Annotated in this window: 46 protein-coding genes (2 of these 46 running past the window's edge); 21 read left to right on the forward strand and 25 right to left on the reverse strand. The window is 66.3% G+C overall.

The features are described 5' to 3' along the window. Positions 1-387, forward strand: the 3' portion of a protein-coding gene (locus tag HBB12_RS33510; RefSeq protein ID WP_236993571.1) for an SOS response-associated peptidase. The gene continues 261 nt to the left of window position 1, outside the view; the window shows 387 of its 648 coding nt (coding positions 262-648); its start codon lies off the left edge, out of view; its stop codon occupies positions 385-387. Positions 388-523: 136 nt separating this feature from the next. On the opposite strand, the gene HBB12_RS33515 is transcribed toward HBB12_RS33510, so the two are convergent. Further along, positions 524-1,444 carry a LysR family transcriptional regulator gene (locus tag HBB12_RS33515; protein ID WP_236993572.1) on the reverse strand — a complete coding sequence of 307 codons (921 nt, stop codon included), beginning with the start codon at positions 1,442-1,444 and terminating at the stop codon, positions 524-526. 108 nt (positions 1,445-1,552) lie between these two features. On the opposite strand from HBB12_RS33515, the gene HBB12_RS33520 reads away from it, so the two are divergent. After that, positions 1,553-1,819 carry a helix-turn-helix domain-containing protein gene (locus tag HBB12_RS33520; RefSeq protein ID WP_236993573.1) on the forward strand — a complete coding sequence of 89 codons (267 nt, stop codon included), beginning with the start codon at positions 1,553-1,555 and terminating at the stop codon, positions 1,817-1,819. A gap of 100 nt (positions 1,820-1,919) precedes the next feature. On the opposite strand, the gene HBB12_RS33525 is transcribed toward HBB12_RS33520, so the two are convergent. Beyond that, the gene (locus tag HBB12_RS33525) at positions 1,920-2,468 is read right to left on the reverse strand and encodes a hypothetical protein (RefSeq protein ID WP_236993574.1); all 549 of its coding nucleotides are present in this window, start codon (positions 2,466-2,468) and stop codon (positions 1,920-1,922) included. A gap of 1,058 nt (positions 2,469-3,526) precedes the next feature. Continuing rightward, positions 3,527-3,991, reverse strand: coding sequence for a transposase (locus HBB12_RS33530; RefSeq protein WP_336886980.1), 465 nt, complete (start codon positions 3,989-3,991; stop codon positions 3,527-3,529). Between the two features lie 205 nt (positions 3,992-4,196). Between HBB12_RS33530 and HBB12_RS33535 the strand changes: the two genes are divergently transcribed. Then, a protein-coding gene (locus HBB12_RS33535; RefSeq protein WP_442919406.1) for an IS630 family transposase occupies positions 4,197-5,158 on the forward strand; the annotation gives its coding sequence in 2 pieces (ribosomal slippage) (positions 4,197-4,536 and positions 4,536-5,158; 963 coding nt in all). 530 nt (positions 5,159-5,688) lie between these two features. On the opposite strand, the gene HBB12_RS33540 is transcribed toward HBB12_RS33535, so the two are convergent. The 10 genes from HBB12_RS33540 to HBB12_RS33585 all read right to left on the reverse strand — a co-directional run bounded on the left by HBB12_RS33540 (position 5,689) and on the right by HBB12_RS33585 (position 16,437). Then, positions 5,689-6,993 carry a PQQ-dependent sugar dehydrogenase gene (locus HBB12_RS33540; protein ID WP_236993577.1) on the reverse strand — a complete coding sequence of 435 codons (1,305 nt, stop codon included), beginning with the start codon at positions 6,991-6,993 and terminating at the stop codon, positions 5,689-5,691. A 671-nt stretch (positions 6,994-7,664) separates the two neighbouring features. Further along, positions 7,665-9,383 carry an FAD-binding protein gene (locus tag HBB12_RS33545; RefSeq protein ID WP_236993578.1) on the reverse strand — a complete coding sequence of 573 codons (1,719 nt, stop codon included), beginning with the start codon at positions 9,381-9,383 and terminating at the stop codon, positions 7,665-7,667. Then, positions 9,380-10,150: an SDR family NAD(P)-dependent oxidoreductase gene (locus tag HBB12_RS33550; RefSeq protein WP_236993579.1), complete on the reverse strand. Its 771-nt coding sequence runs from the start codon at positions 10,148-10,150 to the stop codon at positions 9,380-9,382. The genes HBB12_RS33545 and HBB12_RS33550 overlap by 4 nt, the downstream gene beginning before the upstream one ends. Before the next feature lie 20 nt (positions 10,151-10,170). Beyond that, entirely contained in the window at positions 10,171-10,902 is a 732-nt protein-coding gene (locus HBB12_RS33555; RefSeq protein WP_236993580.1) for an SDR family NAD(P)-dependent oxidoreductase, read from the reverse strand. A gap of 19 nt (positions 10,903-10,921) precedes the next feature. Then, the gene (locus HBB12_RS33560) at positions 10,922-11,638 is read right to left on the reverse strand and encodes an ABC transporter ATP-binding protein (RefSeq protein WP_236993581.1); all 717 of its coding nucleotides are present in this window, start codon (positions 11,636-11,638) and stop codon (positions 10,922-10,924) included. Continuing rightward, positions 11,631-12,416 carry an ABC transporter ATP-binding protein gene (locus HBB12_RS33565; RefSeq protein ID WP_236993582.1) on the reverse strand — a complete coding sequence of 262 codons (786 nt, stop codon included), beginning with the start codon at positions 12,414-12,416 and terminating at the stop codon, positions 11,631-11,633. Before HBB12_RS33565 ends, HBB12_RS33560 begins: the two co-directional genes overlap by 8 nt. An 8-nt stretch (positions 12,417-12,424) precedes the next feature. Continuing rightward, positions 12,425-13,342 (reverse strand): branched-chain amino acid ABC transporter permease, encoded by a 918-nt coding sequence (locus tag HBB12_RS33570; RefSeq protein ID WP_236993583.1) that lies wholly within the window; start codon positions 13,340-13,342, stop codon positions 12,425-12,427. Then, positions 13,339-14,241, reverse strand: a complete 903-nt coding sequence (locus HBB12_RS33575; RefSeq protein ID WP_236993585.1) for a branched-chain amino acid ABC transporter permease — start codon at positions 14,239-14,241, stop codon at positions 13,339-13,341. The genes HBB12_RS33570 and HBB12_RS33575 overlap by 4 nt, the downstream gene beginning before the upstream one ends. A gap of 151 nt (positions 14,242-14,392) precedes the next feature. After that, positions 14,393-15,607, reverse strand: coding sequence for an ABC transporter substrate-binding protein (locus HBB12_RS33580; protein ID WP_236993586.1), 1,215 nt, complete (start codon positions 15,605-15,607; stop codon positions 14,393-14,395). A 71-nt stretch (positions 15,608-15,678) separates the two neighbouring features. Next, positions 15,679-16,437 carry an SDR family NAD(P)-dependent oxidoreductase gene (locus HBB12_RS33585; RefSeq protein WP_236993587.1) on the reverse strand — a complete coding sequence of 253 codons (759 nt, stop codon included), beginning with the start codon at positions 16,435-16,437 and terminating at the stop codon, positions 15,679-15,681. A gap of 130 nt (positions 16,438-16,567) precedes the next feature. On the opposite strand from HBB12_RS33585, the gene HBB12_RS33590 reads away from it, so the two are divergent. Beyond that, entirely contained in the window at positions 16,568-17,245 is a 678-nt protein-coding gene (locus HBB12_RS33590) for a GntR family transcriptional regulator (protein WP_236993588.1), read from the forward strand. A gap of 14 nt (positions 17,246-17,259) precedes the next feature. After that, positions 17,260-17,859, forward strand: coding sequence for a glutathione S-transferase (locus HBB12_RS33595; RefSeq protein WP_236993589.1), 600 nt, complete (start codon positions 17,260-17,262; stop codon positions 17,857-17,859). Positions 17,860-18,690: 831 nt separating this feature from the next. On the opposite strand, the gene HBB12_RS33600 is transcribed toward HBB12_RS33595, so the two are convergent. After that, positions 18,691-19,590 carry a LysR family transcriptional regulator gene (locus HBB12_RS33600; protein WP_236993590.1) on the reverse strand — a complete coding sequence of 300 codons (900 nt, stop codon included), beginning with the start codon at positions 19,588-19,590 and terminating at the stop codon, positions 18,691-18,693. 173 nt (positions 19,591-19,763) lie between these two features. Here HBB12_RS33600 and HBB12_RS33605 point away from each other — a divergent pair, with 173 nt between their 5' ends. From HBB12_RS33605 to HBB12_RS33625, 5 genes are all read left to right on the forward strand, one after another. Beyond that, the gene (locus tag HBB12_RS33605; RefSeq protein ID WP_236993591.1) at positions 19,764-21,134 is read left to right on the forward strand and encodes a 2-hydroxycarboxylate transporter family protein; all 1,371 of its coding nucleotides are present in this window, start codon (positions 19,764-19,766) and stop codon (positions 21,132-21,134) included. Between the two features lie 25 nt (positions 21,135-21,159). Further along, complete coding sequence (locus tag HBB12_RS33610) at positions 21,160-22,014, forward strand: HpcH/HpaI aldolase/citrate lyase family protein (protein ID WP_236993739.1); 855 nt, start codon at positions 21,160-21,162, stop codon at positions 22,012-22,014. A 4-nt stretch (positions 22,015-22,018) separates the two neighbouring features. Beyond that, entirely contained in the window at positions 22,019-23,242 is a 1,224-nt protein-coding gene (locus tag HBB12_RS33615; RefSeq protein ID WP_236993592.1) for a CaiB/BaiF CoA transferase family protein, read from the forward strand. 100 nt (positions 23,243-23,342) lie between these two features. Further along, positions 23,343-24,713: a short-chain fatty acid transporter gene (locus HBB12_RS33620; RefSeq protein ID WP_236993593.1), complete on the forward strand. Its 1,371-nt coding sequence runs from the start codon at positions 23,343-23,345 to the stop codon at positions 24,711-24,713. 16 nt (positions 24,714-24,729) lie between these two features. Continuing rightward, entirely contained in the window at positions 24,730-25,611 is an 882-nt protein-coding gene (locus HBB12_RS33625; RefSeq protein ID WP_236993594.1) for an amidohydrolase family protein, read from the forward strand. A gap of 2,026 nt (positions 25,612-27,637) precedes the next feature. Here the strand turns inward: HBB12_RS33625 and HBB12_RS33630 are convergent. The 6 genes from HBB12_RS33630 to HBB12_RS33655 all read right to left on the reverse strand — a co-directional run bounded on the left by HBB12_RS33630 (position 27,638) and on the right by HBB12_RS33655 (position 36,197). Further along, positions 27,638-28,327, reverse strand: coding sequence for a hypothetical protein (locus tag HBB12_RS33630; RefSeq protein ID WP_236993595.1), 690 nt, complete (start codon positions 28,325-28,327; stop codon positions 27,638-27,640). An 87-nt stretch (positions 28,328-28,414) separates the two neighbouring features. Then, positions 28,415-28,663 (reverse strand): transposase, encoded by a 249-nt coding sequence (locus tag HBB12_RS33635; protein ID WP_236993596.1) that lies wholly within the window; start codon positions 28,661-28,663, stop codon positions 28,415-28,417. After that, the gene (locus HBB12_RS33640; protein WP_236993597.1) at positions 28,663-30,099 is read right to left on the reverse strand and encodes a class I SAM-dependent methyltransferase; all 1,437 of its coding nucleotides are present in this window, start codon (positions 30,097-30,099) and stop codon (positions 28,663-28,665) included. Before HBB12_RS33640 ends, HBB12_RS33635 begins: the two co-directional genes overlap by 1 nt. A gap of 219 nt (positions 30,100-30,318) precedes the next feature. Continuing rightward, the gene (locus HBB12_RS33645) at positions 30,319-31,074 is read right to left on the reverse strand and encodes an FkbM family methyltransferase (protein WP_236993598.1); all 756 of its coding nucleotides are present in this window, start codon (positions 31,072-31,074) and stop codon (positions 30,319-30,321) included. Between the two features lie 294 nt (positions 31,075-31,368). Next, positions 31,369-33,591, reverse strand: a complete 2,223-nt coding sequence (locus HBB12_RS33650; protein ID WP_236993599.1) for a DUF4214 domain-containing protein — start codon at positions 33,589-33,591, stop codon at positions 31,369-31,371. A 383-nt stretch (positions 33,592-33,974) separates the two neighbouring features. Beyond that, positions 33,975-36,197: a DUF4214 domain-containing protein gene (locus HBB12_RS33655; protein ID WP_236993599.1), complete on the reverse strand. Its 2,223-nt coding sequence runs from the start codon at positions 36,195-36,197 to the stop codon at positions 33,975-33,977. Between the two features lie 540 nt (positions 36,198-36,737). Between HBB12_RS33655 and HBB12_RS33660 the strand changes: the two genes are divergently transcribed. The 5 genes from HBB12_RS33660 to HBB12_RS33680 all read left to right on the forward strand — a co-directional run bounded on the left by HBB12_RS33660 (position 36,738) and on the right by HBB12_RS33680 (position 42,079). Beyond that, positions 36,738-37,154 (forward strand): hypothetical protein, encoded by a 417-nt coding sequence (locus HBB12_RS33660; RefSeq protein WP_236993600.1) that lies wholly within the window; start codon positions 36,738-36,740, stop codon positions 37,152-37,154. A 79-nt stretch (positions 37,155-37,233) separates the two neighbouring features. Continuing rightward, positions 37,234-37,890, forward strand: a complete 657-nt coding sequence (locus HBB12_RS33665; RefSeq protein ID WP_236993601.1) for an AAA family ATPase — start codon at positions 37,234-37,236, stop codon at positions 37,888-37,890. 169 nt (positions 37,891-38,059) lie between these two features. Then, positions 38,060-39,487, forward strand: coding sequence for a DUF6212 domain-containing protein (locus tag HBB12_RS33670; RefSeq protein WP_236993602.1), 1,428 nt, complete (start codon positions 38,060-38,062; stop codon positions 39,485-39,487). Then, positions 39,484-41,424, forward strand: coding sequence for a glycosyltransferase family 2 protein (locus tag HBB12_RS33675; protein WP_236993603.1), 1,941 nt, complete (start codon positions 39,484-39,486; stop codon positions 41,422-41,424). Before HBB12_RS33670 ends, HBB12_RS33675 begins: the two co-directional genes overlap by 4 nt. Positions 41,425-41,506: 82 nt before the next feature. After that, a complete protein-coding gene (locus HBB12_RS33680) occupies positions 41,507-42,079 on the forward strand; it encodes an NUDIX domain-containing protein (RefSeq protein ID WP_236993604.1) in 573 nt (190 codons plus the stop codon). A gap of 91 nt (positions 42,080-42,170) precedes the next feature. Here the strand turns inward: HBB12_RS33680 and HBB12_RS33685 are convergent, their stop codons facing one another. The 5 genes from HBB12_RS33685 to HBB12_RS33705 all read right to left on the reverse strand — a co-directional run bounded on the left by HBB12_RS33685 (position 42,171) and on the right by HBB12_RS33705 (position 48,606). After that, complete coding sequence (locus HBB12_RS33685) at positions 42,171-43,154, reverse strand: GDP-mannose 4,6-dehydratase (protein WP_236993605.1); 984 nt, start codon at positions 43,152-43,154, stop codon at positions 42,171-42,173. Between the two features lie 160 nt (positions 43,155-43,314). Beyond that, positions 43,315-45,375, reverse strand: coding sequence for a glycosyltransferase (locus tag HBB12_RS33690; protein WP_236993606.1), 2,061 nt, complete (start codon positions 45,373-45,375; stop codon positions 43,315-43,317). 49 nt (positions 45,376-45,424) lie between these two features. Beyond that, positions 45,425-46,201 (reverse strand): hypothetical protein, encoded by a 777-nt coding sequence (locus tag HBB12_RS33695; protein ID WP_236993607.1) that lies wholly within the window; start codon positions 46,199-46,201, stop codon positions 45,425-45,427. Between the two features lie 879 nt (positions 46,202-47,080). Next, entirely contained in the window at positions 47,081-47,866 is a 786-nt protein-coding gene (locus HBB12_RS33700) for a SapC family protein (protein ID WP_236993608.1), read from the reverse strand. After that, positions 47,863-48,606 (reverse strand): SapC family protein, encoded by a 744-nt coding sequence (locus tag HBB12_RS33705; protein ID WP_236993609.1) that lies wholly within the window; start codon positions 48,604-48,606, stop codon positions 47,863-47,865. Before HBB12_RS33705 ends, HBB12_RS33700 begins: the two co-directional genes overlap by 4 nt. A gap of 267 nt (positions 48,607-48,873) precedes the next feature. On the opposite strand from HBB12_RS33705, the gene HBB12_RS33710 reads away from it, so the two are divergent. The 6 genes from HBB12_RS33710 to HBB12_RS33735 all read left to right on the forward strand — a co-directional run. Further along, a complete protein-coding gene (locus HBB12_RS33710; RefSeq protein ID WP_236993610.1) occupies positions 48,874-49,818 on the forward strand; it encodes a hypothetical protein in 945 nt (314 codons plus the stop codon). Between the two features lie 134 nt (positions 49,819-49,952). After that, positions 49,953-51,863: a DUF4214 domain-containing protein gene (locus HBB12_RS33715; protein WP_236993611.1), complete on the forward strand. Its 1,911-nt coding sequence runs from the start codon at positions 49,953-49,955 to the stop codon at positions 51,861-51,863. 240 nt (positions 51,864-52,103) lie between these two features. Beyond that, positions 52,104-52,703, forward strand: coding sequence for a class I SAM-dependent methyltransferase (locus tag HBB12_RS33720; protein WP_272913338.1), 600 nt, complete (start codon positions 52,104-52,106; stop codon positions 52,701-52,703). Positions 52,704-52,716: 13 nt separating this feature from the next. Then, positions 52,717-53,907, forward strand: a complete 1,191-nt coding sequence (locus HBB12_RS33725; RefSeq protein WP_236993613.1) for a glycosyltransferase — start codon at positions 52,717-52,719, stop codon at positions 53,905-53,907. A 268-nt stretch (positions 53,908-54,175) separates the two neighbouring features. Beyond that, the gene (locus HBB12_RS33730) at positions 54,176-55,927 is read left to right on the forward strand and encodes a type I secretion system permease/ATPase (protein ID WP_236993614.1); all 1,752 of its coding nucleotides are present in this window, start codon (positions 54,176-54,178) and stop codon (positions 55,925-55,927) included. Between the two features lie 95 nt (positions 55,928-56,022). Continuing rightward, positions 56,023-57,671, forward strand: the 5' portion of a protein-coding gene (locus tag HBB12_RS33735) for a type I secretion system permease/ATPase (protein WP_236993615.1). It continues 10 nt past the right edge of the window; 1,649 of the gene's 1,659 nt are visible here — the first part of the coding sequence; the start codon lies at positions 56,023-56,025; the stop codon falls past the right edge of the window.

Below are 57,671 nucleotides of genomic sequence, written 5' to 3' on the forward strand. Positions count from 1 at the left end.
GCGCACCGCTGCCTGGTGCCAGTCACGTCGTTCAGCGAGTACGCCGACACGAAGCCGCGCAAGACGCCTGTCTGGTTCGCCCCCGACGGGAGCCGGCCCCTCTTCGCCTTCGCAGGCATCTGGCGACCCTGGACTGGCATGCGCGGCTTGAAGCGGGACGAGCCAGTGCCGGAGGAGCACCGGCTGTTCTCGTTCCTGACCACGGAGGCGAACGGCGTAGTCGGACTGGTGCATCCCAAGGCGATGCCGGTGCTGCTCACGACCGCGGAGGAGTGGCGTACCTGGCTCAAGGCGCCGGTCGAGGAGGCGCTGCAACTGCAGCGTCCGCTCGCGGACGAGATGATGGCCGAAGTGGGGCGAGGGCCGCGTCACGACAGGATCTCATGACTGAACCGACGCGCGATGATGGCATCATCGGCCGGAGCCCGAGCATCGTGCGCGGGCTTTGCCTTCCTCGCGGCGTGTTGTCGCTCGATGCGACAGATTGAGGCGATCAGGCCGGGGAGAACTCTGCTCCGAACTCTCAACACTCAGCCGGTTCCGTCTCCTGCTGCGCATGGAGGACGCCGTTGCGCTCGCGACGTACGATCGCCAGAAACGACCGAGCCGCCCGTGACAGGGGACGCTGCGTCGGGTGCAGAACCGCGACTTCGAACGGGATTGCTGGCCGGAACGGGATCCGCACCAGTTCTTGCCCGTCAGTTGCCGCGGCCGTGAACGGATCAAGAAGGCCGATGCCGAGGCCACGGCCAATGAGGGTCGCGACCAAACCTGCGTATTGCACTTCCAGTACCGGGCTGCAGGTCAGACCGGCACGCGCGAAGGCTTGGTCGAGGCGCTGACGGGACAGGCTCGTCTGAGGCAGCACGATGAGCGGTTCGTCGGCGAGGTCCTGCGGCGTGACCTGAGCGCGGCCCACCAGCCGATGATCGCTCGGCACGGCGAGCACGAGCGGTGCCCGGCAGAAGGTCTCGACATCGACCCCCCCGCGCACCAGCGGCAGTTCGGCGAAGCCGAGATCGATCGCCTGTGCGGCAGCAAGTTCCTCGACGCGGGTGGAGGTCTGGACGGCGAGGGTGATGCTCGAGCGGGGATGCTGGGCGCGGTAGGTCTCAAGCACGGCCGGCATGAGGCCGAAGGCGAGGGCCGGCAGGGCGGCGAGGGAGAGCTTGCCGGTGTCGGCTGCGCGGATGTCGGCCGCGAGTTCGCGGATCCGATCGACGGACGTGAAGGTGCGTTCGACAGCCTCGAACAGCAGGATGGCCTCGGGTGTGGGCGTGAGACGGTTTCGGGCACGTGCAAAAAGCGGGATGTCGACGGTGTGCTCGAAGGCCTCGATCAGGCGAGAGACGGCGGGCTGAGACAGGCCGATCAGCTCGGCGGCACCCTTGGTCGTGCCGGCCTGCATCATGGCCCGGAAGGCTTCCAGCTGGCGGATGTTCATGGACTAACGAGCCGGGATGTCTGAGTGATACGGGTGATCCACTGCGAGCGCGTCGGAAGAGGACCATGATCCGTGGATTGATCGTCCTACAAGGGCTCGCTAGCCCCTATGAACGGGCGGGCTCTCGTGGGGCGGAATGTGCGGCGGTTGCGGGTGGCCCTCGGGTTGACCCAGGAGGCCCTGGCGGTCGATGCAGGCCTCGACCGCAGTTACGTCGGCCGCATCGAACGGGCGACGGAAAACCCGACGGTCGATGTTCTTGACCAACTGGCAGCCGCGCTCACGGTCGAAAGCTGCGAGGTGCTGCGCCGACCCGAGGACGGAGAGCTGCCTCCTGCGAAGATGAAGGCAGGTCGGCGTCCCAACATTGTCTGAATGAAGAGGACGCCATCGGTTCCCACTTCCTCTTGATGCAGGATCGGAACTGTTCGGCGTCGGAGCTGACCCTCAATCCATTCGAGGCGTATGCCGCCCTTCATGCGGTCTGCCTGGAGACCATCCTGGCGGCTTCGGGGACCGCGCGGGCCGCCAACTCGACGGTGTCGTCGTGAACGCGATCGCCAACCAGGAACTCTAGGAAGCGCCCGAGATCGCTGAACAAGTCGCTCCGTCCGCCGTAGAAGGCGCAGATGGCGGGCTCCTCGCGATCGGGCAGCCAGATCAGATAGGTCGCCTCGCGCGTATCGTCGTTGATGCCGAACAGGGTGACCTGTGCCTCGGTGATCGCCCACGGGAGCGTCCGTGATGCAGTCTGCGCATGGGCCTCCCGGCTCATGCACGTCTCGATGACGGCGGCGTCGATGGCGTCGAGATCCAACCAGGTCTGGTCGAGTGCTGCCTTTCGCCACCTGCCGGCGAACGCGTAGCGCTCCCTGAGCATCGGGCTGAGACGCATCGTTCTGGCAGCATCGAGGGTCACGATGTCATCCGGCGGGTCGGACGGCTCGCTCCGTGACTGCCGGATGCCGTCCTTCTTGTTCAAATCCCAGAGCTGCCTCAGTAGGTCGCAAACGCGGTCTGCCATGGATCCTCTCTGTACGGTTCGAGCCGGGGGCGCCTCCCGGCGCGTCTCAAGTGAAGCGGTCCGGTGTTCCAGTCCTGGGGAAGAAGTCGGCTGCGTGCGCAGGGCCGGCGCCAGCCATGATCGGGTCGAGAACGGAACACCCGACCCGCGCGACGTGCCGACTATGTCGGACCGAAGTTCTAAGGACCGGGGTCCGGTGCCGGCCCGACCTCCGGCTTGGTCCTGGGCCGAGGCGTCGGATACAGGACCAGTGCATGCTTGCCTGCATCCTGGGGGACTGCTCGCCCCTGGAGCGGCCCCGGCGCGTGCCAAGCTGGCGGGATCAACGGCCAGCTCAGGGTTACGGGGCATTCGGGATTCAGAGATCGAGGGGTTGATTTGGGCCGCGGCACGCGGACCGGGATCGTCCGGGCGTCGGCGGGAGATGCCGCGCCACCAGTTTAGGTCGTGCTCGGCGGAAGGCCGCATGCGAGAGACCATCCTCCGACTCGGTGGTCGGACGGCGCGCTGCATCTGCGAGGTTCTGGTCGTAGACGCGCGGCGAACGCGTCGTGCAGAAGCTGCCTCTTGTTCCAGGATCGTGGTGCGAATGACCGAGCGATGCATGGATCGCTTCCCCGACAGGCCCGTGTCCGCGGTACGCCCCCGCAAACGAGCCTCGACCACCCATAGTCGGGGAGTTGGAAAACCGAGCACACCCGGTCCCTACGACCTTTAGCACCGAGGCGCCTGGACATGCGTCGCACGCTCCCCGACCGCATGGTCAAGGAATCCGGTGCCCAAGCCGGCGGGCACCAAACCGGTGTGCTAGGGGTTTCCACGCCCCAGGGTGGCGCGTACCACCCCACTTCAATTATAGGCGTTCCTGCTGCGCAGATCCACCGTCCGGCTGGCGCCCGAAAAAAATTTGACGTAAGGTCCGACGAGCGGATCGAGGCTTGAGCAGCGCTCCGCAGCCGTTGGCGGAGGCCTGTCCGATGTTGGCTCAGGCGAGGCGTGTGCGTGAGGCATCGAGGTGGGATTGGCCCGGATCGGATACTGCTGGCGAATGCCGCGGCTCAGGCAGCTTGACTGGTGAGGCGAGCGAAGGGTGATCGGCGGGTCGACGCGATGGTTTCGCCTGCCAGCCAGTCGACGATCCGTCTGATGTTGAGGGCGGCGGCAGTTAGGACGTGATGGAGGTGGACCTTGGTCAGCCCGAGGTATCGAGCCCGCCGCAGATGCATGGTGCGTACGCCCAGCGACAGTGTCCCTTCGATGCCCGCCCGCCAGCGGTACTGCTCGGCAAAGGCATCATCGGCTTCTCGCGCCCGCGCGGCCTCCAGCGCGGCATGCTCCTCGCGCCGACGCGGCGTGAGCAACCGGCGCGGGCAGCGCGTACAGTTCTCCTTGAGCGCGCAGGGCTTGCAGTCCGCACTGGAGAAGCGGATGCGGATCACTGTACGACCCACGTTGTGATTGGGGCTCCAACTCGTCGTTGTGTGACCGGCCGGACAGGTGGCGATCTTCCGATCCCAGTCGATCTGGAAGTCCTGAAGCCTGAAGGCTCCCGACTGACGCCACTGCCACTGCCACTGCCACTGCGTATCCTATGGGCTCGGCCCGAGCAGCGTCACGGCATGATCGCGTGTACTGGCGAGCAGCAGGTCGGCATCGACCTAGAGCGCTGTGCGATCGGCCTGCAACGGCCAAGTTGGGTAGGGCGTTGGTTGGCTGAAGGAGCCAGCGATGACCTCACCCTTGTCCGTCGATCTCCGTGAGCGCGTCGTGTCTGCCGTCCTGGCAGGCGCGTCCTGCCGCCAAGCTGGCGAGCGGTTCGGCGTGAGCGCCGCCAGCGTCAGTCGCTGGCACGCCCGCCATCTCCAGAACGGCCACGTCCGACCCAAGCCGATGGGCGGAGACCAGCGCTCGCAGGTCATCGAGGCTCACGCCCCGCGGATCCTGAGGCTTTGCGAGGAGCGCGGCAACATCGTGCTGGCGGAACTGCGCGACGCCTTGGCCGAGCAGGGCGTCACCACCAGCACCAGCAGCCTGTCGCGCTTCCTGGCCCGCCATCGCATCACCCGCAAAAGGGGGCTCTGCACGCTGCCGAGCAGGACCGGCCGGACGTAGCGGAGGCGCGCCAGGCGTGGTTCGAGGGTCAACTCGACCTCGATCCGGACCGTCTGGTGTTCATCGACGAGACAGCCGCGTCGACCCGGATGGCACGTCGCTACGGATGGGCCCCGCGCGGCCAGCGCTGTCGCCTGCCGATGCCGTGCGGGCACTACAAGACTACCACCGTCACGGCGGCCTTGCGCACGAGCGGCCTGACGGCAACGGCGATCTTCGAGGGCGCTACCAACGGCCAGCGCTTCGTGGATTACGTCACCGACACCCTGGTCCCGGTGCTCCGGCCAGGCGACACGGTGATCCTCGACAACCTCCAGGCCCACAAGGTGGCGGGCGCGCGCGAGGCCATCGCGGCGGCTGGCGCGCGGGTGGTGTACCTGCCGCCCTACAGCCCGGAGTTCAACCCGATCGAGCAGGCCTTCGCCAAACTCAAAACCTTGCTGCGCACCGCAGCCGCGCGCACGGTCGAAGACCTGCATGCTGCGATCCGCCAAGCTTTCGCAGCTTTCACCCCGCAGGAGTGTCGCAACTACCTCAATGCAGCAGGCTACCAGACGGACTGCTACGTTTCAGCCTGATCGGGCGCTGCTCTAGCCGGCATCGACTAGTGCACTGACGCCTTCAAAACGTACATAGCTCGTTGCGATTTCTGATGCGGTTGCAGATGGTTGGCGAGAGCGGGCGTGGTGCGTTCGTCCGCGTCAGTGCACTAGTTCACCCCGCAAGTTCAAACACGAGGCGGTAGCCCTACCCGAAAGCATTTGTGGGTTGAAGATGCAGACTGCCGCTGAACTCGGGATACAGCCCTCCTGTGGCACCAGTAATGAGGCGTGCTGATGGAGACCCCCACGTAGATGTCGCCCCATAGGCTTGCCGGGTTCCGCTCCTACGAGCCCGGTCGCTTCGCCACCCACCGACTCTCCGTAAGGGGTTGGTTGCAGCGTCTAGCGCTGTGTCCAGGTTGATCCGGTTCCATACGCCTTCCTTATGCGATAATGAGGAAAATTTGGAGAAGCAACGTAGACGCCATTCAGGATGTCGAAGCCGCCGCCAGCCCAGCGCCAAGCGACCGGGCCAGGGGCAAGGCCATACAGCCTCGAGGCCAGAGTCAGGCCCCGGTCACACGCCAGACCACGTTGCCGACGTCGTCAGCCATCAGCAGCGACTTATCGGGACCGAGCGTGACGCCAACCGGCCTGCCATAGGAAACACTCTCGTCCGGGGCCAGAAAGCCGGACAGGATGTCGCGAGCCGGGCCGCAAGGGCGTCCGTTCTCGAACGGCACGAAGACCAACTTGTAGCCGCTCAATGTGCTCCGGTTCCAAGAGCCATGCTGCCCGATCGCCATACCATCCGGGAAGCCGGGCAGCGTTCCTGCCGGTACCCAGCAAAGTCCCAGTGATGCGGTATGGCCGCCCAGCGCATAGTCCGGTGTGATCGCGCGGGCGACAGCGGCGGCGTCCTGCGGCACGCGGTCATCGACCGTCTGCCCCCAATACGAGTACGGCCAGCCATAGAACCCGCCATCCTGCACGGACGTGAGATAATCCGGCGGCGTCTCATCGCCCAACCCGTCGCGCTCGTTGACCACCGTCCATAACACGTCCGTGTTCGGTTCCCAGGCGAGGCCGACGGGATTGCGCAGTCCCGAGGCGAAGATGCGGCTTGTGCCGTTGGCGAGGTCGAGTTCGTAGACGGCCGCGCGGCCCTCTTCGACCGCCATGCCATCGTCGCCGATGTTGCTCAGCGAGCCGACGCCGGCATACAGCTTCGTCCCGTCCGCGCTGACCAGCAAGCTGCGTGTCCAATGGCCGCCCGGCTTGAAGTCGACCAGCTTGCGGCCCGGCCCGGCGATCGTGGTAGTGCCCTCGGCGTAGGGAAATACGACAATGCCGTCGGTGTTGCCGACGTAGAACTTGTCCTCCACGAGGGCCATGCCGAACGGCTGGCTGAGGCCCGTGAGGAACGGCTCGCACGTCTCCGCCACACCGTCACCATCCGTGTCGCGCAGCAGCGTGATGCGGTTTGCACTCACCCCCGCGGCGCGGGCCCGCTTCATGGTCGCGGTCATGGCGTGGTCGAATAGATGTCGCATGACCTTGCGCGGCTCGCCGGACGATTCGGCGACCACCACATCCCCGTTCGGGAGCACATGAAGCCAGCGTGGATGGTCCAGCCCGGTGGCGAAGGCATTGACCTTCAGGCCGGGAGCAGCGACCGGAAGCTGCCCCGGTGACCACCCGCGTGCTGAGGGCATCTTCAGCGTCATGATCCGGCCCTGCGGCTTCGCGGTCGGAATGGTGGGCGCGCTGCCCCAGGCAGGTTCGTAGCTGCCATCGCGAAATCGCCGCAGCCTGGACGCGGCTCCACCGATCAACGAAACGCCTTGTGCAAATGCATTCGACAAGCTCAACGACCCTCTCCCAACGATTGTCGCCTGATCGGCTGAAGGCACCCGGGCTGGGTACGGCCGCCGAAAACCGGTGCTAGACGTGCGCCGCCGAGGAAGCGGAACTACGCCAGCGGCACGACCGTGGTTCCAGGGTCATGGTCTGCATCGCCATTGCAAGGGCCTGATCGATACCGCGTATGTTCAAGCCGACCACAGGCGGACGAACGCGGCAGGGTTGACGGCGCACGCATGACAGGTAGCGCCCTCACCCCGCGTGGGGGAGGTCGCCCAGTGCTGACGCGCTAGGAGCGTCATACAGCGCGTTCGAGGGGCGTCCTGCTGTCGGCATGCTCCCTCGCTGTCCCGCCGGTCCTCGGGCATCCTGAGCCCAGCACGACAGCTGCAGCTATTTGGGGCAGCTCTGCGAGGAGCGAGCCTCGTGAGCCCAGCCGGATATGACCCCTTGCAGACTTTCCGTCCTGCTGGCTGATACGTCCGCTTGGTAGGACGAAACGGACCTTTATGCAGCGGTCACCACATCAGCAGGTTCGAGTACATAAACGACCAAAGAAGACGCGAAGGGAAGCCCGCGATCAGGACGAAGCCATTGCAGCGACTCGGACAACGCCGTCAAGTCGGGATCCCGTCTCGGAAACCGTCTTACCACTCAAAATCGGATCACGCCTTTGACTTCACGCCCCAGCCAAGTGGCGGGCAGCGAGCCAACCGAAGGTGAGAGCAGGTCCCAGCGTGATGCCGGGTCCCGGGTATGTCCCGCCCATGACCGAGTTCATGTCGTTGCCGGCGGCGTAGAGGCCGGGGATTGGTTCGCCGCTGCGGTTGAGCACGCGGGCATGCTCGTCGGTCACTATCCCGCCGGCGGTGCCGATGTCGCCAGGATAGACCCGCACGGCGTAGAACGGCGCCGTCTTGACCGTGCCGAGGCAGGGATTGCCGTCCTTGATCGTCGGGTCGCCGAGGTAGCGGTTGTAGGCGTCGCCGCCCTTGCCGAACGCCGCGTCGCGTCCCTCCCGCGCGCCCTGGTTGAACGACGCGACGGTCTCGGCGAGGACGCCGCCGTCGAGGCCGAGCTGGCACGCGAGGTCGTCGAGGTTACGGCCCTCGACGAGGTAGCCGGCCTTCACGAGCTTGCGGAACGGGCGCCCGCCGGGGAGCACGAGGCCGAGGCCCCAGCGTCGGAGGAAGGCCGCGTCGCAGATCAGGTAGGCCGGGATGCTCGGCACGCTCCGGTGGCTCTCATGCATCGCGAGGCCGAACTCGTGGTAGGAGGTCGACTCGTTGACGAAGCGCCGGGCCGCGCCGTTGACCGCGATCAATCCCGGCTTCGCCCGCTCCCAGACGAGATGGGGATAGCGCAAAACCGTGCCGTCGGGCTTGGTGAGGATCGAGATCGGCGCGTGGAAGACGTTGGCGGCGTTCTCGCCCCGCACGACCGCCCCGGCCGCCTCCCCGAGCCGCAATCCGTCGCCGGTATTGCTGGCCGGCGCCATCGACCAGGGGCCGGTCGGGTGGGGCAGAAGGGCGTCGCGGCGCTCCGGGTCGTGCGGGAAGCCGCCGGTGGCGAGTACGACGCCGCGCCGGGCGCGGATCGCGACCTCGCGTCCCTCGCTGGCGACCACGAGGCCGACGACGCGCCCCTCCTCGACGAGGAGGCGCCGCGCCGGGCTGTCGAGCCAGACCGGAATCCGGCGGTCGAGGACGCTTTTGTAAAGCCGCGCCGCCAGCGCGTTGCCGAGGACGAGGCGGGTGCCGCGGTGGTGGCGCAGCCGGTCGGCGGCGTAGCGGGCGACGAGCCTCATCCCGTGCTTCCACGAGGCGAGCGAGCGGGTCACGCCGAGGAGGTGGTAGACATCCGTCATCGTCACCATCATGCCGCCGAGCACCGTGAATTCGGGGAGCGGGTCGCGCAGGTTAGCGAAATGCGGTCCGAGCTGCCGTCCGTCGAAGGCGAGCGGATCCATTGCGCGCCCGCCGAGCGAGGCGCCCTCGGTGTCGGGATAGTAGTCGGGCGAATAGGTCCGCGCCGCGAGCCGCAGTTCGGTGTGCCGTTCGAGGTAGTCGAGCATCCGCGGCCCGGCCTCGAGATAGGCGAGCTTCATCGCGTCGCTCGACCAGTTGCCGACGATGCGGTCGAGGTAGAGCTTCGCCCGCTCCAGCGTGTCGGGATGGCCGGCCGCCGTGCCGCGGTCGGTGTTCGGGATCCAGACCGCGCCGCCCGAGACGGCGGTGGAGCCGCCGACCCGGTCGGTCTTCTCGACGATGATCGCCGCAAGCCCCTCGATCGAGGCGGTGAGCGCGGCGCTCATGCCGCCGGCGCCGGCGCCGACGCAGATCACGTCCGTCTCGAGGTCGAAGGTCGCCGGAAGGGCGCCGGCTGCCGGCCCGCTCACAGCGCGTCGCCCCGGCGCGAGTAGTTGGTAACGCTCCAGCCGCCGTCGATCGCCAGCACGTGGCCGTTGATGTAGGCGGCTTCCTCCGAGCACAGGAAGTGGATCGCGTTCGCGACGTCCTCCGGCCGGCCGAGGCGCGGGAAGGGGATCGGGTCGATATTGAGCGCCTGGAAGCGCGCATCCGTGTCGATGCGCTCGCGGGTGAGCGCCGTCTCGATCACCCCGGGGGCGACCGCGTTCACCCGGATCCCCTTCGGTCCGTAATCGGCCGCCATCTGGTGGGTCAGCCCGACCACCGCCGCCTTGGTGGCCGCGTAGGGGGCGACCCGCGGGTGGCCGAACAGCCCGAACACGGAGGCGAGGTTGACGATCACTCCCCGGCCCGGTGCCAGGTGCGGCAGGGCCTCGCGCGAGAAGCGGAACAGCGCGCGCAGGTTGATGTCGATATAGCGGTCCCATTCCGCGTCGCTGGTCTGGTCTGCCGCCTTGGCGTTGCCGATGCCGGCATTGTTCACCAGCCAGTCGAGGCGCCCGAAGGCCCGCAGCGCCTCGGAGATGGCGGCGGCCGGTGCGTCGTCGGCTGTGACGTCCTTGACGAGGAGCGCGACAGCCTTGGAATCGCCGGCGAGACGCCGGGTATCGGCGAGACCGGCCTCGTTGAGGTCGAGGGCGAGGACGCGGGCCCCGGCGCGCACGAAGCGCAGGGTCGTGGCGCGGCCGATCCCCGAGCCGGCACCGGTGACGAGGGCGACGAAAGGTTCGGTCATGAGACGGCTCCCGGAGCGGATCAGACGGCGGTGCCGCCGAGCGACTTGCCGCCGTCGACGAACAGGACTTGGCCGGTGATGAAGTCGGTGCGGGGCGAGACCAGGAAGGACACGGCGTTGGCGACATCCTCGGGCCGGCCGGCCCGGCCGGTCGGCTGCAGGGCGAGCTGGGCGGCGATCCGCTCCGGCGTCATCTGCTGCAAGAGCGGCGTGTCGATGAGGCCGGGCGCCACCGCGTTGACCAGGATGCCGCGCCGGATCACCTCCATGGCGAGTGCCCGCGTGAGGCTGACCACGGCTCCCTTCGAGGCGACGTAGTCGACCTGGTTCAGCGCCCCGAGATAGGCCCGTGAGGCGATGGTGACGATCCGGGCGCCGGGCTCCATCCGGGTGAGCGCGGCCTTCGCGAGCAGGAACGGCGCGATCGTGTTGACCTCGTAGGCGCGTCGGAAATCATCGGCGGTCGTGGCCGCGATCGGCTTGTCGCGGAAGAGGCCGGCATTGTTGACGAGGGCCCGCAGCGGCGGAAGGTCGGCGATTAGCGCCGTCACCGCCGCCTCGTCGGTCACGTCGAGGAGCCGCGCCTCGGCCGAGCGGTCCTGCGCCCGCAGCGCGCCCGCCACCGTCTCGGCGCGGGCGGCTTCGAGGTCGGCCACCACGACGTGGAAGCCGTCCTCGGCCAGGCGCTCCGCGATGGCGCGCCCGATGCCGCTGCCGGCCCCGGTGACGAGGACATAGGGTTTGTCGATCATGATTGATCTCCGGGGCAGGTCACGCGCCGAGATACGCGGCGCGCAGGCTGTCGTCGGCGGCGAGCGCGGCGGAGGGGCCTTCCGCCGCCACCTCGCCGTTCTCAAGGATGTAGGCGTAGTCCGAGACGGCGAGCGCCACGGCGGCGTTCTGCTCGACGATGAGCAGGGTGAGTTTCTCGTCGCGGTGCAGCCGCACGATGATGTCGAAGATCTGCTGCACCAGGAGCGGCGACAGGCCGAGCGATGGCTCGTCGAGGAGGAGGAGCTTCGGGCGGGCCATCAGGGCGCGGGCGATCAGCAGCATCTGCTGCTCGCCGCCCGACATGGTGCCGGCCATCTGTCTGAAGCGCTTGGCGAGGATCGGGAAGTACCCGGTCATCACCTCGATGTCGCGGGCGATGCCGGCCTTGTCGTGCCGGCCATGCGCGCCGATGACGAGATTCTCATGGACGCTCATGTCGCGGAAGATCTCGCGCCCCTCAGGCACCTGCGAGATCCCGGCGGCGACGATCGCGTCCGAGCCGAGGCCGCGCAAGGAGCGGCCATTGAGGCGGACCTCGCCGCGCGTCGGCGCGACGATGCCGGAGATGACGTTGAGCGTCGTGGTCTTGCCGGCCCCGTTGGCACCGAGCAGCGCGACGACCCCGCCCTCCGGCACCCGCAGGCTCACCCCCGACAGGGCCTCGATGCGGCCGTAGCCGGCGGAGACGGCGTCGAGCTCGAGGAGGTCAGCCATGCGCTGCCTCCGCGTGAGCGGTCTCGCTCGGCTGCTTGGTGCCGAGATAGGCCTCGATCACCCGCGGATCGCCGCGCACCGCCTCGGGCGTGCCCTCGGCGATCTTCTCGCCGAAGCTCAGGACGGTGATCCGGTCGGAGATCGACATGACGAGCTGCATCACGTGCTCCACCAGCAGGACGGTGATGCCGCGCTCACGGTTCAGGTCGGTCAGGATCGCGTCGAGGCGCTCGATCTCGCGCGAGCGCAGGCCCGCGGCCGGCTCATCGAGGAGCAGCAGCGTCGGCGACAAAGCCAGGGCGCGGGCGACCTCGAGCAGCTTCTGGCGCCCGAAATCGAGGCCGTTCGCCTTGGTCTCGCGAAAGTCCTTCAGGCCGGTGCCCTCGAGGATCTCCTCCGCCCAGGCCCGGGTCTTGGGCGAGCGCGGCCGGAGGCGGTCGATCAGGCGGGTCTCGTGGCGCGAATAGGCGCCGAGCATCACGTTCTCGAGCACGGTCAGCTCGTTGAAGAGTTCGAGGTTCTGGAAGGTGCGGGCGATGCCGAGCCCCGCCATGGCGTGGGCCGACAGCCCGGTGACGTCGCGCCCGTCGAAGCGGATGCGTCCCTCCGTCGGTCGGTAGATCCGCGACACGCAGTTGAACACGGTCGACTTGCCGGCGCCGTTCGGGCCGATCAGGGCGTGGATCGTGCCGCGCTTCACGGCCATCGACAGGCCGTTCACCGCCGTGAGGCCGCCGAAGCGCATCGTGACGGCGTCGAGGGTGAGGAGATCGTCCATCGTGGTGCTCACCGCCGGCCGACGAGGGTGAAGACGCCGCGCGGCGCGTACATCATCACGAGGATCAGGATGCCGCCGTAGATCATCTCCTGGTAGGACGGCACCTGCCGCAACAGCTCCGAGACCAGCCCGAACGCGACCGCGCCGCCGAGCGCCCCCGTCACCGAGCCGACGCCCCCGACCACGATCATCGTCAGGACCAGAATCGTGGTCTGGAAGCCGAGGCTGTCGGGGTGGATGAAGGTCGAGAAGGTGGTGAACAGGCCGCCCGCCGCCCCGGCCAGGAAGGCCGAGAGGGTGAAGGCCAGGAGCTTGGTGCGCCGCACATTGATGCCGACCGCCGCGGCCGCCACCTCGGATTCCCGTACCGCCCGGAAGGCGCGGCCGAGGCCAGAGGCGTGCAGGCCGGCAACGAGCGCCACGATCACCAGCGTCACCCCGGCGACGAGCGGGAAGGCGGCCTTGTCGGTGAGGATCGGGTGACCGAACACCTCAGCCGGCGGGATGGCGAGCCCGTTCGGCCCGCCCGTCACCGGGGTCCAGTTGAGGAAGACCCACTGCATCGCCTCGCCGAAAGCGAAGGTCGACAGCGCCAGGTAGATGTCGCGCATGCGCAAGGACAGAACCCCGATCGCGAGCCCACACAGGGCGGCCAGCAGGCCGCCGGCCGGGAGCGCGAGCCAGAACGGCAGGCCCAGCACCTTCGCGCTCAAGGCCGCCGTGTAGATGCCGATGCCGTAGAAGGCCGCGTGCGCGAGGGAGAACTGGCCGGCCTCGCCGATGACGATGTGCAGGCCGAGCGACAGGACCACAAAGACCAGGAGCAGGTTGCCGATATAGACGACGTAGCCCGTGGCGAGCGCCGGCAGCGCGAGGCTGAGCCCGATCAGGAGGACCGCGACGGCGGTCAGGGTGCGCGCGCTCATACCTTCCTCACGCGGAGCCGGCCGCCGAACAGGCCCTGCGGCTTGAAGATCAGGACCAGCATGATGATGACGAACGGGGCGACAGTGATCGCCCGGGTGGAGACGAAGAGGCCGACGAGGTTCTCGGCGATGCCGATGATGAAGCCGCCGATCACCGCCCCTGGCAGGCTGGCGAAGCCGCCAACGATCGCCGCCGCGAAGGCGAGGGTAACGACGCCCCCCATCTCGGCGGTCATCAGGAGCTTCGGCGCGATCAGGATCGCGGCGATCGCCGAGATGCCGCCGGCGAAGATCCAGACCAGCCGCTCGGTGCGGCCGAGATGGATTCCGACGAGCTGCGCGGCGCGGCGGTTCATGCCGACGGCCCGCATCGCCCGCCCGGTGCGGGTCAGGTTGAAGATCGCGAAGAAGGCCGCCATCACCGCGAGCGCGGCGCCCAGGATCGCGAGGTCGAGGTAGCTCAAGGAGGCATGGCCCAGCGTGATCGAGCCCTCGGGCACCACGGAGGGGAACGAGCGCGGCGTGTCGCCGAAGCCGGTGGCGCGCACGAAGCCCTTGAGCACGTAGGACAGGCCCAGGGTCGCGATGACGAGGTTGACCGAGACGCCCCGCGCCGCGGCGACCCGGCGCAGCACGACGCGCTGGAACAGGCCGGCCGCAGCCGCGATGGCCACCACCATCGCGGGCGCCGCGATCCAGATCGGCAGCCCGACGAGCGCGATGAGGAAGAACGCCAGATAGGCCGCGGCCATGTAGAACTCGCCCTCGGCGAAGTTCGCCACGTCGGTCGTGCGGAACACGATCACCAGGGCGAGCGCCAGCAGGGCGTAGACCGAGCCGGTCACGAGGCCGGAGGCGATGCCCTGCTGGAGGAACAGGAAGACGATCTCGGAATCCATGGCCTTCGGCAGCGTGACGGGGAGGTGGCGGGCTGTCCTTGCCCTGACGGTCTCGACATCCTCCTCGTCATTCCAGGCACCGCTTCGCGGCCCCGGAACGACGAGGTGAGCGTGAAAACCCGCACGGAGGATCAGACAGGACCCGGAGCGATCACTGGCCCTGGTAGGTCCAGCGGCTGGCGAAGCTGCCCGGCACCGCGGTCAGACCCTCGCCGTCGAACTTGAAGTAGGTCGACGACTTCTGGGCGGCGTGCTCGGCCTTCGTCAGCACGATCGGCCCGGCCATGACGCCGCTGTCGAAGTCGGTGCGGTCGAGGGCCTCGATCACCTTGGCGCGGGTCGGGCTCGGCCCGGCGGCCTGAAGCGCCCGCACCACGGTCATCGCCGAGGGGATGCCGTAGGGCATGTAGACCTGCGGGTGATCGGGCTTGCCGGCGAGATTGGGGTAGTTCGCCTTGTAGAGATCGTAGATCCAGGCGAGCTTCTCCGAGCCGGGCTTCGCCGCCAGCACCTCCTCGATGTAGACGTTACGGAACGCCTCCTTCGAGCCGACATTCTCGGACAACTGCTTCAGGTTGGCGATGGCGTTCACCGCGATCACGATCGGCTTGTTGAAGCCGAGTTCCTGCGCTTTCTTCAGGATGAGTTGGGCCGGCCGGGCATAGGTGGCGATCACCAGGGCGTCGGCGCCCGACGCGCGCATCTTCAGGACCGGCGCCGTGACGTCGGTGATCGCCGGGCTCACCGCCTCGGGGACAAGCGTGACGCCGTTGTCCTTGGCCTGGAAGCGGGCCCCCTCCAGGTTCCAGGCACCGTAGGCGTCGTCGTGGTTGATGTAGGCGATCTTCTTCGCCTTCAGCTCCTTGCTGGCGAACTCGACCACCGAGCCGCCCATGGCGCGCTGCGAGATCGAGAAGGCGCCGTAGATGTTCGGCTGCGGCGGGTAGAGCGCGCCGTCGCCGGAGGCGTTGAGCATCACCCACGGCACGCCGGAGCGCACCACGTAATCCTTGGCGGCGACGACCGGCGCCGAGCACGACCCGCCGTTCAGGAGGAACACACCGTCCTGCTCAACGAGCTTCTTGACCGCCGCGACTACGTCGTTGGCGTTGCAGCGGTCGTCCTCCTGGACGATCTCGATCTTGCGGCCGTGGATGCCGCCGTCCTTGTTGATCTTGTCGTAGTACATCCGGGCGGCGTTCATCACGTCGAAGCCGTAGGCCATCGAGGCGCCCGAGAGCGGGCCGAACATCCCGATCTTGATCGTCGTCGGCGTGAGTCCGGGCTCGTCCGCCCGGGCCGGGGCCGCCAGGCCTGCGAGCGCCCCCACGGCGAGCGCGATCCGGCAAAGGCTGTGCTTGGACATCGCTTCCTCCCGTTTGTTGTATGCGTGTGTTGTAATCGTTTTTGTTATGATTGTTTCTGTCGGTCCCGGATCTACTGCATCCGGTAGCCGCCGTTCACGTCGAGCGTGGTGCCGGTGAGATAGGCTGAGGCCGGCGAGGCCAGGAACGCCACGGCTTCGGCGACGTCGCGCGGCTGGCCGAGGCGGCCGAGCGGAACGTTGGCGGCGGAGGCCGGCGTGGTGCCGGCGCCGCCGGCGGCGAGCCGCATCATGTCGGTGTCGATCAGGCCAGGGGCGACCGCGTTGGCGGTGATGCCGAGCGGCGCACCCTCGCGGGCGATCGCCTTGGTCAGGCCGAGGACGGCCGCCTTGGCGGCGATGTAGGCGGCGCTGGCATTGTAGCCGCCGAGCTGGGCCGCCACCGACGAGAACGTGACGACGCGCCCGTGCGGCACCGGCTCGTCCTGACGCCGCCGCAGGAAGGCGCGGGCGCACAGGAAGGTCCCTGTGGCGTTGACGCCGAGCATGTCCTGCCAATTGTCGAGCGAGGTCTCGGCGATCAGGGGCCGGCGGCCCTCGTGCAGGAGGAGCTTGCCGGCGTTGCAGACCAGGACTGCCACCGGTCCGAGGTCGCGCTCGACCGCCGCGAACAGCGCCTCGACGGATTCCTCGTCGGCGACGTCCACCGCGTAGCCGGCATGGCCCGACCCGGGCAGTTCGGCCGCGCTGCGGCGGGCGCTCTCCGCGTCGATATCCGCGGCGGCGATGGTCAGGCCGGCCCCTGCCAGGACGTGGCAGACCTCCTGCCCGATGCCGCGGCCCCCTCCTGTCACGAGCGCGATGCGGTTCACGGCCGTTCCCTCTCTATTTCTTGTTGGAGACCAGCTTGGATACATGCAACCGAGATGTCAAGGCGATATACGGCTTTATCTCTGGTCGAGGGCGATCTATGTATCCATGATGCGAACGCGATCCCAGGATGTGACGGAGATCCTACGCGGCTGGATCCTCGACGGGACCGTGCCGGCGGGCGAGCGGCTGGAGGAGGTGCCCTTGGCCGAGCGCCTCGGCGTCTCGCGCACGCCGCTGCGGGCGGCCCTGACCCTGCTGGCGACCGAGCGCCTGCTCGATTACCAGCCCAAGCGCGGCTACGTCGTCCGGCGGTTCGGGGCCGAGGACGTCTTCGCGGCCTACGAGGTCCGCGCCTCGATCGAGGGGCTGGCCTGCAGGCTAGCGGCGGCGAACGGCGTCCCGGACCCCGTGGCCGCGGCCCTGCGCGGCTGCCTGGCGGAGGGCGACCGCATCCTCTCGGGCGGCGCGCTGGCCCCGGGCGACCTCCAGCCCTACCAGGCGATGAACGAGCGTTTCCACGACGCGATCATCCTGCTCTCAGGCAATCCATGGGTCGAACGCTTCGTGCGACAGACCCACGCCATCCCGTTCGTGTCCGGCCGGGTGATCCTCTGGCACGATTACGGGGTGATCCGGCGCTCGCACGACGACCACCACCGGATCCTGGCGGCCCTCGTCGCCCGCGATCCGGCCCGGGCGGAGGACCTGATGCGCGAACACGTCTACTTCGCCGGGCTGTTCCTGCGCGACAATTTCGATCGCGTTCAAGCGAGGCCGGGCGACGAACCGGCCCCCATCGACCCATAGGAGGACGCTTCCCGATGAAAATCTACTTCTCTCCCGCCTCGCCTTACGTCCGGAAGGTCATGGTGGTAGCGCACGAGCTCGGCCTTGCCGACCGGATCGAGCGTCTGCCGAGCGCGGCCGGTCCGGTCCAGCGCGACGCGACGATCCGGCAGGACAATCCCCTCGGGCAGGTCCCGACCTTCTTCACCGACGACGGCACCGTCTTGTACGACAGCCGGGTGATCTGCGAGTACCTCGACGACCTCGGCGGCGGCCGCTTCTTCGGGTCGGGGGCGGAGCGCTGGCGCAACCTGACCGACGCGGCACTCGGCGACGGATTGCTCGGGGCAGCGCTGCTGGCCCGCTACGAGGCGGTGCTCCGGCCCGAGCCGCTGCGCTGGGCCGACTGGAGCCGCGGCCAGCTCGAGAAGGTGACGGATGCCGTCGACCGTATGGAGGCGACGGATCTCGGGGCGCGCCTCGACATCGGAACGGTTACCTTGGGGTGTGGCCTCGGCTACTTGGATTTCCGCTTCCCCGAGCTGGATTGGCGCATCGGTCGCCCGCGCGTGGCGGCGTGGTACGCCGATTTCGCGCAACGCCCCTCAATGACGGCGACCGCGCCCGGGGGATAAAGGCCCGGCACGGCCGCTCAGCCGGCCGCCGACGGCACGGGCGGCCGGACCAGGCTCCGGTTCGCCCCCAGCCGGCGCATCGCCCAGGGCGGGGATGCGCGATCGCGGTATGCATCTGGCCGACCAGAAGGCTTGGCTATCCGCCGACACGCGCGAGAGAGCGGTAGGGCGAAATCCCGCCGATTTCCCGAAGCTTTGCCCGCTTGCCGCCCCGGCGAGCGCTCGTGCCTCTGCGCCATCGCAACTGAAGCGGGAAGCTTCGCACACGGGCGGCCGAACTGGATCATGTCCACCACGACCGCAACGAGGTAGACGTCGCGCCGCTTCGGCCCGCATCGTCTCCAAGGAGATCCTCCGGCAGGGAGACGCTCGACAGGAACTCTTAACCTGTCACGCAACGACCGTTCAAAGCAGATGGCGCGATTGCGCAATGACTGCTCGGTCAATGGTGCAGGCTTGTCCTTCGGCGGACGGCAGAATGCGGTCCTGTAAGTACGGCTCGCTGCAACTAAGAGCTCTCAGCGGCCTCCGGTATCGCAAGGCGCGCATGACCGCTGGCGAGTGTTATTTATATTAAATTTCGTGAAACGGGAAATTATACTTACATCGTTGTGAGGATGTCTCGCAAGGTGCAGCTGCCGAAGCTGGCGATCGGCCGCTTGCGGTTCAATTCTTTGTTTCGATACAGTAATTTGCACTAAGCACGCATTTGGTATGCTGCGCGATTCCACAATGAGAGGTCGACGGCCTTGCGAAGCCATCTTCGATGTCTCGCGCAAGATTCAAGTACGAAGAGGCCCATCTGATCCATGGCTATCCGCGGAGAAAAGTTCAAGCAACCATGGCGGACAGGCGAGCCTTCAACACGATGTAGAAGGCCGACGCGGCCGGCGTCAGAGAGACGTTGCGCCGTCGCACGAGACTGATCGTGCGATGGATCATGGGCTCGGTCAGCAGTACTTCGACGAGCTCTTCGACGACTGAGGTCGCCCTCGACGCCGCCGGCAGGATCGCTGCCCCGACGCCGGCTGACACGAGGGCGATCGCCGTTGGTGTGCTCTCGACGACGAACCGCCCACGCCCCGGAAGACCCGCGGCCGTCAGCTCCGCTTCGACGAGGCGCCTGTTGCCGCTCGCGCCGCCCAGCGTGATGAGATCGATGCCGCTCAAGTCCGCCCACCGGATCGCCTCGGCGCCCGCGAGCGCATGGCCCCGGTGACAGACCAGAACGAGCGGGTCGCGCATCAGCTGATCCTCGATGAGATCCGTATCATCGTCCTGCTGGATATGAATGCCGAAATCGGCCTCGCCCTGACGAACGGCCTCGGTTACGAGCACACCCGAGCGTTCGAGGATCTGAACCCGGTTCTGCGGATAGTCGCGCGCGTAGGCGTTCAGCACGTCCGGCAGCTGCCGGAATGCGACCGACTGAAGCATGGCCACCGTCACGTCGCCGACCGAGAGGCGCGAGGTTGCGCGCAGGCGCTCGATACCCTGCGTAAAATCGGCGATGAGGCGCGTCGCGAGGGGAAGGAACTCGCTTCCGACCGAGCTGAGCCGCACTGCGCGCGTGGTGCGGTCGAACAGGGTCAGTCCGAGGAAGCCCTCGAGCTTCTGGATGCGCCGGGTGAGCGCCGTCTGCGTCAGCCCGAGTGCCTCGGCGGCCCGGTGATAGCTGCCGAGCTCCGCGATCAGCACGAAGGCCTGAACACCGTCTGCGGGCAGCTTCATGCCAGTCAATCATGAATTGATGCGATAAATTCGTTTTACTCGAGCTATCGCGCCGATGACAAGGGGAGTCGCCGTACCCGGCGCCTCGACCTCGTTCGGCCAACGATCCGGGCGCGAGGGGCGCGGGAGAACCCGGCCCGACAACAACAAAGAATCACGTCGCGGAGGAAACCATGAGCCTGCCCATCGCCGCCGGGTCCTCGGCTGCGTCCGCCGTCGCGCAGCCGGCCAGATCACGAAAGACGCTCTGGACGCGGGCGATGGAGACGCGGATCGGCATCATTCCGCTGCCCGTCTACGTACTGTTGCTCGTCCTGATCGCCGCCTTCTCGATCAAGGGCAAGATCTCCGGCGAGGTCACCGTGATGATCGGGGTGATCGTCGCGGGCGGATTCACCTGCGCCGAGATCGGCCGGCGCATCCCGGTCCTGCGAGCGATCGGCGGCTCGTCGCTCGTGACGATCTTCCTGCCCTCCTTCCTCGTGGCGCACCAGCTCCTGCCGGCGCCACTGGTGCAATCGGTCACTGCCTTCACCAAGTCGACGAACTTCATCTACCTGTTCATCACTGCCGTCGTGGTCGGCTCGATCCTGAGCATGGATCGGCGGGTGCTGATCCAAGGCTTCGCCAAGATCTTCATCCCGCTCGGCCTCGGCTCGCTCGCGGGGATCACGGTCGGCGGCTGCGTCGGCTGGCTCGTCGGCATCGGTTTCTGGCGTTCGATCCTCTACGTGGTCGTGCCGGTGATGGCCGGGGGCGTCGGCGAGGGGGCGATCCCGCTGTCGGTCGGCTACGCCGAGGCGCTCGGCGCCGACCAGGGCAGGATGCTCGGCCAGATCCTGCCGCTGGTGTTCTTCGGCAACCTCGTCGCGATCGTCGTTTGCGGGGCGCTCAACACGCTGGGCAAAAGCCGGCCGGACCTCACCGGAAACGGCCAGCTCCAGCCCGGTCCGGGCGAGGCGGGAGACCCTGAGAAGCACGATGCGGCGCACAGCAACACCACGTCCATCGACGTGGCTACGGTCGCGGCCGGCGGCATCACGGGCATCGCGATCTATATCCTGGGCACGCTGATCCACTCGCTCATCGGCCTGCCGGCTCCGGTGGCGATGCTGTTCCTCATCGTGGCGGTCAAGATCCTCAACGGTGTGCCCGCTCCATTAGCGGAAGGCGCGCGCGTGGTGTTCCGCTTCTTCGTAATCGCGGTGACCTACCCGCTGCTGTTCTGCACGGCGGTGGCGCTCACCCCCTGGCACGAGCTGGTCGAGGCGTTCCATCCAGCCAACCTCGTCACGATCGTCGCCACCGTGATGGCGCTGGTCGCCACCGGCTATTACGTCGGGCGCCTGCTGAAGATGTACCCGATCGAGACGGCGATCGTGAATGCCTGCCACAGCGGGCTCGGCGGGACCGGCGACGTGATGATCCTCACCGCTGCCGAGCGGATGGAGCTGATGCCGTTCGCCCAGGTCGCCACCCGTATCGGCGGGGCCCTCACCGTCACCGCCGCCATCGTGGCGATGGCCCACTTCAAGGTTCTGTGATGCGATGGGGAGGTTCGCCATGCTCATGCGCAGCAAGCTGTTCGTGCCGGGATCGCGCCCGGAGCTGTTCGCCAAGGCCGCGGCGGGCGCGGCCGACGCCCTGTCCTTCGATCTGGAGGATTCCGTGCCGCCTGCCCGCAAGGCGGAGGCGCGGGACGCCCTCTCCGCCTATCTCCGCGCGGCGCCGGGCGATCTCGGCAAGGTTGTCGTCGTGCGGGTGAACGCCGCCGGCACCGCTCACTTCGCCGCGGACCTCGCGGCGATGGCGCTCCCCTGCACGGACATGATCAACCTGCCGATGGTCGAGGAGCCGGAGGCCGTCACGGACGCGGCCGCACACCTCGATCGTATCCGGGAGGCCGGGCACATCCGCCTGCTCGTCAACATCGAGAGTCCGCGGGGCCTGCGCCGGGCCGCCGAGCTGGCGGCCGCCCATCCGCGGGTGGCGGGCCTGCAGATCGGCTACGCCGACCTGCTGGAGCCCTGCGGCATCGATCGGGCGGATCAGGCGGCGCTCGCCCACATCCGCCTCACCGTCCGGCTCGCTGCGGCGGAGGCGGGCTTGCCGGCCTATGACGGGGCCTTCGCCGGCGTGAAGGACCCGGACGGCTACCGCGCCGAGTGCGAGGCCGCCCGCCGGCACGGCTTCGCCGGCAAGAGCTGCATCCACCCGAGCCAGGTCGCCATTGCCAACGCGGCCTTCCTGCCGAGCCCGGCCGAGATTGCGTGGGCGCGCCGCATCCTGGAGGCGGCGGCGGACGCCGAGGCGCGCGGGCTCGGGGCGGTCCTCGTCGACGGCCAGATGGTCGACCCGCCCTTCCTCAGCCGCGCCCGCGCCACCCTGGCGCTGGCCGATCTGCAACCCGGCATGGAGGCATGACCTCATGAGCGATCTCGCCCAGCGCGACTACCAGCCCGGTGCCAAGGGCACCCTCGACGGCGTCCGCGTCCTCGACCTCTCCCGCCTGTTCGCCGGTAACGTCCTCACCCAGATTCTCGGCGACTTCGGCGCCGAGGTGATCAAGGTGGAGCCACCCGAGGGTGACACGCTGCGCGCCTGGAAGACCGAGGGCATCGAGACTCACTGGAAGATCTACGCTCGCAATAAGAAGAGCCTTTGCCTGTCGATGCGCGATCCGCGCGCGGTCGACTTGATCCGTAAGCTCGTGCCGTCGTGCCAGGTCTTCGTCGAGAGCTTCCGGCCGGGCGTGCTGGAGACGATGGGGCTGTCGCCCGAGGCGCTGCACAAGCTGAATCCCGGCCTGACGATCATCCGTATCTCGGGATGGGGCCAGGACGGGCCCTACGCGCAGCGGCCCGGCTTCGGCACGGTGATCGAGGGTTTCTCAGGCTTTGCGTCGATGAACGGGTTCGGCGACCGCGAGCCCGTGCTGCCGCCGATGTACCTCGCCGACGGAGTGGCCGGGCTCTACGGAGCGTCGGCCGCGATGATCGGCTTGCGCGAGGTCGAGGTGAATGGCGGCCGGGGCCAGGTGATCGACCTGCCGCTGCTCGATCCGCTCTTCGCCATCCTCAGCCCGCAGGTGGCCAACTACCGGCTCACCGGCAAAGTCAAGCCGCGCACGGGATCGCGCTCGACCAACTCGGCGCCCCGCAACGCCTATCGCTGCAGCGACGGGCTCTATGTCGGCCTGTCGGGCTCGATCCAGAGGATGACCGAGCGGCTGTTCCGGGCGATCGGCCGGCCCGACCTCGTGGACGATCCGCGCTTCCGGACCAATGCCGACCGGCTGCGCCACGCCGACGAGCTCGACGCCATCATCGGGGCGTTCATCGGTGCCCGCACGCAGGCCGAGACAGTCGCGTTCTTCGAGGCGGCCGAGGTCACGATCGGGCCGATCTACGATGCCTCGCAGATCGTGAAGGATCCGCACGTCGTCGCCCGCGAGTTGGTCGCCGACTACCCTGACCCGGAGATGGGCCGGCTTCCCATGCACCACATCGTGCCGCGGCTCGGGGGCACGCCCGGCACGATCCGCACGCCCGCCCCGCGGCTGGGCGAGCACAACCGGGACCTGCTCGCGGAGATCGGCGTCGCCGGCGACGCTTTCGATGCGCTCGTCCGCGACGGCGTGGTCTGTGGATGACCTGACACCGGCCGTGGGCGCCGACGGCGATTCGGCCTCACGGCCGCCGGGAACCCCGCACGGCGCCGCCCGAAGACGAAAAAATCGAAGAGGAAACGTCATGACGGATCAACCCACGGCCTCGGCCGTCGAGCGGCGGAGCTTCGTTGCGGGCACGGTCTACGTGTTCGAGCGAATCATCCCGGACCCCTTCGTCCTCGCGATCGGGCTGACCGCCCTCGTCGTGCTGGCCGCTCTCCTCGTCGCGCCGAACGGGGCCCCCGCCACCGTAGTCACCTCCTGGTACGCCGGGGTGTTCGGCATCCTGGGCTTCGCCTTCCAGATGATCCTGATCCTGGCGACCGGCCACGCGCTCGCCCATGCGCCCCTCGTCCAGCGGGGCTTGCGGGCACTGGTGCGGCGGGTGTCGACCCCCAACCAGGCCGTGGTCATGACCTTCCTGGTCGCCGCCACCGCTTCCTGGCTCAACTGGGGCTTCGGCCTCGTCATCGGGGCGATCCTGGCCCGGGAGGTCGCCAAACGCGTGCGACTCGATTTCGGCTGGCTCGTCGCGGCGGCCTATTCGGGCTGGGTGATCTGGGCCAGCGGCGTGTCGAGCTCGATCGCCCTGTCGCAGGCCACGCACGGCAACGCGTTCAACATCGTCGAGAAGCTCACGGGCGTGATCCTGCCGTTCAGCGAGACGGTCTTCACCGCGTTCAACCTGATCCCCACCCTGGTGGTCGTCGTCATCGTGCCGGTCGTGTTCGTGTGGCTGCGTCCGCGGGACAGCGAGGCGCAGATCTATGTCCCCCAGGACGAGCTGGCCCCGGCCAAGGATCCGCCCAAGTGTCCGGCCCTGCCCGACAGCCTGGCGGCGCGGCTGAACCGCTCGCGGGCGCTGAGCCTCGTCCTCGTCGCCCTCGGCGTTGCCGACCTCGCGGTGACCTGGACCAGCAAGAGCGTTTCGCTCGACGCCAATGCCGTCATCCTGATCTTCCTCATCGCCGGCATCGCCCTGCACGGCCGTCCGGTCGCCTACGTGGATGCGATGAAGAACGCCGCGAAGCAGACCGGCTCGATGATGCTCCAGTACCCAATCTACGGAGGCATCATGGGAATCATGGATACGACCGGCTTGGCCGCGATGATCTCGAAGTTCTTCGTGACCGTCGCCACCCAGCACACGTTGCCGTTCTGGACCTACTTCGCCTCGCTGTTCATCACCTTCCTGGTGCCGAGCGGGGGCGGGCACTGGGCGGTGCAGGGACCGTTCGCGATTCCCGCGGCGGTCTCGCTGCATGCGTCGCTTCCGGCCACCACCATGGCGGTCGCGATGGGCGAACAGGTGTCCAACATGATGCAGCCCTTCTGGGCGCTGCCCGTCGTGGCGATGGCAGGGATCGGGATCCAGCGAGTGCTCGGCTTCACTGTCGTCACCTTCGCGGTAGCCGGGACCGTCTACGGCGCCGCGCTGCTCCTGCTGGCGTGAGCGGGGAGGGGGAACGATGCCTGACTCGACCGCTGGGACCGCCGAGACGGGCGCCTTCCCGAATTCCGCCGGGACGGGTCTGCCGCGCAGCGGGACGGTCCCGAAGGCCTGCGACGCCCATTTCCACGTCCTCGACCCGCGCTTCGCGACATCGGAGACCACCCGGCCGGAGGGGACGACCTTCGAGGATTATCGCGCGATCCAGGCCCGGCTCGGGACCACGCGCGGCGTCATCGTGCAGGCAAAGTACCACCGCACCGACCCAGCCTGCCTCCTCGACGCCCTGGCCCGCCTGGGTCCGGACGGACGGGGCGTCGCGGTCGTTCATCCCGAGGTCCCGGATGCCGAGTTGCGGCGCCTCGATACCGGCGGCGTTCGGGGCTTGCGCTTCAGCGTCTGGAACCCGGCCGACACCGTCACCACCGTGGCGATGATCCGGCCGCTGGCGCGGCGCATCGCCGATCTCGGCTGGCACGCCCAGATTCATATGTCGGGCGCGCAGATCCTCGCCCATGCGGACCTGCTCGCGGAGCTGCCCTGCCCGATCGTGATCGACCACATGGGCCGTCTGCCGCCGCGGGAAGGGCCGGACCACCCGGCCTTCGGGGTCATCGCCCGCCTGATAGAGGGCGGGCGCACCTGGGTGAAGCTCTCGGGTGCCTATCTCAACACGGAGCAGGGACCGCGGGGCTATGCCGACGCCACACGCATCGCCCGCGCCTTCGTCGGGCTGGCGCCCGATCGTCTGGTCTGGGGCAGCGACTGGCCGCACGTGACCGAGCCGCACAAGCCTGATGATGCGGTTCTGTTCGATCTCCTGACCGAATGGGCCGGCAGCGAACGGCAGCGCGACCGCATCCTGGTCGACAACCCCGCAGACCTATATTGTTTTGGTTGAGCTGTGCTCGGCATTGCTTCGATTGGTCCGAGGTGACCCCAATGCACGTTCCATGGGATTGCCCCACGATCCGGGGCAATCCCAAACCCACCTGCCGCCTCGCCCTGCTAGCGGCCTTGGATCCGCGACGTCGCTGCGTCCAACCCCAATCACGGGTTGGCGCTACAAGCTGCCGGCCTTTAGCGCACGCAGGCGTTGGGCTCCCGTCTCGGCCGGGCTGCCGGCCAGGCAGAGGCGGCGTTCGATGGCATCTAACTGGCGGCTTTGGGCCGCCAGCAAATGGCGAAGGCCCATGATGCTGGTCTGCAAGGCCCTGGCATCCGCGAGTGGATCAACGGACGGGAGGTGCTGGGTCGGGTGATTTGGCATGGCCCCATCAGGCCAGGGTCATGCTTAACTAAAGGTAAAAATCTAGGACACCTGGCCTATCCGCCGGCTGGCTCCTTGCGCTTGGCGACTTACTTCCCGCTTCCGCCGCTCATGGCAATGAAGTCGTGCGCCCGGTCATAGGCAAGCCGGATCAACCCCGCGTGCCAGGGATCTGTCATGTCCAGGCAGTCCCACGCAGGGCATTCCGGAATGCGCTCGCGTGCACGCTCGTGCATGGAGCGAGCAACGAGTTCGAGAGGCTGGGGGTCGGCATCATGATGGATCATTGTAGCGCGCCCCACGCCCTTTATTGCGGCGTTGTGGAGGCATAAGCCGCTTGCATCTAAATTGTCTTACCCTGACGTCCCATTTTCTTATCAAGGCGTCTCAAAATGAAGCTGCGTAGCATCCGCTTGGACGTGCTCGTGCAGTTCGTGGGCGAGACGGCAATCGGCGCTTTTTGTCGTCCAGGCGCCGTGCGGCGCATATCGGCGCCCGCCTCGGCCACCTCACTGACCGGCGAGGGCCGCGTGCTCGCCGCGCGAGTTCTGTACCCCGGAGCAGCGGGCGGTCCTCGAGGTGTACCGCCGCGGGCTCGCCCAGGCCGAGGCAGCCAGACTTCCCTGCCCGAGCGGGTGGATGGTCTGGCGCGCGCCGGGTTCGATCCGAATTGCGTCGCCGCCGGCCTGTTTGGCTCGGTGCTCCGGGTGCCCGGTCGGGTTCGGCCGATTAGGCCAAGACCGTCAAGCAGGCGGTCCGCCGCGAGAGCCCGGAATGATCGAACCTGAGACAGGCTGCGCTCCTGCACCTCGTCGGGCACGATCCGGCAACGCGGCTGCCGGCGGTGACAGGCCGAGCGCATCCGGGCTTTCCTCGGCCGCGAGGGCAAAGGGTTGGCCGAGGTGCTGTTCAATCCGACCGATCGGGCGCTGATGAACAGCTATGCCGGCGCCGTCACGATGACCCACATGCCGGGCGGGGGGCGCTTGCCCGATGGCGGTCGGGCCTCCCACATCGCGCGGCAGATCATGAACATTGTCGCGGTTGGCGTCGGCTTCAAACTGGCCGGCCCGGGAGGCAGGTCGCTCGGGGCAGCGGGGGCGCGGGTCGCGAGGGACGATTGCCGCCGGAGGTCTCAACGACGCCCGCGTCGCCCGCTTGTTCGAGGGTGGAGCGTCCCGCCCCGCTGCCACCGGCGGCTGTCATGGGCGGTCACGGCAGCGCTGCAGGGCTGATGCCCAGTGTGCTGAATTGGTAATGTCGAGGGGCGCGCTGTCCAAATTGGACAGCCGCTCCGCTAAAGCTTCGCTGAACAGGGAAAGGTGTCGATCAACCCCAGGGCCATCACGTAGCTGGCGGGCTCATGAGCGAGAGCCGGATTGGCCTCGACCTTCCGGCGTAGTATCTCGCGGTGCTGCGCCGGCATGATGTTGAGGGAGGGGGTGGGCGGAACAGGGGGCCGTGACTGGCCTTCGCGTTGACCTGCCGGATTTCGTCGATCAATCCGCTCAGGCAGCCGGTCCCGTAGGGTGCCAACGGACGCCGCAGGATATCGCCCGCGATGGGATCGGCCCGCGCCGGCAGCGCGAGCAGGATCAACCCCAGGATCACAACCGCTCTCACCGCGCTGCCTCCCGCGTGCCCTTCGCGGTGCCGATCATGAACAGGCGCGGCCACACCTCCACCGTCGTCGGCGCGGCGGCTGGGCCGTTCGTGACGGTGTGCGGGCGACGAACTCGCCACCGGTCGCCGCCACGTCAACCTCGCGAGGGATGTGGACGCGCAGGCCCGGCATGGTCTCGCCGCGGGCATGCGCCGCGGCCTGACCGAGGCTGCGGGTCAGGTGATTGAACGTGGCGTCGTCCACGGAAACATCCGCCGCCCCTGATCTCGACTTTGGCCATTCAGGCAGCGTTGCAGAGGGCGTAGGCCCATAGCGGCGGCAGAGCGAAGCGAGGTTTCGTGCTGTGTCGCTTGGGCCGGGGATGTTGCCAAAGCCCGCTCCCGCTAGAGAGCCTGGCGGACGCTGGCCAGCGCATCCAGGAAGGTGGTGCGCCTTCGGATAACAGGCGGCCTGCGCCGCCTTGCGCACGCGGGCGGGGAGTCGCGCGGCCAGCAGGGTGACGATCGAGAACAGGACGAGCAGGCAGGGGATGGTGCGGGTGATCGCCTCGTCCGACCACCGGCGCTGCGTCTCGACGCCGAGGTGGGCGCGGGTCTTCTGAAAGGTGACCTCGACGCTCCAGCGCCGCACGAACCACGTCACGATCTGTTCGGGATCACGCTCCAGGTCGGTACACAGCAAGGCCTGGGGTGAGGAGCGCTCCTCTGGATCGCGGATCAGCATCCATCGGACCGGCACCACCGGCAGACCCGCGTGCCACTAGACGGCCGTCTCGCTGGCGACCTCGACGGTGCGCTCGCCGGTCCCGTATCAGCCCGCCACCGTGAGGCGATTCCAGAATGTGGCCTCCTCGACGAGGACCTGCGCCAGGCTCGGGCGCCGCGCGCCCTTGATGCGCGGACGTCCGACAGTGCCGGGCCGGCGGGGCGGAGCCGGATCGTAGAGGGCCGCATCGAGGCGCAAGCGGGTACCGACCGTCACGCCGCGGCGGCTCGGGGCGGCGAGGAGGGCCAGCGCCGCAAAGCCGCTGTCGGCGACCAGAACGAGGTCGCGCCCCATTATACTGTATTGCACGCATGTCGAGCCGAAATATGTTCAAGATAGAAAGAAATGCGCCGCCGGTCAATAGTATCGAATTCTTCTGCCGGCACCCAGGTGTCGGAATTCAAGGTCAGCTGCCGCTCGCCTAGAGCTGCCGGAAGAACCATTTCGCTACGTCCGCATGGTATAGTATCGATGTGCTGTACTGTACCCGTGCTGTCCAAGACACGCACGTTCAAAGGACGATCGCGATAGTTGACGACGTGCAGACCGAGATGCGTTACCGGCGTTTCGCAGGGAAGGTTGAGAACGGCATGTCCGCTGGAGTAGAAGGCGGTCTCGTCCCGAGACCATCCCACACCCAGCCAATCTGAGAGCGATTCGGCGGGCACGGCCGAGGTCAATGGTCGCGCGACCCCGGTCGTCCCGCCGCCAGCCTCGGCGTCGGGCTCCAGTACGAGGTTCAAACCAACGCGTCGAAACATGTCGTGCGTGAATGGCTCGGACCAGCCGCTCTCGAACCAGCCGAATTTGCGGATGCAGTAGACGGAGACGCCGTCGAGCCGCAAGCCCCAGTGAGGCCACCAAGCGTCCTGGATCGGCTCTGCGGCGAACGCGATCACTCCAGCCGTTTTCAGCCGGTCGGCGCAGCGTGCGATCACTTGCCATGGGCGTACGGCGTGATGCAGCGCTTCATAGAAGAAGACCATGTCGAATCGACCGTCGACTTGGAATGTCTCGAACGTGCCGACGAGTGCGGTGATCGGAAGGTTCAATCGGACGGCACGCCGATTGATCAGCGCAACGAAGTCGGGGTTGATGTCCAGCGCAACGACGTCGGCACCGAGCATGGCGAGGAACTCGGTGGTCAATCCCCACCCCGCACCGATGTCGAGCACCCGCGGAGTCGCTGGAAGACCGGCGAGCCGCAGGGCGCGGCCGATGCGCAAGTGATGGAGAACAAGGCGTGACGGGTCGCGCCAGCCATAGGGGTTAGTGGCGGCCGCGTGAGAGTCGATGTCGAACTGCGTGAGTTCGTTCGTGGACTGGTCGAGGACTCGGCCAGAGATCTCCTGGTAGAGCGCGACTTGAGCAGCTACATAAGCGTCGCTGTACGGGTCGAGGTGTTGATCGACCGGCGTGTCGTAGCTCAGGGCGAAATTGTTGAGCAGCGTCTGCCCTTCGGGGGACTCGGGACCTCCGGCCGCATCGACGGCGTCGACGAACACATCGAGTTCGTGCGTCGTGTAGAGCGTCGTCGCCGTGGGGGCGGGGCTGGGCGCGGCAGGGGGAGGCGGGCAGGCCTTTGGATCGCTGGGTGAGCGGCCCTCGGACTTCCCGTATCGGAGGAAATGCGTGAGCCCGTCCAGGATCTCGCCGCGTTCCACCGCGGTTGCAACGTCCGGGTAGGCCGTCAGGTACCAAGCCTCGTCGAAGGCCGCCTTCTCGTCCATCATTGTCTCCCCGACGGCGCGATCGCGGACCCGTGTCACCTACCAGCGGCGTCACAGGAACGGCAGTGCATCTACGCCGTCAAGCGCCGGCCGCTTTCTACGGCGTCATGCCGGCACCGGTCGCTTCACTCGTCCGGTGGGCCTGTCGGCAGCAAGACGAGGCCAGAGCGCCGTCATTCTCGATTCACCGCGGTCATGCCGTCTGCCGACGAGGGGCGCTCATGCGACGCGCGAGGCGTCGAACGTCACGACGATGTCGTTGAGGCAGCCGTATTTCATGAGGTTGTCGTGTAAGATGCGGCTGATATCCTGGAGCACGAACCGCTCCAGCGTACCGCCGTCTCGGACGATGAACGTCTCTGGAAACGTATTGATGACCCATTCTAGAAAGTCGAGCGGCTGCGAGCGCGAGTGGTGCAGCAGGCACCACGAGTTGAACTCAAAATGCACCAGTGCGTTTGACCGCCAGATGAGGTCGGCCGCGCTCCTCAGGATCATCGGCTTGAAACCCTCGCAGTCGATCTTGATGAAGTCCGGCAGGCGTCCGTCGGTCCTGGCGAGCAGAGTGTCGGGATTGAGCATCGTCACGCTGGTTCCGAACGAAGCGATGTGGCCGTAGGCCGACTGTTCGTTGAAGAGCGTCCGGCCGTTGCGGTCGCCGATGGCGCAGTGCACAGCCGTGACGTTGCGGACGTCGTTGTCAGCGAGATTGCGCTGCAGGAGATCGAAGACCGGACGGTTGGCTTCCACCGCCGTGACGTGCCCGTCGGGACACAGGCCTGCCATCATGAGGGCGGTGACACCAATATTCGCGCCGATGTCCCAGCAGATGTAGTCGGGCCTGAGATAGCGTGCGCTGAAATCCTCGAACGAGGCTTCAAAACGATCGGTGATGCTCGCGTAGTAGGGATCTAAGTCGTCGAGCCCGGCGATCTGGCGGAGCGTCCCGTTGAGGGTCACGGATTTGATCGGCATGTCGCACTCGGTGTCGTGGGTTGAAGCCCGCGGTTGTGTGCACGACGGTGCGCTTGCCCCGTCTGCCCGACCTGGAGGGCGGGCGGCCCGCGAACCGGTCAACGCATGGCCGTCCGATGACGCGCCGTCGTCCAGTCGCGATCATAACGGCTTCGACGCTGTCTGCGAGCCTCCCGGCCACCACCCACGGGGGGGGGGGCCGGGAGGCTCGCAGACAGCGCGGGCGATTGCGGGGGGCACGCGCATCGGAGTGGCAGCGAGAATCTCGGGCGCGTCGCCTCGGCCGGTCGCGCTTCACGCGAGGATGAGGCCGTGCTGGAACGCGGCGCTGTGGTTGTTGAGGTTCTCGAGGCTCTGAGCAAAGCCGATCAGCACCTCGGCCCGGTCGAGCACGCCGTGGTCGAGGGCATTCGTCCAGTTGGCAAGGCCCTGCGCGTCCGGCGCCCGGTGCAGGGCGTTCTCGTAGAGCTCGTGCACGAAGGTGGTGTTGCTGGTGCTGGCGCCGTAGTTCTGGACAAATTCCTGCGAGTCGACGAATTGCTGGGCCACCCACTTCAGGCTGCTGCCGGTGTCGAGCACGTTCGTCCAGTTGACCAGGCCACCCGCATCGGGCGCCCGGTCGAAGGCCGCGCCGTAGAGCAGGGCCGCCGCGCTGGCATTGCCCTGGACGTCGAGCACCACCGTCTTGTCGTTGAACTGCACCTGCGAGACGCCGCTGACCAGGTCCATCTTGCCGTCGGCACGGATCAGCTGCCAGGAGCCGTCGCCCTGCTTGACGAAGTTCCAGTCGCCGTAGTTGCCGGATTCGACAAGCCGGTCCTGCCCGCCGCCACCGGTGACGATGCTGTTGCCGCTGCCGCTTACGAAGACGTCGCTGGCCTTGCCGCCGACGAAGGTGGTGATGCCGTGCCCGCCGACCAGCGTGTTGCCGAGGTCGTTGGCGATGAGCGTGACGTGACCGTCGCCGGCATAGGCCGTCTTGACCGTGCTGTCGGCGCTCAGCGTCATGGCGTGCCCGGCGATCGTCGAGGTCGCACCGGCATGCAGGTCGATGACGTCGTTGCTCGTCGTCGCGGCGGCGTTGATCACCGCGTGGCCCGAATTGGCGTGGATGACGTCCCGACCCGAGCCGAGGGAGCCATAGGCGTCGGTGAACACGAAGATGTCGTCGGAAAGCCCCGCGTCGGCGCCGTGCAGCGCCAGCGTCGCGCCGGTGAAGTTCCCGGTGGCCGCGCCCGCGCCCTCGCTCACCTTCAGGGTCCACTGACCCGCGCCGCCCTCGCTCAGGAACGCGTTCGAGCTGAAGGTGAAGGACTGGAACGCCGCGCTGCCGCCGTCATGGTCGAGCAGCGTGCTGACCGTGCCGTCCGGCGAGATCAGCTGCACCGTGAGGTCGCCGACCTTAGAGTGGGTACCCTGCAGCGTGATCTCGGCGGTCTCCACGTTGATCGCCTGGCCGACCGTGAAGGTGTAGCTGATGCTCGACCCGGCGGTCAGGGTCTTGGCCTGCGCTGCCGCGACGCTGAGGTTGAGCTCGTTCGCCGAGGTGTTCTGGCCGCCCCAGGTCTCGGCGAGGCGCACGGCGGTGCGGGCATCGACGACGCCGTAGCCGGTGTCGTTCGAGAACTTCAGGCCGCCGCCGTTCCAGTGGTCGGCGCCGTTGGTGGTGGTGGCGATCCCGGCGGGCTGCTCGGCGGCGTAGGCCAGGATGGTCTTGACGTCGCGCCAGCCGAGGTTCGGGTTGGCCTGCAGCATCAGGGCGGCGACGCCGCTGACCTGCGGCGCGGCGGCGGAGGTGCCGCCGAACTGGTCCGTCGTGTCGCCGGCCGAGTAGCCGGCCGCGCCGGCGAGGTCCGTCGTGGTCAGCGCGCGGGCGCCGCCGCTCGAGGGAGCGGCGACCAGCACCGAGGCGCCGCCATTCGAGTAGCTCGCGGCCTTGCCCTCCGAGGTCACCGCCGCGACGGTCACCATGTGACGGTCGTTGGTGAAGTTCGACAGGTTGGTGTCGCCGCCGGTCGCCCGGCCGTTGCCTGCCGCCACGACCTGCGTCGTGCCGAGGCCGCCCCGGCCGTGGTCGGCCGCATTCGACAGGTCGGCAAAGAATGCCGACCACGAGGCCTGGGCCCGATTGACGTAGAGCGACGCGTCCCAGCCCCAGGAGTTGTTGGCGACATCGAAGTTCACGGCGTTCGCCATGGTGGTGGCGACCTTGCTGGCCGAGACGCCGACGACCTGGAAGCTCGACAGCGTCGCATCGTAGGCGACGCCGATCGGCGCGGCGGCCGAGGGCTTGGCGTTGAGCAGGCCGGTCACCGCCGTCGCGTGCTGGCCGTTATCGTCGAACACCGCGATGCTGACGCCGGCGCCGGTCGCCTGCTTCCAGGCACCCGTTGCATCGATGCCGACCGTGCCGGTGCCGCTCTGCAGGTTCCACATCGCCTGGTTCGCGATGGCCGGGGCGCTGGTGTTGGAGGACAGGGCGTTGGCAAGAGTAGACCAGGTGGTGGGGGCCGACATCGTTCTGCTCCGAAGAAGTTGAGAGCAAAATGCCGGTATCGCCTGTCCAATCGGTTGAAATCTAAAGTTAAACGAATGCCACCGGTGCGCATCCTGAATAGAATGCCAACTCAGTCTTTGATTAACCTCACTAAGTTGCAATATGAATAGGATCTAAATGCAAGTGTAAACTTCAGACGCTGTAAACTGAACGAATGGTTGCTGCTGGCCGATCGAAAGCGACCTGTGAGATTAGGGAGTTGTGAAGCCTGCCCGGTAGGAGGTCGTGAAGCTTGACGATCGGTGAGCCGAGGCCGGCTTCACGCAAGTCCCAGGGGCCGGCGCGGTGTCTGCAGGATTGCGCCCCGCAGGCCCGCGGCCGGCCTCCTGCCGCGATCCGCGCCTCACGCGAGGATGAGGCCGTGCTGGAACGCGGCGCTGTGGTTGTTGAGGTTCTCGAGGCTCTGAGCAAAGCCGATCAGCACCTCGGCCCGGTCGAGCACGCCGTGGTCGAGGGCATTCGTCCAGTTGGCAAGGCCCTGCGCGTCCGGCGCCCGGTGCAGGGCGTTCTCGTAGAGCTCGTGCACGAAGGTGGTGTTGCTGGTGCTGGCGCCGTAGTTCTGGACAAATTCCTGCGAGTCGACGAATTGCTGGGCCACCCACTTCAGGCTGCTGCCGGTGTCGAGCACGTTCGTCCAGTTGACCAGGCCACCCGCATCGGGCGCCCGGTCGAAGGCCGCGCCGTAGAGCAGGGCCGCCGCGCTGGCATTGCCCTGGACGTCGAGCACCACCGTCTTGTCGTTGAACTGCACCTGCGAGACGCCGCTGACCAGGTCCATCTTGCCGTCGGCACGGATCAGCTGCCAGGAGCCGTCGCCCTGCTTGACGAAGTTCCAGTCGCCGTAGTTGCCGGATTCGACAAGCCGGTCCTGCCCGCCGCCACCGGTGACGATGCTGTTGCCGCTGCCGCTTACGAAGACGTCGCTGGCCTTGCCGCCGACGAAGGTGGTGATGCCGTGCCCGCCGACCAGCGTGTTGCCGAGGTCGTTGGCGATGAGCGTGACGTGACCGTCGCCGGCATAGGCCGTCTTGACCGTGCTGTCGGCGCTCAGCGTCATGGCGTGCCCGGCGATCGTCGAGGTCGCACCGGCATGCAGGTCGATGACGTCGTTGCTCGTCGTCGCGGCGGCGTTGATCACCGCGTGGCCCGAATTGGCGTGGATGACGTCCCGACCCGAGCCGAGGGAGCCATAGGCGTCGGTGAACACGAAGATGTCGTCGGAAAGCCCCGCGTCGGCGCCGTGCAGCGCCAGCGTCGCGCCGGTGAAGTTCCCGGTGGCCGCGCCCGCGCCCTCGCTCACCTTCAGGGTCCACTGACCCGCGCCGCCCTCGCTCAGGAACGCGTTCGAGCTGAAGGTGAAGGACTGGAACGCCGCGCTGCCGCCGTCATGGTCGAGCAGCGTGCTGACCGTGCCGTCCGGCGAGATCAGCTGCACCGTGAGGTCGCCGACCTTAGAGTGGGTACCCTGCAGCGTGATCTCGGCGGTCTCCACGTTGATCGCCTGGCCGACCGTGAAGGTGTAGCTGATGCTCGACCCGGCGGTCAGGGTCTTGGCCTGCGCTGCCGCGACGCTGAGGTTGAGCTCGTTCGCCGAGGTGTTCTGGCCGCCCCAGGTCTCGGCGAGGCGCACGGCGGTGCGGGCATCGACGACGCCGTAGCCGGTGTCGTTCGAGAACTTCAGGCCGCCGCCGTTCCAGTGGTCGGCGCCGTTGGTGGTGGTGGCGATCCCGGCGGGCTGCTCGGCGGCGTAGGCCAGGATGGTCTTGACGTCGCGCCAGCCGAGGTTCGGGTTGGCCTGCAGCATCAGGGCGGCGACGCCGCTGACCTGCGGCGCGGCGGCGGAGGTGCCGCCGAACTGGTCCGTCGTGTCGCCGGCCGAGTAGCCGGCCGCGCCGGCGAGGTCCGTCGTGGTCAGCGCGCGGGCGCCGCCGCTCGAGGGAGCGGCGACCAGCACCGAGGCGCCGCCATTCGAGTAGCTCGCGGCCTTGCCCTCCGAGGTCACCGCCGCGACGGTCACCATGTGACGGTCGTTGGTGAAGTTCGACAGGTTGGTGTCGCCGCCGGTCGCCCGGCCGTTGCCTGCCGCCACGACCTGCGTCGTGCCGAGGCCGCCCCGGCCGTGGTCGGCCGCATTCGACAGGTCGGCAAAGAATGCCGACCACGAGGCCTGGGCCCGATTGACGTAGAGCGACGCGTCCCAGCCCCAGGAGTTGTTGGCGACATCGAAGTTCACGGCGTTCGCCATGGTGGTGGCGACCTTGCTGGCCGAGACGCCGACGACCTGGAAGCTCGACAGCGTCGCATCGTAGGCGACGCCGATCGGCGCGGCGGCCGAGGGCTTGGCGTTGAGCAGGCCGGTCACCGCCGTCGCGTGCTGGCCGTTATCGTCGAACACCGCGATGCTGACGCCGGCGCCGGTCGCCTGCTTCCAGGCACCCGTTGCATCGATGCCGACCGTGCCGGTGCCGCTCTGCAGGTTCCACATCGCCTGGTTCGCGATGGCCGGGGCGCTGGTGTTGGAGGACAGGGCGTTGGCAAGAGTAGACCAGGTGGTGGGGGCCGACATCGTTCTGCTCCGAAGAAGTTGAGAGCAAAATGCCGGTATCGCCTGTCCAATCGGTTGAAATCTAAAGTTAAACGAATGCCACCGGTGCGCATCCTGAATAGAATGCCAACTCAGTCTTTGATTAACCTCACTAAGTTGCAATATGAATAGGATCTAAATGCAAGTGTAAACTTCAGACGCTGTAAACTGAACGAATGGTTGCTGCTGGCCGATCGAAAGCGACCTGTGAGATTAGGGAGTTGTGAAGCCTGCCCGGTAGGAGGTCGTGAAGCTTGACGATCGGTGAGCCGAGGCCGGCCTTGCGCAGGCCCAGGGGCCGGCGCGGTATCTGCAGGATCGCGCCCCGCAGGCCCACGGCCGCGCGCTCCGGGTGACCGACTCGTCAGCCGCTTCGGTACTGTCCTGGGCCGGTCCACCGGCTTGCGCCAGGACGAAGCCTCATGCACAAGAGTATCCGCCGTAAGGAAGAGGCGACGTGGCACAATCCTTCGCAGGGACGGCCGTCGCGGTGACCATTCTGCTCCAGATCAGGTTTGCGTGATGAAGGTCGAGCCGCGGTCGGCGAACGTCGTGATCAACGTGCTGGCGGCTTGCGCGGCGCTGCTCTCGGTCGTCGGCACCGGCTACATTATCAACCACGCCTTCCAGGCCCGACGCGCCGAGGACGATACGGCCGCCCTGACGATGAATGCCATCGCGGGCGATCTCGACAGTCGGCGCACCCTCGCGGCCTGTTACGTCGACGGCTGCCCGCCGCTGCCGCGCTCCGAGATCATCGCTTGCGCCTGGCGCAAGATCATCGCCGAGGGGGCGGATAGCGTCGCGGACGACCAGGCGCGGCTGCGTTCGGTCTGCGATCCACTGACGACGAGCGAGCTGGAGATCTCCGAGAACGCGAAGGCCTCACTCCAGCGCCGCATCCAGGCCAGGCGCGCGGCTGCGCGCGCGGAGCCGTGATGATCCCGCGCGACCGCGCGCGCGGCGTCGAGAGGCCCCGCTGTATGCTCGCGCACGGCACCAGGCCCCGATGCTCGTCTTGACGGTCGCTGCCCACAAGGGGGGCGCCGGCAAGAGCACCCTGAGCATCCTGCTCGCGTCGCTGTTCGCGCAGGCACGACTGCGCGTCGTCTTGATCGATACCGACGAGGGCCAGAACACGGCCTTTGCCTGGGCTTCGCGGCGCGCGATGATCCAGCCGGCCGTGGTGACGATCGATTCGGCCGTTCGTCTGACCGATCTGATCGATGCGGCGCAGGGCCACGGCATCGATTTCTGCCTCATCGATACGCCCGCCGGGTACAGCGCCATGGGGCATGCCGCCATCGAGGCGGCCGACCTCATCGTCATCCCGACGAAGTGCGACGCAGCCGATCGCTGGGCGGTCCGCACCACCGTCGAGGCGGCGCGGGAGGCAGGCAAGCCGTTCCTGATCGTGCCGACCGACGCGCCGCCGCGGCGCCTCGGACGCGAATGTCCCGAACTGCGCCTCCTGCGCGCCGACCTTGTAGATCTCGCGCCCCACCTGTGGGACGGCCAGCTGACCGAGCGGCGCGGCATCGGCCAGAGCATCGCCGAAGGGCGGGCTCCGAGCGAGATCGACTGGCAGGGCTCGACCAGCGAGGAGTGCCGGAACCTGTGGCGCCGCATCATGGAAGCGCTGCCGTCCGGTCGCGCGACGGCGGGTGCGCCGTGACCGCTCCATATCGCCGGCCCGGAAAGCGCAGCCCGACGACGCGAGGGGCGGTTCAGCGCGATCGAGGCCGCATGGTCGACAGCCCGGTAGGATCTCCACCCTTAGCGGCATTCTTGGCCGCACACTTTGCCGGCGCTGATCCGGACGACCTCACCGAGGAAGCCTGCTCGTGACCTCCCATCCTCCTGCGTATCGTCCCCTCCCTGTCCTGTGCGCCCTGGTGGCCGGGGACGTGCCGTGGCGCGAAGCCGGCGTGCCAGCTGCAGTCGTGCGGGTCGAAGTCATCGGCCTCGTGCAGGACCGGCTCGTCTATCGGGCCGGTGATGGGCAAGAACTCACCACGTCGCTCCCACCCTCCGCATGCCTCGGGCTGTTCGCGACTGAGGCGAGCGTCGCACTCATGCAGCAGGTCCGGGACTGGCTCGCACGCCAGGGCGCGACCGACCTGCCGGAGGTGACGCAGGTCGAGAGCGAGCCGGCGATGCTGATGCGCGTTCTCCTGGCGCGCCTCGCGTCCGAGGCGGGGGGCCTGGCCGAGGTCGCAAGCAGCCACGCCCGTCAGGTCACGGTCCTGCGGGCCGAGGTCGAGACCCAGGCATCGATCCGCGCGGATCTCGACCGCTTCATCGGGGATGTCGGGCTCGCGAGCCTCGTCTGCGTCTTTGCCACGGGAGACCCGGATTTCGAGACCCAAATCGAGCTGACCCCGGGCGCAGCCCTGCGCCAGTTGCTGCCGGTGGCGAGCACGGGCGTGGCGGGAATCGCGATCGCCTGCGCGGCGAGCGCGCGGCGTCTCGCTCCGCTCCGTGTACGGCTGGTCGCCATCGAGGATGCGGCCATACTCGCGCAATGGCGGGTGGCGAGCCCGCAGGAGGATGGCTGGATCCGCTTGGGCCTGCCGCGCGCGCTCGCAGGCCTGACGCGCACGCTCGTGCTCGTGCTCGATTCGGCCTCGACGGATATCGCCTGCGCCAATCTCGCGCTCGGCGGCCATCAGGCGCTCGTCCCGGCGCAGCTCAGCGACGAGGCGACCGGCGAGAGCGTCGCCCCCCACTCCCTGGCGCTCAAGGTGTTCGCCGCGGTGCCGGGCACCACGCCGCCGCATCCCGCCGGAACCGTCATGCCGGACCCAGCCGATGCCGTGCCGGCGCCCTTCGCGCTGCGAACCGTCGGGCACGAGATCCTGGCCGGGGTCGTCGCCGAGCCGGCCCCGCCGGACGGGGAGGCTCCTGATACCATCTTCATGAGCAAGCACGGCGCAGTCCTCTGCAGGGCCGGCCGGCAGGGGCGCATCCCGGGGGCCTGCCCGGCCGGCGCACGCGGCATCCTGCTGCGGGCCCGGATACAGGCCGCTGCGCCGCTCACCCACGCGGCATGGTTCGGGGTCGAGGAGCCTGAACTCGCCGACGAGGCCGAGCCAGATCCGGCGCTCTGGCGGCAGGTGACGCTCGATGGCGAGACCCTCCGGGAAATCTCGATCCTGTTCGCCGAGCCGCTCGTGGAGCCGCGCGACCTGTTGATCGCTTCGGAGCCGGCCGCCCCGGTGAGCGATGATGCGGTGTGGATCGTGATCACTCAGATGCAGGCCTACCTGTGAGGACGCTTCGTCCCGTTCGCAGGGATGTCCCGACGGCCGGCCCCCGCGTCGCCATCGTCATTCCGGTCTTTCGCCAGCCGCAATTCCTGGTCGAAGCTGTCGCCTCGGCACTCGCCCAGGACAGCGAGATCGCCTGTCGCATCGTCATCGTCAACGACGGTTGCCCGCTGCCGGACACGCACGCGCTCGGGCTCGCCTATGCCCTGTCCGATCCGCGCATCATCTACGTGCGCACCGGCAATCGCGGCCTGAGTGCCGCTCGCAACGCCGGCATCACCGCCGCCCTCTCGCAATGGCCCGACGTCGCGGCACTCGCCATGCTCGACGCCGACAATCGCCTGGCGGCCGGCGCGCTGGCGCGGGGATACGCGGTGCTCGCGCGAGACGAGACGGTGAGCTGGGTCTTTCCCCAGATCAACAAGTTCGGGATCACCCTGTCGGGGCACGCCGCAGTGCCGGTCTCGCCGCTCCATGCCGCGCTCCAGGGCAGTTTCATGGATGCGAGCTCCCTGATCCATCGCCGGGTGTTCGACGCCGGCCTGCGATACGACGAGACGTTGCGCGACGGCTTCGAGGATTGGGCATTCTGGCTCGCGGCCTGGTCGCGCGGCTTTCGCGGCCGATGCGAGCCCGGCATGGGACTGGATTATCGCTACCGGCCCGAGAGCATGGTGCGCAACGCGGCCCGGCAGCGCCCCATGCTCCTTGAGGCGCTGCGGCGGCGCCACCCCGACCTGTTCGCCGCGCGAGCGCTCCTCGCCGCCGAGCAGCAGCATCACCCCCGCTACGGGCGGGTGGGCGAGGCGATCACGCGATTCACGGATGCGGCACGACCGGCCGAACCGCTCGCCGGACCGGATCTTGCCGCCCTGCTGTGGCGCAGCCTTGCCGAGCCCGAACATCCGTCGCTGCCGCCCTATCTCGTGTGGGGCGAGCCAGCCGTCGTCGTTGCGCTCGGGCGGGACAAGCTCCTGCAGACCACCCTGCGCCACCTCGAGGCCGCCGCCGATGCGGCGAACGGAGCAGCCATCTTGCGGCTTGAGCCTGGCGATCGCATCGCGATCCGGTCCGGCGACGATGTTGGCGAGGCCCACCTCGTCCTCATCGCTACCGCCGCGGTCGCCGCCGCCGTCGCTGGCGACAGGCTGCCTGCGGCTGCCCCCCCCACTCCGCCGAGCGATCCTGCGGCTGGTGCGGCCGTCGTTGCGCTCGCCCGGCCCGACGGCGCACCGGCGCCGGGTCGGGCTCTCGACGCGATGCATGCCGCGCTGGCAGCCTGCCGCCAGGAGGTCGCCGACTGGGAGTCGCCGCAGCGCTGGCACTGGCACTTGCAGACGCTGCCCGACGCGCACGGGATTGTCGCGGCCTTGCGCCAGGAGATCGGTGGCACGCCGCTTTCGAACCTGGCACGCCGACCGGACCGGCTCAGCGTAGCTGTCGTGACCGCGGGCGATCCCGGACGCGCAGTCGCGATCGCCGCGCGCTTCCTGCGTGCGACCGGAAATGCGCCTGCCGACATCCACCTCGTCGTCGGCGGCGCGCATCCCTCTGTGGCCGTGGTGCCGTCCGGAGCGGCCAATCTCGAGCTTCTGGACTGGCCTGGGAACGGGGTAAAGGCCTTCCGCTATTTCGGCCACGGGTTCGACCTGCCGGCTCCGGGCGATCCCGAGTGGCGGGCTGTCCGCGGTGCGCTGGCCGGCTTCGACATCCTCATCGTGGCGTCGGAGAGCCTGTTGCCGTTCCTGGCCGAGTGGCGGGCTCAGGGGACCCGGATCGCCGTCTACCACGATCGGGGTGGCTGGCCCGTGCAGGCGGATCGCCTGATCCCGGCCTTCGAGCACGCGATCGATCACGTGCTGGTCGAGACGGCGGAGGAGGGGGGGAGGCTCGTGGCGCTGGGCATTCCTGGCACGAAGTTCATCGTCTTGCCGGCATGACCGAGATATGCGGTCGGAACCGGCGCCCCTGCACCTTCGGCACCGCTTACCGTGGCTGGCGCCGGCACACGAGAGAGACTGCATGACCGACCCCGCCGACTTTCGCCTGCGCGTCCTGCATGAGGGCTGGAACACCTTTGGGATCGCCACGCTCAAGACCCCGAACGGAGGCACCGTCGATCGGGCGTTCGAGCACCATGGCGCAGCGGCAGCCGTCATGCCCTACGATCCGGAGCGTCGCTGCGCCTTGCTGGTGCGGCAGGACCGGGTCGGCGTGCTGTACTGGGGTGAGACCGAGCAGATTGCCGAGGTGCCCGCGGGCGGCCTCGACGAGAAGTCGCCCGAGGCGACCGCTGTGGAGGAGGCTCTCGAGGAGGCCGGTGTGCGGCTGACCTCCCTCGAGCTGATCGTCGAGGCCTATGCGATGCCGAGCGTCTCCTCGGAGCGGATCTGGCTCTACCTCGCGCCCTACTCGGAGGGCGACAGGGTCTCGGAGGGAGGCGGGATCGTCGCCGACGGCGAGCGACTGACCGTTGAGGAGGTCGGCCTTGACGAGCTGGCGCGCCTGGCGGCCGTCGGCCAGCTCCGCGACATGAAGACCCTGCTCCTGCTCCAGGCCTTGCAACTGCGCCGTCCCGAACTCTTCGGAGTCTAGGCCGCGCTCACCAAGACGCGTCGAGCGACGCCCGGTCGCCGGCGCCGCAGCCATATCGAGGCTGCAACGCCGCGATCGGCGGTCTATTGCGTCAAACGGTGACGCGCAGGCGCGCCAGATCCGCGTCGACCATCTCCCGGATCATGGTCTCGAGCGGGATCTCGGCGCTCCAGCCGAGCACGCGTTTGGCCTTCTCGGGATTGCCCAGAAGAACCTCGACCTCTGCCGGCCGGAACAGGGCCGGATCGATGGTGATGTAGTCGTCGGCGACGAGGCCGACATGCTCGAACGCGATCGCGCACATGTCGCGAACCGTCGTCGTCCGACCCGTCGCGATGACATAGTCGTCCGGCTTCTCCTGCTGCATCATGAGCCACATCGCGCGGACGTAGTCCTTGGCGTGACCCCAATCGCGCCTCACGTCGATGTTGCCGAGGCGCAGCTCCTTGGCCAGCCCGAGCTTGATCCGGGCAACCCCATCCGTGACTTTCCGGGTCACGAACTCGGTTCCCCGCAGCGGGCTCTCGTGGTTGAACAGGATGCCGCTCGATGCGTGCAGGCCGAAGCTCTCGCGGTAATTGACCGTCATCCAGTGGGCGTAGAGCTTGGCGACACCGTAGGGAGAGCGAGGATAGAACGGCGTCGTCTCGCTCTGCACTGGCTCCTGAATCAAGCCGAACATCTCCGAGGTCGAGGCCTGGTAAAAGCGCGCCTGGGGCTGACGGGTCCGGATGCTCTCGAGCATCGCGGCGGCCCCGAGTCCCGTGACCTGGCCGGTCAGCAGCGGCTGCTGCCAGGAGGCCGCCACGAAGGACTGGGCTGCGAGATTGTAGACCTCATCGGGCTTGGTGTCCTCAACGATGCGAAGCAAGCTCGACAGATCCGTCAGGTTGCCGTCGAAGATCTCGACGTCGGACGCGATGCCGAGCCACTTCAGCCGATGGTCGAAGATGCCGGCGTGGCTCGAGCGTCGCACGACGCCGAAAACATCATAGCCCTTCTCAAGCAACAACTGTGCCAGATAAGCGCCATCTTGACCTGTTATGCCGGTGATGAGAGCCCGCTTCTTCGTCATAAGATCCACTTTCCTGCCGAACGCAGGCCGGTGTGCCGATCGCAGCACGCCTCCCGCGTTCCGAGACTAATTTCACCGTGCACCGCCGTGCGGTCGGGGCAGCCGCCGCCTGTCCGCCAGGCCGCCCATCCGTCCCTGGGAGCGCAACCGCCTCGCACTTTTATCGGACCGATGGGCGTTGATGATCATCAGACGGTGCGAGCGATGGCGCGTTGGCCCGCTGCGCACGGATCTCTTCCACGCGACGGCCGTAGCGACGGGCGATCGCCCCGACGCTAAACTGTGCGGCGACGACACGGGCCGCCTCCTGTCCCTTCGCTCGAGCAGCGGCCTTGTCCGCCGCCACCTGCCGCATGGCGGCGGCCGCTTGCATGACGTCCGGATCCGCCCACCGGCTGCCGCGCTCGACGAAGATGTATTCCTCGGTGCGCACGCCGACGAGATCGTAGTCGACGAGATAGGCCGTCTCGGGCGTGCAGAAGTCCATGTTTCCGCCATAGCCCGTCGCGATGACCGGACAGCCGAGTTGCATCGCCTCGATCATGCCGAAGCCCCAGCCCTCCGAGCGGTGCAGCGAGACGTAGCAGTCGCAGGCCTTCTTGAGGCTGAGGAGATCGCTGTACCGCAGCGTCTCGTTCAACAGGATGATTCGCGGATCCTGTTTGATCAGCTGATCGATCCGCTTCCAGAGCGCGACCTGATGCGGATCGGGGACACGGGTCCTGTTCTGCGTCTTGATGATCAGACTCGCGTTCTGGCGCCGGTCCGGGAACGCAGCCAGGAAGGCCTCGATCGTGGCGATCGGGTTCTTGCGCTCGATGAACGAGAACGAGTCGAAGGTGGTTAGGAACACCGTCCCGCCTTCCGGGATGCCGTATTGCGACAGCGAGGCCGGCGCCGCATCGGGGAGGGCTTCCACCGCCATTCCCACGTTGATCACCGGCTTTGACGTATTCTGAGCATAAATCTCGCGATTATACTCGGACGAGACCCAGATCTCGTCAACCAGCTCGATGCCGAGCTGCTGGCACTTCGGCAGCTTGTCGAGCTCCCAGAAGAAATAGCCGATGTTATAGCTGTCTGAGAGAATCTCGCGCTGCTCGAAGGCGAAGGCGAGTGGGATCGATTCGGCGTTGAGGTGTATGAGGTTGATCTCGCGCGGCCGGTCGAACGGAAGCATCTTGAGCTCGGTGGCAAAACCAATCGGCGCCGGGTTGTCGAGACCGAAGGGCAGGGCCGTCGGCTTCACCGTCTCGGACGCGCTGAGGATCTCATAGGAGAGGCGCGTGGCCTGGCCCAGTCCCGATGTCTGATGCAGCGGGCCGATGAGGGCAATGCCGGCCTCGCGGGGGCCGGACAGATCGCGCCGCTGGATCAGGTACTCACCGCATCCGCGCGCGGGTGTGCCGCGTGCTGGGCCACGCCAAGACTCGACATCGGCGCGGCTGAGAAGACGTTCGCCACTCTCGCGAAGCGCCTTGCCATCAGAAATTCCCGACCCGGGCGGCAGAGCGAGCTGAGCCAGGACGCGATCGAACATCGACGCACCGCCCTGTTCGAGCCGCGTGACCCGACGGATCATGTCTCCCGGAAGAAGTCGCCGGATATAGGGTTGCGTGTAGCTCTTGAGAAGAAGATAGTAGAAATACGCAGCGCGATCAGAGGTGCGGCCTCCTACCAGTCCGAGTAGGTCTTTGTCGCTTTCGAAGCTCCGTGCCATGAAGTAATTAAAGGAATATTCCTGTCCTTGCCACTTCTCCTCGATATGAAGAATTGCCGTTTGCTCATCCGTGACGAGAAATCGATCAAGCTTCGAAATAGGAGCTTTTTGCGTGCACCACCAGAACAGCGCTTCCTTTAGGATGTCCGGCCTGTCGAGATGAATGTGGCTCGGCAATTCACGGGCGACGAAGTTATACAGTGCAACGGTGACTGCGGGAGAGCCGCCGGCGATCGGCATCGGACTGTTGAGAAAACGAATTTGCTCGGCTGAGAGTGGCATCTCATACTTGGCACTGCGATGTGCCACGTAGTCGATAAGATACCACATCAGCACCTTGAGTCGATCCTGCAAGGTGCCCGACATCTCTTGGAGATGGCCTTCGCGCAGCAGGCGAAAGCTCTCGAACTGAACATACTTGGTGATCAGCCCCTCTGGGTCGCTTGCCCGATCGACCACGTCGACGAGTATGTCGGCTGCTGAACCTTGCCGGACCGTCATCAAAATCGCTCGCCTGACTTGTGTCACGAAACTGGATGGCGGTGGGGATTCATATCCCCGGCCGGGTTCCGCTTAGTTCCTTCGACCGCACCCCAATCTCGAAGGCGGCCCGCTCCATCGCACGCTTGAACGCGGACGGCACGCGGCCCGTCAACAGCGCCGCCTCGGGGTTCACGTCGATCGGATGTTCCGTGAGGGGAGCACCGGACGATGCGAAATTCACGGTGATGCGGCCGCGAGGGCTCATCCGGGGCAACTCGATGTGGAAACCGTGGCGGCCATTGCCGTAGCCCAGGCGCTCGACATCTGGCCGGTAGGCATCGGCGAGACCCGTCGTTCGCAAGCCGGTATCCGTGCAGACCTCGATCGCGACGGGAAGATGGGGAAGCTCGCGGTCGAACGCCCAGCCGACGACCGACGTGTCATCGACGTAGTCGACATAGCCGATCCAACGTGGAGAGGCATCGCTGCTCTGAGCTGCGGACCGCAGCATCGGAAGGGGCGCACGCCCGAGGACCTCACCTGTGTCGGCACGACGGACCGAGATGTCCGAGAGATCGCCCTTCCATCCCGCGATGCTGATCTCGAAGCCATGATAGCCGTCGCCGATTCCAGCGTCGAGCAGATCCTTCCGGAAAGCATCCGCTAATGTCCGCGTGCTTTCGCCCGAGCGGGAGAATGCCTCGACCATGATTTTGCGATGAGGATCACCGATGTCGAGTGCCCAGCCGACGACCTTCGTTCCGATGATCCCGTCGACCGACGCACGGGAGGTATGCCGCGAAGAGCGGCCCCTGGCTCTGATACGGCTGATAATGTTCGGCATTGACAAGCCCCTACCGCATTTTTCCGACGACCGCGGCTCGCATACCTCGCTGCGTCCTGCGTAACGCCCCCGCGCATTGGCCTGCCCTGATACAGGTTTCGTGCCGGCGATACAGTGAAATTCGTGGGCAATCGCGACTGCTTGCCGAGGTGTGGGAGGCGAGTCACGCGTCGTAGCCCCTGCTTGAAACCGATACCTCGTTCACGTTCGTTCACTTGCTGCAACATTGCAATGTCAAATGGATCGTCTTATGCATCAGAGGTTGCTGTTTATAAAACTGAGAAGAAGCCGTCTCTGACTCGTGTCTGACGCCACGATTTAATTACAAAAATGATCAAATATCTCCACGTGCGTGCTTTTCGGCTTGCCCGCTCTGGGTGAAAGATGATTTATAGCGCACATTTCATACCTACGGTCGTTGAAAACGACCTTTGGTTCCGTTCTCAAATTTTCGCCAAGCCTTTGGTTTGGTGTCGAAAATTCGAGATGGTTCAACGGCCCGATGCGTCAGCATCTTGGGCCGTTGGTATCAGAATACAATTGACGATTTTGATAATATTTTATATCAATGAGCTTTTGGCATAATCCAATCTAAAGCTGGAATGATATTATGCCATTTTTAAGTTTTCGCGAATGATAGATCTTGGTCCGCTATGTGGTGAGCAAGACGGATATAGATCCTTGGCAGGCGAGTGAGCCAATCGATGTATCATAATCGCCTGATAGATAGTATGCAAATAATTCCATAAAAGTAAAGTGCATTCTCGGACTCGAGGCGGCAATTCGCGTTGCACGCAAAATGCCGCTTTGCGGATCACTGAGAAGCCCGTTCACGATGTCTGGACTGAAGCCGCTCCAACTGGGATGATGGCGCGTACCTCAGAATGCGATTTTCTCGCCGGTGTCGAGCCAGTCGAGATCGGCTGGGACGGCGGTCGGGACGTAGAGCGGCGCTACACCCGTTTGGTGGGGGACTATCACCGCCGGCGCATGCGCCGTATCGAGGGTCACGGGTGTTTCGGCGGCGACCGGAAGGAAGGTGGTCGAGAAGGACGCTGCAACCGCGAGTTCTACGGCCCGGGGATCGCGAGCGTACCACGTCGCGATGTCGGTCGACAGCACCTCGGCCGGCCGTGAGGCCGGCACGAAGGCAAGGCCGGCGCGCGGAGCGCCCGATGAGATCTGAGCAATCTCCCTCTCAAGCAGAAGCGCTGCCGCGGCCGAGAGCGCGGCGGTGCCACGCTGGACACGGTTGAGCTGGCGGGCCACATCCTCCGCCTCGGCGCTGAGCGTGCGCCCGTCCTCCGTGAATGCGTAGGTACCAGCGACGCCGACGAGGCCTGGATCCAACAGGATGCCTGTGTCGCCTTGTTCGCGCGTGAAGGGCCGCACGCGCAGCCAGAACGGCACGTAGCCGCCCCTCCAGGCCCCTTGCGCGTCGACGAACCGATTCGTGTGTGCTTCGGCGTCTCCGAGATAGGCGACGACCTCGCAGCCTTCAGCCGTTCGATGTAGCCCGATCGGATATTCGCGGGCGACGCGGAGCAGTTCGGTCGGGATCAGCGGGACGAAGAGCAGGTCCCGGGCAAATCCATATTGCGACGGAAAGCTCCAGCGCAGGTTCTGCAGGCGATCGGGCCGGAAGGGGACGAACGGCAGATTCATGCGCCGAGCTCCTCGGGCGTCGGCCTTGCGCCAGCATCGGCGTGCGCCGAGCGCGCGCGACGATGCCGGTCGACGAGCCGCTGCATGTTGAACAGGGAGAGGTCGTGCAGCGTCACCAGCTCGGCAAACGGGAAGCCGTGCTCCGCCACCAGAGTCTTCATGGCTTCGCCGCGGCCGAGTGGATGGATGAGCACGCACAGACCTTCTATCTCAATGCCTTCATCTCCGATCTGTAGGCGGAGTGGCCAGTCGATGAGCAGTCCGTGATCGGCGAGCGCTCGAGAATAGGCGGCCGTGCGGGCATAGTCACTGGTGACGACTTCGAGCGCGCGCAGTCGACGAGCTGCCTCCGAGGATGGTGCTCCATTGTCCATGAAGACCGGCGTTCCGGCTGTGGAGAACGATTCGACGCAGTCCTCGATCAACACGACGCCACGCGAATCCTGAAAACGACCGGGCGCGACGGACAGCGGGTAAGCTTCAATTAACAAAGGTAAGGGAACGCCGCGGGCGATTTCCTCATCCAGGCTGGTTTTGTGCGGTGCAGAAAGACTGATCAACGCGGTCAACTCGTAGCCTTGAGCGGCGCGGCGCCAAACCAGAGGGTAATGATGGGAGAGAGCCCGCGTCTCAATAGCAACGATTGGCACGAGAAGCTTTTCGCCGATCTGATTGTACTCAGTCAAGGGATGAAGTCGTGCAGGATCTTTGTGCTGGAGGGCGCGAACTGTGCCGGACATCGCAATTCACCAGGGGGAGGCAGACGCAGGAAACGAGTGATTGTGATCCGCTGTTCTTAGCACAGCAAGTGTGGCGCCGTCGCCTCTCCTGGTGGGAAACTGCCCGGAAACCGCCAAATTTAACCATCCTCGGTAGTGTGCGACGGGCACCACGGCAAAAACCTTCGATTCGTCACCGGACGACACTTGACGGGCGACCACATCCGATGGATTAGATCTTGAAAGTTAACAGCCCGGTAACCTAGCGGGCAGCCAAGGGGTGATCCAGTGAAGAGCGCCGTCTCTGCGCGCGGGCAGGTCTCCGTGCGAACGATGAGTGTTGCGCGCGGCATGTTCGCGCTGCGGTACGCCGCAACGGCGGTGTCCTACGCGGCGCCGCGGGTCATCGTCTCGGTGGATCCGGACAATGCGCAAGTCGTGAAGATGCTCTTCAGCCCGAATGCGGCGACTGGTGTACTGCGTCAGCCCGGTGATCTGTGCGTCATGACGGCGGAGAGCGAAGCGCTCGTCCTGATCACAATCCTAGGAGAAGGGTGTGATCAGCCTGATGCTGTGACACTCGAGCTGGATCGTTTGGATCGCGAGGTGCCTGCGCTTGCTGCTCCGATGCGACGGCCGGCCCTCGCGGTCGCGCCGGATGTTGCGGCGCAGAACGACGAGGATGCCGGCGGGCGGGCCGTTTCCCTGCGGCTCGCAGGCCATGTCGAGCGGCGTGGCGACCTGTTCGTCGGCGGCGGCGAGTGGCTCGGCGACCCGAACGGCACCGCTCGCATCGAAGGCTTCTCGCTCCAGTGGCCGAAGCGCCCGGCGAATGTCGACATCGCCTATGGCTGCGCTCTGCTCGGCCTCGGCCGGATGCCGGATGTCATCGTCGGTGAATATGTCGGCACCCGCATGAAGGCGCGGGCAATCAACGGCGTCACCTTCAGCCTGATCGGAGCCGATGCCGAGAAGTACTCCCTCGTCGTCGAGGCGCGTTTCAGCGACGGGACGCATTTCGGCCCGACCTTGGCGCCGGTCGACCTGCGCGGACCGACGGGGCGCGAGCACTTGGTCGCCCTGCGCTTACAGCTCACCGAGGTCACGGCGCGCAAGCCGGCGCCTGTCGAGGCGCCGCGGGTCGCGACGACCGTTTCGCCCATGGCCGCTCCGCTCGGTCAACGCAGGCCCGCCCGGATTTTCCGTGCGCCGCGCGTCGCGGCGGCGATGTAATCATTAGCAAAATTTAAGCACATCAAAGGGGCGGCACTGTGGCTGATACATATCTTGCGCCTGCAACCCAGGTACTATCGACATTTACGACAGAAGCTCCGAGTGCGTCTGGAAACGCGGCTGCGGCCAGCGCGTTGCAGGCTTCGCTCAATGACGTGATCTCGACGATTCCTCTCGGGCAGGACACCAACACATCGGTGCAGCGCGAGGTCCTGACCGGAAACGAGGTGTCGACCGCGCCGGTGGCCAGCGTCGTCTCGAGCGGGACGACCAACATCGCGAACACCTCGCAATCGCAGATCGTGTCGTATTCCGGCGGCGGTACGGTGACCGGCTCGTCGACCAGCGATCAGCCCCGGGCGATCGTCATCACCGACAATACGGCGATGAACGTCGCACTCGGTGGCGCCGGCAAGACCACGGTCGCGCTCGGCTCGGGCGAAGCGACCATCAATGCGGCGAGCACGGGTGGGACCACCGTCATCGGCGGCGCCGGCAACCTCGCGCTGACGGCGACGACCGGTGATGCGAACGTAGTGCTCGGATCAGGCACCGCGAAGATTCTCGCGGAGACCTCCGGCACGACGAAGGTCACGGCGGGCACGGGCGAGGTTCAGCTCGCGGCCACCGGTCCCGGCAACACCGAGGTCGCGCTCGGGACGGGTGCCGCTCAGATCCTGACCAACAGCACCGGCACGACCGTGGTCACCGGTGGCACCGGGACGATGAGCGTCAACGCCGTCGGCAGCGGAGCGGCGACCATCAATACCGGTCAGGCCAGCAACGCCACCGTCTCGACCGGGGGGGGCGCCGACACGCTCGTCGTCGGCAAGGGATCGGTCAATGCCGACCTCGGCTCCGGCAACAACGTCGTGCAGACTTCTGCCCCGACAACCCAGAGCGGCCAATCCGGGTTCGTCCCGTCGAACTCGCATGACGGCTACACTCTCAGTGTCGACGGCAACAACCGCATCGTGCTCGATGACGGCCAGGGTCACGTCTCGACGCTCGCCAACGTCAACGTCGTCCAGTTCAGCAACGGGTCGACTTTCGTCAAGGCCTCAACCGCCGACGAAGCGATCATCGCCCGCATGTACGAGGCGGTGCTCGACCGCACGGCCGATTCTGCCGGCATCTACAACTGGTGGGATGCGTATAACAGCGGTCAGTTGTCTCTGCAGCAGGTGGGGACGTCGTTCCTCAATTCCACCGAGGCGCAGCTGAAGGGCTTCGGGCCCAACATCGACAACGCGACGTTCGTCACCAACCTGTATCACAACCTGCTGGAGCGCGATCCCGATCAGGCGGGTCTGTTGAACTGGACGAACGCGCTCAACAACGGCGCGCTGTCGCGCGCTGACGTCCTCCTCAGCTTCACCGCCTCGGTCGAAGGGGCGGCGACGAATGCCGGCAGCGTGCTGCTCTCCACCGTCTCGGGGGCAGGCCAGGACTACACGCCCCACACCTTCAATGTCATTCCGGACGGTTCGCAGACGGTATCGGGTGGCGCGGGCTTCGACGTCGTCAACTTCGCCGGAAGCAAGTCCAGCTTCACCACGCAGATCGACCTCGACAAGGTCACGGTGTTCAACGCCGCGACCAACTCGACGACGACCATCAACCATGCCGAGTACATCAAGTTCGGCGATGGTGGCGTGATGATCAACGCCGCCAACGCGGATCAAGCCGTGATCGCGCGCATGTACGACGCGGTGCTCAACCGCGATGCCGATGCCGACGGCCTGCACAACTGGTGGGCTGCCCACGACAACGGCATGAGCCTGACGGACATCGCGCACAGCTTCCTCACGAGCCCCGAGTTCCAGGCCCAGTCGGCCAATATCTCGGACACCGCTTTCGTCTCGCTCATGTACCAGAACATGTTCGGCCGGTCCCCGGATCAGGGTGGTCTCGAGAACTGGACGAACGCGCTCTCGCACGGGATGTCGCGGGAGGATGTGGTCGTCAACATCGCCAAGTCGGTCGAGGGCGCCAGCCACTCGGCGGATACGATCAAGATCATCGACCACACCCACACCTACTGAGCCCTTTCACCATTGGAGAGAGAAGGCCGGGCCTCGCGCCCGGCCTTCCTTCGTCTACGGCCACTCGTCGTCACGGTGTGATGATCGGGGCGAAGTCGGCCTGATTTGGGACATCTTGCTGGGCAAGAGACTTGCGTGGGGTGGAGCCAGCTAGGCTAAAGGATCTCATCCCGCCGCACCGGTCGGGGCGATCTGCCTGGAAGGGACGTTTCTTTGAGTGCGCAGCGAGACCCGAACGCGATGCGAGCGGCCCAAACTGTCCTCCATGTCGGCTGCGGCGCGTATGCGCGGGAGAAGCTCCATCCGGTATTCCGCACAAGCGGATGGCGTGAGATCCGGATGGATCTCGATCCACGGGTCAAGCCGGATCTCGTCGGTTCGATGACCGACCTCTCCGCCTTTGGCGACGGGACGATCGGCGCCGTCTGGTCGTCTCACAACATCGAGCACCTGTACGATCACGAGGTCCCCGCCGCCTTCAGCGAGTTTCGCCGCGTGCTGAGCCGCGACGGGTACGCTCTGGTCACGACGCCGGATCTTGCGGCGGTGGCGCAACTCGTCGTGGATGGGCATCTGGAGGAGGCCGCCTATCAGTCACCGGCCGGTCCGGTCTCTGCGCTCGACATGATCTTCGGCCACCGTGCCTCGATTCGGTCGGGCTTCGAGCTGATGGCGCATCGCACCGCGTTCACCGCCGAGCGGCTGGGTCGTCTGCTGCTCGAGGCAGGGTTCCCGAAGGTTCTCGTCCGGCGCGGGCGACGTTACGACCTGTGGGCGGTCGCACTGATGTCGGAGACGATTCCGGACGAACCCTTCGCCGACCTCATCCGCCAATCCTGAGGATGCGGAAACCATGGCGTTGCGCGTTCTCCTCATTCACCAGACATTCCCCTCTCAGCTCGTCGCCGCACTTGAGGCGCTTGAGGCGCGAGAGGACGTCGAGCTCGCCGGGATCGGGATGAATCCCTATCGTCGCCCGGGCCTGCGGTACCGTCAGTATACCCCCGCCCTGATCGAGCACACCGGCGATGCGGTGCTCGACGACCTGACGACCCGGGCCGCGATGGCCGCCGGAGCGGCCGCGGCGGCGCGGGCTCTGCGGTACGACGGGTTCGAGCCGGACGTCATCGTCGCTCATCCCGGTTGGGGCGAGGCCCTCTACATGAAGGACCTGTTTCCGCGGGCGAAGCTGATCTGCTACTGCGAGTACTACTACCTTCGCGAGGGGGGCGAGGTGAACTTCGACCCGGAGTTCCCTCCCGCCTCGCCCGAGATCCTGCACCGGATGCGGGCCCGCAATGCCGTCACCCTCGCAAGCCTGGAAGATGCGGAGGTCGGCGTCGCCCCCACCATCTGGCAACGCTACACCTTCCCGGCTTTCCTGCACTCGCGCATCCGGATCGTCCACGAGGGGATCCTGCCACCGGAACCGCCCGGCTTTGGCAGGCCTGTTCCGCGGCGCGAGGATAACGTGGTCACGTTCGCGGCGCGCCATCTCGAACCCCATCGCGGCTTCCACACCTTCATGCGCGCCGTTCCGCGGATCCTGCAGCAGAATCCGGCTGCAGATATCCGCATCATCGGTTCCGATCAGGGCGGCTACGGCGCCCCACCTGGCGACGGCCGGACCTGGAAGGAGTTCCTCCTGGGCGAGGTCGGTGGCGAGCTCGATCCGCGGCGCGTCCATTTCCTCGGATTGCTCGACCGTCCGCGCTACGTCGAGATGCTGCGCCGGACCAGCGTCCATACATACCTGACCTACCCGTTCGTCCTTTCTTGGTCGGCCCTCGAGGCCATGGCGCTGGGCTGTCCGATGGTGATGTCGGACACCACGCCCACCCGCGAGCTGATCCGGACCGGGGACGAAGCCGAGATCGTCGACTTCTTCGACCCGGCTGCTCTGGCCGAGACGGTCTGCCGCCTGTTGGTCGATGGCCGCCGCCGCGATGAACTTGCCGCGCGCGGGCCGCAGATCGTGGTCGAGCGTCGGCTCAGCAGAGAGGACGGACAGGAGGCATGGCGGCAGCTGATCCTCTCGCTCTGATGCTGTCGTGCGCCGGAGGACCGGCTGCGCGATGGTCGCATTAGCTCTAGTCGAGGCACCGGCTCCTTGGTCGTGTCACAAATCTCTGTATGATCGGGAAGTGGAGCCGGAATGCTCGTATCGGCACGACAAGTTAGAAACAGACTGCCATACGGTCCGCGATTTGCACCGCGGCGGCGCTCGCTGTCGCGGTCCGGCGCGACGGACCTTTCAGCGACAACCGCTTGCGCTCACGTTGTGCAGGAGGCCGGTGAGGAGAATGAGTTCGATGCGGGGTAAAGCGAAGCGGCCCGGGCCGCACAAGAGGGACACGCCGCTCGACCGAGGGGTCCAGGCCGTGCGGCCTGCACTCATCCATTTATGTCTGTTTAGTCTCCTCCTTAATCTCCTGAGCTTCTCCACCGTCATCTACACTATGCAGGTATTCGATCGCGTACTGTCGACGCGTAGCATTAGCACGTTGATATCTCTGACTATCCTGTTTCTGCTTGCCACGGCTGCAACGGCCATTCTAGGTGCTTGCCGTGCCTCGGCGCTGCGCCGCATCGGCGGCGCTCTCGACCGCGAGGTTGTTCGCGATCTTTACGACCTGGTCTATGCCGAGACGCTGGAGACGCGTCGGTTAGATACAATGCATGCTTTCCGTGATCTGGAAACTATTCGACAGTTTATCGCGAGCCAAGCGATAGTGCCGCTTTTCGACTTGCCTTGGATTCCCATCTATCTGATAGTTGCCTTCTCCCTGCATGTTTGGCTCGGTACCGCCATGACGGTTGCAATCGTCGTTGTGCTGATACTGGCTGTCCTCAACGAAATTTTCAATCGCGCAAATCTCGACCGGGCCTCACAAAACGCAACTCAAGCCCAGTGGCTCTTGGACAGCGCGGTACGAGAAGCGGAAATCCTGCACGTCATGTCGATGGTCCTCGGCTTCCGGGACCAGTGGCTCGCAGCCTACAACAAGAGCCTCGCATGGCAGATTGCAGCAACCCACGTCTCCAAAACGATCGCGACGGTTCTGAAGTTCTGGCAGCAGTTCACATCGTTCGGCTTGGTGGCGCTTTCGGCGTACCTTTCCATCCAGGGGCAGGTCTCGCCCGGTGCAATGTTCGCCGTCATGTTCATCAGCGGAGCGTGTATCGGCGTCGTCCAGGCGGCTTCCAGCCAGTGGCTCGTATTCCTCCAGGCGCGCCAAGCTTATGGGCGGTTGCAGATTTTGTTCCGTGCTGCTGATGGTGCTGGATCACGGATGTCGTTGCCGCGTCCTGAGGGCCGCCTTGACGTCAGTTCGTTGGCGGTAACTGCGCCTGGCACGTCGCACTTCATCCTGAGCCAAGTGAGTTTTTCCCTGCCAGCCGGCACGGTGACAGCTGTGGTAGGGCCGAGCGGAGCCGGCAAGTCGACGCTGGTGCGCTGCCTGATTGGTATCTGGGCGCCATCTCTGGGTACGGTGCGGTTGGATGGATCGGAGCTACAGCACTGGGAGGCGGACGCATTAGGGCAACACCTAGGTTACCTGCCGCAGAGCGTAGAACTCTTGTCGGGAACGATCGCGCAGAACATAGCGCGGTTCGGGCGCGTGGACGACGCGGCGGTTCTGGCAGCGGCGCAACTGGCGGGGGTGCATGAGGTGATCCAGCAATTGCCCCAGGGCTATGGCACGGATGTGGGGGAGGGGGGGAGCGCCCTGTCGGGCGGTCAGCGGCAGCGTATCGGCTTGGCGCGTGCAATCTACGGAGACCCCGCTCTGGTGGTTTTAGACGAGCCAAATTCGAACTTGGACGCTCTAGGGGAGGCAGCTCTGGCGCAGGCGCTGGAGGTGCTGAAGGGTCGTGGGACGACCTGCGTGTTGATCACCCATAAGGCGAACGTGCTGACGCTGGCGGATTACATCCTGGTGCTAAAGGATGGCACGGTGTCGCGGTTCGGTACACGTGACGAGGTGCTCACGCCGCAGAAGGCTGCTCTACGCTCGGCCGGCTCCACCTCGCTTCCGACCCGCCATGCTGCCGCCGGATGATGCCAATGTCTTCTGACTTTACAGTCCCTGCCCCGAGTGACGTCGGGCCAGCTCCGGTGCAACATAACCAGACTGCGTTAAGCCGAACACTGGCCGTGCAGCGGCCCGCGCTGCTTCACGCGGCGCTGATCAGCCTATTTCTCAGCGTTTCAGTGCTGACCGGCAGTATATTTGTTGAGCAAGTATATGACCGAGTGATGATTCATAAACAGATAGTGACGCTGATCATTTTATTTATTATCCTAGTTGCTCAGCTCGTTGTTGCTGGTGTCCTTTCTAAGCTGCGCGATGCAATCCTTGAACGAGTGGGGCTGAATATAGATGCAGAGTTACGTCCAGCTCTCTTTAGCGTTCGAGTTCGAGCTGCGATAGGTGTCCCCAAGCCAAACGCCCGGGACGGGCTCGACGACCTTGATACGCTGCGCGGCTTCATCGGTGGAACCGGCGTGTCAGCGTTATATGATGCGTTGCCGATTCCTATATACCTCGCAGTCTGTTTCGCGATTCACAATGTGCTTGGTTTGTTCGCGGCCAGTGCCGTCGCGATCGTGGCTTTCTTAGGAATCTATCAGACTCTGCTTCGCTCCCGGCGCTTGCTAGTTCCTATGCGTGCGGCTGCCAAAACTTTAATCCTAGCCGATACATACAAAAATATCGAGGCTGTACAGGCGCTGGGAATGCGAGCAGCATTCCGCGCACGATGGGTTGAGTCTCACGAAAGAGACTCCCATTCTAATATTTTGCTCGAAGACCATCTTGCTATAATTAAATCTATAACTAATTTTTTGACTTCTGTACTTGCAGGACTATGTATGGGAGTGGGTGCATATTTAGCAATTAATAACGAAATATCTCCAGGCAATGTTGTCGGCGTAATGTTAATTGCTAACAAACTTCTGCAACCGATCTCGCAATTTATTGGTGAGCTGCCCTCATTCATGCGAGCGCGCCAAGCTTATGGGCGGTTGCAGATTTTGTTCCGTGCTGCTGATGGTGCTGGATCACGGATGTCGTTGCCGCGTCCTGAGGGCCGCCTTGACGTCAGTTCGTTGGCGGTAACTGCGCCTGGCACGTCGCACTTCATCCTGAGCCAAGTGAGTTTTTCCCTGCCAGCCGGCACGGTGACAGCTGTGGTAGGGCCGAGCGGAGCCGGCAAGTCGACGCTGGTGCGCTGCCTGATTGGTATCTGGGCGCCATCTCTGGGTACGGTGCGGTTGGATGGATCGGAGCTACAGCACTGGGAGGCGGACGCATTAGGGCAACACCTAGGTTACCTGCCGCAGAGCGTAGAACTCTTGTCGGGAACGATCGCGCAGAACATAGCGCGGTTCGGGCGCGTGGACGACGCGGCGGTTCTGGCAGCGGCGCAACTGGCGGGGGTGCATGAGGTGATCCAGCAATTGCCCCAGGGCTATGGCACGGATGTGGGGGAGGGGGGGAGCGCCCTGTCGGGCGGTCAGCGGCAGCGTATCGGCTTGGCGCGTGCAATCTACGGAGACCCCGCTCTGGTGGTTTTAGACGAGCCAAATTCGAACTTGGACGCTCTAGGGGAGGCAGCTCTGGCGCAGGCGCTGGAGGTGCTGAAGGGTCGTGGGACGACCTGCGTGTTGATCACCCATAAGGCGAACGTGCTGACGCTGGCGGATTACATCCTGGTGCTAAAGGATGGCACGGTGTCGCGGTTCGGTACACGTGACGAGGTGCTCACGCCACGTGAATCAGTATGGAGTAACAACAACCCGAG

Source organism: Methylobacterium sp. SyP6R (assembly GCF_019216885.1).
In the GTDB taxonomy this organism is placed as follows: Bacteria; Pseudomonadota; Alphaproteobacteria; order Rhizobiales; family Beijerinckiaceae; genus Methylobacterium.

Excerpts from the sequence above, each read along its gene's own strand:
- HBB12_RS33730 (WP_236993614.1), top strand. The coding sequence starts at position 54,176 with ATGCGGGGTAAAGCGAAGCGGCCCGGGCCGCACAAGAGGGACACGCCG.
- HBB12_RS33555 (WP_236993580.1), bottom strand. The coding sequence starts at position 10,902 with ATGATCGACAAACCCTATGTCCTCGTCACCGGGGCCGGCAGCGGCATC.
- HBB12_RS33640 (WP_236993597.1), bottom strand. The coding sequence starts at position 30,099 with ATGGACGAGAAGGCGGCCTTCGACGAGGCTTGGTACCTGACGGCCTAC.
- HBB12_RS33595 (WP_236993589.1), top strand. The coding sequence starts at position 17,260 with ATGAAAATCTACTTCTCTCCCGCCTCGCCTTACGTCCGGAAGGTCATG.
- HBB12_RS33685 (WP_236993605.1), bottom strand. The coding sequence starts at position 43,154 with ATGACGAAGAAGCGGGCTCTCATCACCGGCATAACAGGTCAAGATGGC.
- HBB12_RS33610 (WP_236993739.1), top strand. The coding sequence starts at position 21,160 with ATGCGCAGCAAGCTGTTCGTGCCGGGATCGCGCCCGGAGCTGTTCGCC.
- HBB12_RS33560 (WP_236993581.1), bottom strand. The coding sequence starts at position 11,638 with ATGGCTGACCTCCTCGAGCTCGACGCCGTCTCCGCCGGCTACGGCCGC.
- HBB12_RS33645 (WP_236993598.1), bottom strand. The coding sequence starts at position 31,074 with ATGCCGATCAAATCCGTGACCCTCAACGGGACGCTCCGCCAGATCGCC.
- HBB12_RS33600 (WP_236993590.1), bottom strand. The coding sequence starts at position 19,590 with ATGAAGCTGCCCGCAGACGGTGTTCAGGCCTTCGTGCTGATCGCGGAG.
- HBB12_RS33625 (WP_236993594.1), top strand. The coding sequence starts at position 24,730 with ATGCCTGACTCGACCGCTGGGACCGCCGAGACGGGCGCCTTCCCGAAT.
- HBB12_RS33660 (WP_236993600.1), top strand. The coding sequence starts at position 36,738 with ATGAAGGTCGAGCCGCGGTCGGCGAACGTCGTGATCAACGTGCTGGCG.
- HBB12_RS33700 (WP_236993608.1), bottom strand. The coding sequence starts at position 47,866 with ATGAATCTGCCGTTCGTCCCCTTCCGGCCCGATCGCCTGCAGAACCTG.
- HBB12_RS33615 (WP_236993592.1), top strand. The coding sequence starts at position 22,019 with ATGAGCGATCTCGCCCAGCGCGACTACCAGCCCGGTGCCAAGGGCACC.
- HBB12_RS33680 (WP_236993604.1), top strand. The coding sequence starts at position 41,507 with ATGACCGACCCCGCCGACTTTCGCCTGCGCGTCCTGCATGAGGGCTGG.
- HBB12_RS33705 (WP_236993609.1), bottom strand. The coding sequence starts at position 48,606 with ATGTCCGGCACAGTTCGCGCCCTCCAGCACAAAGATCCTGCACGACTT.
- HBB12_RS33695 (WP_236993607.1), bottom strand. The coding sequence starts at position 46,201 with ATGCCGAACATTATCAGCCGTATCAGAGCCAGGGGCCGCTCTTCGCGG.
- HBB12_RS33575 (WP_236993585.1), bottom strand. The coding sequence starts at position 14,241 with ATGGATTCCGAGATCGTCTTCCTGTTCCTCCAGCAGGGCATCGCCTCC.
- HBB12_RS33650 (WP_236993599.1), bottom strand. The coding sequence starts at position 33,591 with ATGTCGGCCCCCACCACCTGGTCTACTCTTGCCAACGCCCTGTCCTCC.
- HBB12_RS33515 (WP_236993572.1), bottom strand. The coding sequence starts at position 1,444 with ATGAACATCCGCCAGCTGGAAGCCTTCCGGGCCATGATGCAGGCCGGC.
- HBB12_RS33550 (WP_236993579.1), bottom strand. The coding sequence starts at position 10,150 with ATGACCGAACCTTTCGTCGCCCTCGTCACCGGTGCCGGCTCGGGGATC.
- HBB12_RS33605 (WP_236993591.1), top strand. The coding sequence starts at position 19,764 with ATGAGCCTGCCCATCGCCGCCGGGTCCTCGGCTGCGTCCGCCGTCGCG.
- HBB12_RS33655 (WP_236993599.1), bottom strand. The coding sequence starts at position 36,197 with ATGTCGGCCCCCACCACCTGGTCTACTCTTGCCAACGCCCTGTCCTCC.
- HBB12_RS33725 (WP_236993613.1), top strand. The coding sequence starts at position 52,717 with ATGGCGTTGCGCGTTCTCCTCATTCACCAGACATTCCCCTCTCAGCTC.
- HBB12_RS33635 (WP_236993596.1), bottom strand. The coding sequence starts at position 28,663 with ATGGGGCGCGACCTCGTTCTGGTCGCCGACAGCGGCTTTGCGGCGCTG.
- HBB12_RS33720 (WP_272913338.1), top strand. The coding sequence starts at position 52,104 with ATGCGAGCGGCCCAAACTGTCCTCCATGTCGGCTGCGGCGCGTATGCG.
- HBB12_RS33630 (WP_236993595.1), bottom strand. The coding sequence starts at position 28,327 with ATGCTGATCCGCGATCCAGAGGAGCGCTCCTCACCCCAGGCCTTGCTG.
- HBB12_RS33565 (WP_236993582.1), bottom strand. The coding sequence starts at position 12,416 with ATGGACGATCTCCTCACCCTCGACGCCGTCACGATGCGCTTCGGCGGC.
- HBB12_RS33690 (WP_236993606.1), bottom strand. The coding sequence starts at position 45,375 with ATGACGGTCCGGCAAGGTTCAGCAGCCGACATACTCGTCGACGTGGTC.
- HBB12_RS33525 (WP_236993574.1), bottom strand. The coding sequence starts at position 2,468 with ATGGCAGACCGCGTTTGCGACCTACTGAGGCAGCTCTGGGATTTGAAC.
- HBB12_RS33520 (WP_236993573.1), top strand. The coding sequence starts at position 1,553 with ATGAACGGGCGGGCTCTCGTGGGGCGGAATGTGCGGCGGTTGCGGGTG.
- HBB12_RS33570 (WP_236993583.1), bottom strand. The coding sequence starts at position 13,342 with ATGAGCGCGCGCACCCTGACCGCCGTCGCGGTCCTCCTGATCGGGCTC.
- HBB12_RS33580 (WP_236993586.1), bottom strand. The coding sequence starts at position 15,607 with ATGTCCAAGCACAGCCTTTGCCGGATCGCGCTCGCCGTGGGGGCGCTC.
- HBB12_RS33620 (WP_236993593.1), top strand. The coding sequence starts at position 23,343 with ATGACGGATCAACCCACGGCCTCGGCCGTCGAGCGGCGGAGCTTCGTT.